Annotated in this window: 45 protein-coding genes and 2 pseudogenes (1 of these 47 running past the window's edge); 29 read left to right on the plus strand and 18 right to left on the minus strand. The window is 71.0% G+C overall.

Translation table 11 applies throughout. The annotated features are described in order from the left end of the window. Positions 1–91 precede the first annotated feature (91 nt). Positions 92–619 carry a hypothetical protein gene (locus ACIA8D_RS36055; protein ID WP_399238646.1) on the minus strand — a complete coding sequence of 176 codons (528 nt, stop codon included), beginning with the start codon at positions 617–619 and terminating at the stop codon, positions 92–94. Positions 620–1,015: 396 nt separating this feature from the next. After that, positions 1,016–1,192, minus strand: a complete 177-nt coding sequence (locus ACIA8D_RS36060; protein ID WP_399238648.1) for a hypothetical protein — start codon at positions 1,190–1,192, stop codon at positions 1,016–1,018. A 324-nt stretch (positions 1,193–1,516) separates the two neighbouring features. Between ACIA8D_RS36060 and ACIA8D_RS36065 the strand changes: the two genes are divergently transcribed. After that, positions 1,517–2,191, plus strand: a complete 675-nt coding sequence (locus ACIA8D_RS36065) for a hypothetical protein (RefSeq protein ID WP_399238651.1) — start codon at positions 1,517–1,519, stop codon at positions 2,189–2,191. A gap of 186 nt (positions 2,192–2,377) precedes the next feature. Here the strand turns inward: ACIA8D_RS36065 and ACIA8D_RS36070 are convergent, their stop codons facing one another. Continuing rightward, positions 2,378–2,554, minus strand: a complete 177-nt coding sequence (locus tag ACIA8D_RS36070; protein ID WP_399238653.1) for a hypothetical protein — start codon at positions 2,552–2,554, stop codon at positions 2,378–2,380. Between the two features lie 134 nt (positions 2,555–2,688). Beyond that, entirely contained in the window at positions 2,689–3,513 is an 825-nt protein-coding gene (locus ACIA8D_RS36075; RefSeq protein WP_399238656.1) for an SAM-dependent methyltransferase, read from the minus strand. 177 nt (positions 3,514–3,690) lie between these two features. On the opposite strand from ACIA8D_RS36075, the pseudogene ACIA8D_RS36080 reads away from it, so the two are divergent. After that, positions 3,691–4,547 (plus strand): annotated as a pseudogene (locus ACIA8D_RS36080) (GNAT family N-acetyltransferase). A gap of 13 nt (positions 4,548–4,560) precedes the next feature. On the opposite strand, the gene ACIA8D_RS36085 reads toward ACIA8D_RS36080, so the two are convergent. Next, the gene (locus ACIA8D_RS36085; protein WP_399238658.1) at positions 4,561–5,340 is read right to left on the minus strand and encodes a crotonase/enoyl-CoA hydratase family protein; all 780 of its coding nucleotides are present in this window, start codon (positions 5,338–5,340) and stop codon (positions 4,561–4,563) included. 48 nt (positions 5,341–5,388) lie between these two features. Next, on the minus strand, positions 5,389–7,671 hold the full coding sequence (bglX, locus tag ACIA8D_RS36090) for a beta-glucosidase BglX (RefSeq protein ID WP_399238660.1): 2,283 nt from the start codon (positions 7,669–7,671) through the stop codon (positions 5,389–5,391). 187 nt (positions 7,672–7,858) lie between these two features. Here bglX and ACIA8D_RS36095 point away from each other — a divergent pair, with 187 nt between their 5' ends. From ACIA8D_RS36095 to ACIA8D_RS36120, 6 genes are all read left to right on the plus strand, one after another. Continuing rightward, the gene (locus tag ACIA8D_RS36095; RefSeq protein ID WP_399238741.1) at positions 7,859–9,748 is read left to right on the plus strand and encodes an ABC transporter ATP-binding protein; all 1,890 of its coding nucleotides are present in this window, start codon (positions 7,859–7,861) and stop codon (positions 9,746–9,748) included. Positions 9,749–9,902: 154 nt separating this feature from the next. Continuing rightward, positions 9,903–12,665, plus strand: coding sequence for an AAA family ATPase (locus ACIA8D_RS36100; protein WP_399238662.1), 2,763 nt, complete (start codon positions 9,903–9,905; stop codon positions 12,663–12,665). A 341-nt stretch (positions 12,666–13,006) separates the two neighbouring features. Beyond that, positions 13,007–14,593 carry a TIGR02677 family protein gene (locus ACIA8D_RS36105; protein WP_399238664.1) on the plus strand — a complete coding sequence of 529 codons (1,587 nt, stop codon included), beginning with the start codon at positions 13,007–13,009 and terminating at the stop codon, positions 14,591–14,593. After that, positions 14,590–15,810 carry a TIGR02678 family protein gene (locus ACIA8D_RS36110; RefSeq protein WP_399238666.1) on the plus strand — a complete coding sequence of 407 codons (1,221 nt, stop codon included), beginning with the start codon at positions 14,590–14,592 and terminating at the stop codon, positions 15,808–15,810. Before ACIA8D_RS36105 ends, ACIA8D_RS36110 begins: the two co-directional genes overlap by 4 nt. 2 nt (positions 15,811–15,812) lie before the next feature. Continuing rightward, the gene (locus ACIA8D_RS36115) at positions 15,813–20,033 is read left to right on the plus strand and encodes a TIGR02680 family protein (RefSeq protein ID WP_399238668.1); all 4,221 of its coding nucleotides are present in this window, start codon (positions 15,813–15,815) and stop codon (positions 20,031–20,033) included. Then, positions 20,024–21,373, plus strand: a complete 1,350-nt coding sequence (locus tag ACIA8D_RS36120) for a TIGR02679 family protein (RefSeq protein WP_399238670.1) — start codon at positions 20,024–20,026, stop codon at positions 21,371–21,373. Before ACIA8D_RS36115 ends, ACIA8D_RS36120 begins: the two co-directional genes overlap by 10 nt. Positions 21,374–21,388: 15 nt before the next feature. Here the strand turns inward: ACIA8D_RS36120 and ACIA8D_RS36125 are convergent, their stop codons facing one another. Together ACIA8D_RS36125 and ACIA8D_RS36130 are read right to left on the minus strand one after the other, a co-directional pair. Continuing rightward, entirely contained in the window at positions 21,389–21,817 is a 429-nt protein-coding gene (locus ACIA8D_RS36125) for a DUF1330 domain-containing protein (RefSeq protein WP_399238672.1), read from the minus strand. 9 nt (positions 21,818–21,826) lie between these two features. Then, positions 21,827–21,967 (minus strand): hypothetical protein, encoded by a 141-nt coding sequence (locus ACIA8D_RS36130; RefSeq protein ID WP_399238674.1) that lies wholly within the window; start codon positions 21,965–21,967, stop codon positions 21,827–21,829. 198 nt (positions 21,968–22,165) lie between these two features. Between ACIA8D_RS36130 and ACIA8D_RS36135 the strand changes: the two genes are divergently transcribed. Both ACIA8D_RS36135 and istB read left to right on the plus strand, forming a co-directional pair. Next, entirely contained in the window at positions 22,166–23,527 is a 1,362-nt protein-coding gene (locus tag ACIA8D_RS36135; protein ID WP_399238676.1) for a Mu transposase domain-containing protein, read from the plus strand. Further along, entirely contained in the window at positions 23,524–24,333 is an 810-nt protein-coding gene (istB, locus tag ACIA8D_RS36140) for an IS21-like element helper ATPase IstB (protein ID WP_399238679.1), read from the plus strand. The genes ACIA8D_RS36135 and istB overlap by 4 nt, the downstream gene beginning before the upstream one ends. 622 nt (positions 24,334–24,955) lie before the next feature. Here the strand turns inward: istB and ACIA8D_RS36145 are convergent. The 4 genes from ACIA8D_RS36145 to ACIA8D_RS36160 all read right to left on the minus strand — a co-directional run bounded on the left by ACIA8D_RS36145 (position 24,956) and on the right by ACIA8D_RS36160 (position 29,677). Next, a complete protein-coding gene (locus ACIA8D_RS36145; protein WP_399238681.1) occupies positions 24,956–26,176 on the minus strand; it encodes an FAD-dependent monooxygenase in 1,221 nt (406 codons plus the stop codon). Between the two features lie 69 nt (positions 26,177–26,245). Further along, the gene (locus ACIA8D_RS36150; protein WP_399238683.1) at positions 26,246–27,508 is read right to left on the minus strand and encodes a hypothetical protein; all 1,263 of its coding nucleotides are present in this window, start codon (positions 27,506–27,508) and stop codon (positions 26,246–26,248) included. Positions 27,509–27,675: 167 nt separating this feature from the next. Continuing rightward, positions 27,676–29,067 (minus strand): MFS transporter, encoded by a 1,392-nt coding sequence (locus ACIA8D_RS36155; RefSeq protein WP_399238685.1) that lies wholly within the window; start codon positions 29,065–29,067, stop codon positions 27,676–27,678. A 10-nt stretch (positions 29,068–29,077) separates the two neighbouring features. After that, positions 29,078–29,677, minus strand: coding sequence for a hypothetical protein (locus ACIA8D_RS36160; protein WP_399238687.1), 600 nt, complete (start codon positions 29,675–29,677; stop codon positions 29,078–29,080). Positions 29,678–29,809: 132 nt separating this feature from the next. Here ACIA8D_RS36160 and ACIA8D_RS36165 point away from each other — a divergent pair, with 132 nt between their 5' ends. The 6 genes from ACIA8D_RS36165 to ACIA8D_RS36190 all read left to right on the plus strand — a co-directional run bounded on the left by ACIA8D_RS36165 (position 29,810) and on the right by ACIA8D_RS36190 (position 33,377). Next, positions 29,810–30,736 (plus strand): LysR family transcriptional regulator, encoded by a 927-nt coding sequence (locus ACIA8D_RS36165; RefSeq protein ID WP_399238690.1) that lies wholly within the window; start codon positions 29,810–29,812, stop codon positions 30,734–30,736. Further along, complete coding sequence (locus ACIA8D_RS36170) at positions 30,733–31,293, plus strand: GNAT family N-acetyltransferase (protein ID WP_399238692.1); 561 nt, start codon at positions 30,733–30,735, stop codon at positions 31,291–31,293. Before ACIA8D_RS36165 ends, ACIA8D_RS36170 begins: the two co-directional genes overlap by 4 nt. A 64-nt stretch (positions 31,294–31,357) precedes the next feature. Next, complete coding sequence (gene panD / locus ACIA8D_RS36175; protein ID WP_399238694.1) at positions 31,358–31,780, plus strand: aspartate 1-decarboxylase; 423 nt, start codon at positions 31,358–31,360, stop codon at positions 31,778–31,780. Positions 31,781–31,811: 31 nt separating this feature from the next. Further along, entirely contained in the window at positions 31,812–32,156 is a 345-nt protein-coding gene (locus ACIA8D_RS36180; RefSeq protein WP_399238696.1) for a GNAT family N-acetyltransferase, read from the plus strand. Between the two features lie 44 nt (positions 32,157–32,200). Next, the gene (locus ACIA8D_RS36185; RefSeq protein WP_399238698.1) at positions 32,201–32,890 is read left to right on the plus strand and encodes an arylsulfatase; all 690 of its coding nucleotides are present in this window, start codon (positions 32,201–32,203) and stop codon (positions 32,888–32,890) included. 43 nt (positions 32,891–32,933) lie between these two features. After that, the gene (locus tag ACIA8D_RS36190; protein ID WP_399238701.1) at positions 32,934–33,377 is read left to right on the plus strand and encodes a nitroreductase family deazaflavin-dependent oxidoreductase; all 444 of its coding nucleotides are present in this window, start codon (positions 32,934–32,936) and stop codon (positions 33,375–33,377) included. A 40-nt stretch (positions 33,378–33,417) separates the two neighbouring features. Here ACIA8D_RS36190 and ACIA8D_RS36195 read toward each other — a convergent pair whose 3' ends face one another. After that, positions 33,418–34,071: a TetR/AcrR family transcriptional regulator gene (locus ACIA8D_RS36195; protein WP_399238703.1), complete on the minus strand. Its 654-nt coding sequence runs from the start codon at positions 34,069–34,071 to the stop codon at positions 33,418–33,420. A gap of 182 nt (positions 34,072–34,253) precedes the next feature. Here ACIA8D_RS36195 and ACIA8D_RS36200 point away from each other — a divergent pair, with 182 nt between their 5' ends. The 3 genes from ACIA8D_RS36200 (at position 34,254) to ACIA8D_RS36210 (ending at position 36,364) form a co-directional block, all read left to right on the plus strand. Further along, positions 34,254–35,219: an alpha/beta hydrolase gene (locus ACIA8D_RS36200; RefSeq protein WP_399238705.1), complete on the plus strand. Its 966-nt coding sequence runs from the start codon at positions 34,254–34,256 to the stop codon at positions 35,217–35,219. Then, complete coding sequence (locus tag ACIA8D_RS36205; RefSeq protein WP_399238707.1) at positions 35,216–36,076, plus strand: NAD(P)-binding domain-containing protein; 861 nt, start codon at positions 35,216–35,218, stop codon at positions 36,074–36,076. The genes ACIA8D_RS36200 and ACIA8D_RS36205 overlap by 4 nt, the downstream gene beginning before the upstream one ends. A gap of 78 nt (positions 36,077–36,154) precedes the next feature. Continuing rightward, positions 36,155–36,364: a hypothetical protein gene (locus tag ACIA8D_RS36210; protein ID WP_399238709.1), complete on the plus strand. Its 210-nt coding sequence runs from the start codon at positions 36,155–36,157 to the stop codon at positions 36,362–36,364. Positions 36,365–36,375: 11 nt separating this feature from the next. Here the strand turns inward: ACIA8D_RS36210 and gndA are convergent, their stop codons facing one another. Then, positions 36,376–37,815, minus strand: a complete 1,440-nt coding sequence (gene gndA, locus ACIA8D_RS36215; protein WP_399238711.1) for an NADP-dependent phosphogluconate dehydrogenase — start codon at positions 37,813–37,815, stop codon at positions 36,376–36,378. A gap of 111 nt (positions 37,816–37,926) precedes the next feature. On the opposite strand from gndA, the gene ACIA8D_RS36220 reads away from it, so the two are divergent. Together ACIA8D_RS36220 and ACIA8D_RS36225 are read left to right on the plus strand one after the other, a co-directional pair. Further along, complete coding sequence (locus ACIA8D_RS36220; protein ID WP_399238713.1) at positions 37,927–38,898, plus strand: acetylxylan esterase; 972 nt, start codon at positions 37,927–37,929, stop codon at positions 38,896–38,898. Between the two features lie 87 nt (positions 38,899–38,985). After that, positions 38,986–40,065: a transglycosylase family protein gene (locus ACIA8D_RS36225; RefSeq protein ID WP_399238715.1), complete on the plus strand. Its 1,080-nt coding sequence runs from the start codon at positions 38,986–38,988 to the stop codon at positions 40,063–40,065. Between the two features lie 49 nt (positions 40,066–40,114). Here ACIA8D_RS36225 and ACIA8D_RS36230 read toward each other — a convergent pair whose 3' ends face one another. Then, a complete protein-coding gene (locus tag ACIA8D_RS36230) occupies positions 40,115–41,110 on the minus strand; it encodes a DMT family transporter (protein ID WP_399238718.1) in 996 nt (331 codons plus the stop codon). 302 nt (positions 41,111–41,412) lie between these two features. Here ACIA8D_RS36230 and glgA point away from each other — a divergent pair, with 302 nt between their 5' ends. Then, positions 41,413–42,570: a glycogen synthase gene (glgA, locus tag ACIA8D_RS36235; RefSeq protein WP_399238743.1), complete on the plus strand. Its 1,158-nt coding sequence runs from the start codon at positions 41,413–41,415 to the stop codon at positions 42,568–42,570. Between the two features lie 17 nt (positions 42,571–42,587). Next, positions 42,588–43,805, plus strand: a complete 1,218-nt coding sequence (gene glgC, locus ACIA8D_RS36240; RefSeq protein WP_399238720.1) for a glucose-1-phosphate adenylyltransferase — start codon at positions 42,588–42,590, stop codon at positions 43,803–43,805. Between the two features lie 268 nt (positions 43,806–44,073). Here glgC and ACIA8D_RS36245 read toward each other — a convergent pair whose 3' ends face one another. Continuing rightward, on the minus strand, positions 44,074–44,844 hold the full coding sequence (locus ACIA8D_RS36245; RefSeq protein ID WP_399238722.1) for a TetR/AcrR family transcriptional regulator: 771 nt from the start codon (positions 44,842–44,844) through the stop codon (positions 44,074–44,076). Positions 44,845–44,979: 135 nt separating this feature from the next. Here ACIA8D_RS36245 and ACIA8D_RS36250 point away from each other — a divergent pair, with 135 nt between their 5' ends. Both ACIA8D_RS36250 and ACIA8D_RS36255 read left to right on the plus strand, forming a co-directional pair. Then, complete coding sequence (locus ACIA8D_RS36250) at positions 44,980–45,981, plus strand: AMP-binding protein (RefSeq protein ID WP_399238724.1); 1,002 nt, start codon at positions 44,980–44,982, stop codon at positions 45,979–45,981. 66 nt (positions 45,982–46,047) lie between these two features. Further along, positions 46,048–46,285: pseudogene (locus ACIA8D_RS36255) on the plus strand (amidohydrolase); the annotation flags it as partial. Positions 46,286–46,598: 313 nt separating this feature from the next. On the opposite strand, the gene ACIA8D_RS36260 reads toward ACIA8D_RS36255, so the two are convergent. After that, positions 46,599–47,396 carry an ABC transporter permease gene (locus tag ACIA8D_RS36260; RefSeq protein WP_399238726.1) on the minus strand — a complete coding sequence of 266 codons (798 nt, stop codon included), beginning with the start codon at positions 47,394–47,396 and terminating at the stop codon, positions 46,599–46,601. Then, the gene (locus ACIA8D_RS36265) at positions 47,393–48,370 is read right to left on the minus strand and encodes an ATP-binding cassette domain-containing protein (RefSeq protein ID WP_399238728.1); all 978 of its coding nucleotides are present in this window, start codon (positions 48,368–48,370) and stop codon (positions 47,393–47,395) included. The genes ACIA8D_RS36260 and ACIA8D_RS36265 overlap by 4 nt, the downstream gene beginning before the upstream one ends. 122 nt (positions 48,371–48,492) lie before the next feature. On the opposite strand from ACIA8D_RS36265, the gene ACIA8D_RS36270 reads away from it, so the two are divergent. The 4 genes from ACIA8D_RS36270 to ACIA8D_RS36285 form a co-directional block, all read left to right on the plus strand. After that, positions 48,493–51,279: a PA14 domain-containing protein gene (locus ACIA8D_RS36270; protein ID WP_399238730.1), complete on the plus strand. Its 2,787-nt coding sequence runs from the start codon at positions 48,493–48,495 to the stop codon at positions 51,277–51,279. Between the two features lie 64 nt (positions 51,280–51,343). Then, positions 51,344–53,746, plus strand: a complete 2,403-nt coding sequence (locus ACIA8D_RS36275; protein WP_399238732.1) for a beta-L-arabinofuranosidase domain-containing protein — start codon at positions 51,344–51,346, stop codon at positions 53,744–53,746. 62 nt (positions 53,747–53,808) lie between these two features. Further along, on the plus strand, positions 53,809–56,157 hold the full coding sequence (locus ACIA8D_RS36280) for a GH92 family glycosyl hydrolase (protein WP_399238734.1): 2,349 nt from the start codon (positions 53,809–53,811) through the stop codon (positions 56,155–56,157). A 187-nt stretch (positions 56,158–56,344) separates the two neighbouring features. Further along, positions 56,345–57,671: the 5' portion of a wax ester/triacylglycerol synthase family O-acyltransferase gene (locus ACIA8D_RS36285; RefSeq protein ID WP_399238745.1), read on the plus strand. It continues 38 nt past the right edge of the window; the window shows 1,327 of its 1,365 coding nt (coding positions 1–1,327); it begins with the start codon at positions 56,345–56,347; the stop codon falls past the right edge of the window.

Genomic DNA, 57,671 nt, shown 5'->3' on the forward strand with positions numbered 1-57,671 from the left:
CAACGGCTCAACGACCACCCAGGCCTGATCAGTCAGCTCATGACGACGCACCACGAAAACACCAACGCGCCAACCACTTTGCGGACACGACCTAGTCCCAGCCGCCCGTGAAGTTGCTGTTCACCTGCGCCGTGCAGATGTTGTAGCTGCCGGACGCGTGCCCCTTCTTCGTGTGGCCGTCGACCGTGACGGAACAGTTGATGTCCCCGCCACCCTGCAACTGCGCCGACACATGGAAGTAGAGGGCATCGTCGTTGACGGACAGCGTCTTCGTCATGGGCAGGCCTGAGCCGTCCCGGCTGTCGCTGTCGCTGCCGTACGTCGTGTTGACGCCTGCCGGGGCAGATCCCCACACCTTGAAGACGACCCTCCCCGACGGGGCCTCGTCTTCGGACGGTTTTTCTGCGGGCTTCTTTGCGGGGGCTGCGGCCTTCGGCTTGGCCGTCTTCGTGACCGTCACGGTCGGCGCCGGCTTCGCCTTGCCGTCCTTGGTCGGGGCGCTCTTCGTCACCGTGACCGTCGGAGCAGGCTTCGTGGACGCGGCCGTCTTCTCCTCACCGCCACCGGATGCGCCGATTCCGACACCGATGAAAAGGATCACGAACGCGGCGGGAATCACGAACCGCTTCTTCGCCCACTTAGGGCCGCTCGAAGGCGGCGGGAAGCCCGGTCCCGGGATCACGGGCCCCGGAGGCACGGGGCCATGGAACGGCGGCTGCTGTGGCGGCGGTTGGTTGTACGACATGAGTCCCCCCAAGTGATGTGCGGTGGCACATGACGGTAAGGGCGGATGTAGCAAACATGGTAGACGGGTGACGGAGTTGTGATGAAAGCGTGAAATGTAAACGTCGTGCGGGATCGCGTCCATCGTCCGTGGCGTGCGGGTGATTACTGGACGGGAAGGCCGGAGTCGACGGGTGACGGCCCTTCGCGCTACCCGTTCACGAACGGAGCGGCGCCCGGCCCTGCGACACCGGCCTCGACTCGGCTGTCGCTCGTCGCTCACGAGTGGACGTCAAGCGGCCTTTACGATCTCCCCGCGCACTGCCGCCGCCCACTCGATGATGAGTACCTCGTACTCGGTGCGCTGCTCGGCACTCAACCGGCCGCCGCTTCGCAGCATTAGGCCGCGGATCTGCTCGTTGAGCTCGGCGGCAGACCGCGCGGCGCCAGACGGATGGGTGGGGGTCATGTGGAGGAGCTTAGGTGCAGCCACTGACAGTGAGCCAGGCGATACCTAGAGGCGGCATATACCGATCCATGTGCCGAAGGAGCGGCGCGCAAAGCGTAGTTGTGCGGGGCTTGCTCGCCGCGGGCATCGCCGTGGTCGGCCCCGCGGTCGACCTCGAACTGGACCTCCAGGCGATGTACCGCAGCTCGGGCGCGCCGACGCCGCCTGGGTTGCGGAACCGGTCACTACCGGATGTGCCTTGATTACGGAGCGCAGCGGCGGAATACTGGAAATGTGGGAAGCGAGCCTCTAGATCCTTCTGCCTTCAGTGATGTGATCGGCCCCTTGGCGGACGCCGGCGTCGAGCGGGACCGCCAGGCCGACGAGCGGGACCGCCAGGCCGACGAGCGCGAGCGTCAAGCCGATGCGCGCGAGGCGACCGCGGATCGGCGTGAGACCACCGCCGACGAGCGTGAGGTCGGTGCCGACGAGCGTGAGAGGGACCTGAACGTTCGGGAGGCGCACACCGACCGGCAGGCTCGCAGCCTCGGCGAGGCGGTGCCCAGCCTGCTGCAGCGTTCACAGGAAGCGAGCGAGAGGGCGCGGGCCCTGCTCGCCGCCAGTCACGCCCGGATGGCGCGCGCCGACGCCAACGTGGCGCGCGTGGAGGCCCGCAAAGCCCGCGAGGACTGGGCGGTTCAGCAGGAGATCGCGACCTCGGACCGGCTGCTCGACGCCCCGGCTTCGTCGCGGCAGGACAACCTGGACATCTATGTGCAGCAGCTGCACGCGCGGTACCTCACCGCCGCCGCCAGGCTGGCCGACGCGCACGACATGGTGGCCCGGCACCACGAGCGCCTTGCCCAGAGTGACGAGACGGACGCCGAGGGGCACCGCGACCGGTCCCGGCGGGCCCGCCAGCAGGCCCTGCACATCCGTACCGCGGCCCACCAGGCCGCCTACCCGGACGAGAGCGCCCCGCCCCTTGAGCTGCCGCCGGATGCCCACCCCGTCCTGTGACGGGCCGCACGGCTCCGATCGCGGCCGGATGCCCCCTGTGGAAGGGTTGTGGGTGAAATGCCCCACTCCTCCCCGGGAGGTCCCATGTCCTCGAAGCGTCGTCGGAAGAAGAAGGCGCGCCGCAAGCACGCGGCGAATCACGGCTCTCGTCCGCAGTCCTGACCGCGGGAACGGTCGCGGAGCGGGCTATGCCCGCTGCGCGACCCCGCCGTCGACCGCGGCCGCCCACTCCGTGACCAGCGACTCGTACTCGGCGCGGTCCTCGGGGTTCAGGTGCCCACCCGTGCGCGCCCACAGGTCACGAATCTGCTCGTTGACCACGTCGGCGGACCGTACGGTGCGTGGGGCTCGGATGGCGGACATGTGAAAGAGCGTAGGGGATCCGTACGCCTATTCGCTGCGGTCCGTCACGTGGCTATCGCCATGTGTGAGTTTCGTCATGCCTGTCGGCGACATGACTCCTGTCCCGCTCAAGTCACCCGTCCCCGTACGTCACTTCAGGCCTTGCGGCCCACCGCCCCGTACATCGGCACCGGCGACCCGTCCCGGTCCTCGTCGACGGCCAACTCCGGGTGCCAGTCGGGGAGCCAGACCACGCCGGGGTCCACGATGTCGAGTCCGGCGCCCGTGAAGAACTTCGTCATCTCCTCGTGTGTGCGCGGCGCGAGCGTGACCCCGCCGGCCGCGTACATGTCGATCGCCTGCTGAGTGCGCGACGGGTCGTAGTCCGCGGCCACATGGGACAGGACCAGATGGCTGCCCGACGGCAGCGCGTCGACGAACGTGCGCACGATGTCGTACGCGCCCTGGTCGTCCGGGATGAAGTGCAGCAGCGCGATCAGCGACACCGCGATCGGGCGCTCGAAGTCCAGGATCTCCCGGGCCAGTTCGATGATCCTGTCCGGTTCGCGGGCGTCGGCCTGGACGTAGCGGGTGACGCCCTCCGGCGTGCCGCGCAGCAGTGCCTCCGCGTGCCGCAGCACGATCGGGTCGTTGTCGACGTACACGACGATCGCCTCGGGGGCCGCGAGTTGGGCGATGCGGTGCAGGTTCGGCTCGGTCGGGATGCCGGTGCCGATGTCGAGGAACTGCCTCACGCCGCCGCGTGCGGCGAGCATCCGGGTCGCGCGGTGCATGAACCAACGGTTGTGCCGTGCGGCGTACTTGGCGGTCGGCTCCAGCGTGGTGATCCGGCGGCCGAGCTCCTCGTCCACCGGGTAGTTGTCCTTGCCGCCGAGGTACCAGTCGTACACGCGCGCCGGGTGCGGCCTGCTGGTGTCGATGCGCGGCGGGGTGGGGGACGTGTCGGGCGTCGAGGGCATGGGTGGCTGCAACTCCCTTGTCGACCAGCGAGATTCGGTCAGCGATGTTCGGTCATCGGTGTTCGATCGGCGGTGTTCGAGCGTGTGCACGAGCATCCTGCCGTATGTGTGCGAAGTGTGCGCCCGTTATGGGAGAGGATGACGAGTCGGAGTGGATCTGAGACGGGAGTACCGCGCATGAGTGACGTCCCCCGGCGTCCCGCACGCCTCGACATCCGCCGGGCCGAGTTCGACGACTGGCCGGTGATCCGCGGCTGGGCCGCCGACGAGGGCTGGAACCCCGGTGCGGCCGACGGAGTCAGCTTCTTCGCCCAGGATCCCGACGGGTTCTTCCTCGGCCGGATCGACGGCGAACCGGTGTCCGCCGTGTCCGTCGTCAACTACGGGGACGCGTATGCCTTCTTGGGCTGCTGTCTCGTCCGGCCCGACCTGCGCGGCCGCGGGTACGGGATCGCGACCTGGACGGCGGGGCTCGCGCATGCGGGTGGGCGCACCGTCGGGCTCGACGGTGTCGTCGCCCAGCAGGGCAACTACCGCAAGTCGGGCTTCGAACTCGCCCATCGCACCGTGCGGTTCAGTGGAATCGCCACCGGTGTTACGGCAGGGTCGGCGGGCGGCGTCGTGCCGGTCGAAGGTGATCTGGCGTCCCTCCTCGCGTACGACCGTGGCTGCTGGCCGGCGGACCGGCCCCGTTTCCTGGAGTCGTGGCTGACCACGGAGGGGCACGTGGTCCGCGCCCGCGTCGTCGATGGTCGTGTCACCGGGTACGGCGTGCTGCGCGAGGCGCACGACATCCCGCGGATCGGGCCGCTGTTCGCGGACGTACCGGAGGACGCGCGCGCTTTGTTCGACGCGCCGGCCCCGCGGGGCGACCGGCCTGCCTCGACGTTCCGGCGTCCAACCCGGCGGGCGTCGCGCTCGCCGAGGAGCGGGGGTTGGATCCGGGGTTCGAGACGGCCCGGATGTACACGGGGCCGGTCCGGCAGTTCGCCGGGGAGCGGGTCTTCGGCGTGACGACTCTTGAGCTCGGGTGATACACGCGGGTCTTCAGCTCGGGTTCTCGAACGTCCCGTGCCGTCCCGCTCCCGCCGCGAACCGGCCCGCGCCCTCCAGTGCCCCGGCCAACACACGCATTCCGTAACGGAGTTCGGTGTTCATCGCCGCCTCCTCGCCCTGCCCGTGCTGCTCGCGCAGGGACGCCCGGTCGCTGCGCAGGCAGTCCTGCGGGAAGGCGGCGATCTGCGTGGCCAGTTCCTCCGCCGCCGCACGGGAACCGCCGCGCGGCACGAGGCGGTTCGCGAGGCCGATCTCGTACGCCTCCCGCGCCTGGACGGGGCGGCCGGTCAGGATCAGGTCGCTCGCGCGGCTCTCGCCGATGAGGCGGGGGAGGCGGACCGTGCCGCCGTCGATGAGCGGCACGCCCCAGCGGCGGCAGAAGACACCGAACACCGCGTCCTCCTCGGCGACCCGCAGATCGCACCAGAGGGCGAGTTCGAGGCCGCCCGCCACCGCGTGTCCGGCCACGGCCGCGATGACGGGCTTCGTCAGGCGCAGGCGGCTCGGGCCCATCGGCCCGTCGCCGTCCTCCGCGACCCGGTTCCCGCGCTCCGTGCCGATCGCCTTGAGGTCGGCGCCCGCGCAGAACGTGCCGCCCTCGCCCCACAGCACGGCGACCCGTGCCGCGTCGTCCGCCTCGAACGCGCGGAAGGCGTCGGCCAGTTGGTCAGCCGTCGGCCCGTCGACCGCGTTGCGGGACTCGGGGCGGGACAGGACGACCGTGGTGACCGGACCTTCACGCTCCACGCGGACGGACGGTGACGACGACATGGCGAGAACCTTTCGCATCGGAAGGCCCGGCCGGGCCGAGCCGGTCGACTAGCTGACGGTGAGCTTCAGCTTGGCATCCGCCGTCGAGCTGTTTCCGACGTACAGCTCGAACGACCCCTCCTCGATCCGGAATTCGCCGCTGGAGTCGTTCGTCCAGAAGCCCAGGTCCTCCGCGCCGAGCTGGAAGCGGACCGTCGTCGACGCGCCCGCGTCCAGCGTGACCCGCTTGAACCCGCGCAGCCTGCGCACCGGTTGGGTCAGCGAGGCCGCGACATCGCGCACGTACAGCTGCGCGACCTCGTCACCGGAGCGCGAACCGGTGTTGCGGACCTCCACCGAGACCTCGAAGGTGTCTCCCTTGCGCAGGGCGGCCGCCGAGATCGAGGAGCGGCTCAGCTTCGGGGTTCCGAACGCGAACGTCGTGTAGCTGAGGCCGTACCCGAAGGGGAACTGCGGGGTCGGCGGCAGGTCCAGGTACTTCGACGTGTACTTGTTGTCCTTGTCGTACGGGCGGCCCGTCGACTCGTGGTTGTAGTGGATCGGGATCTGCCCGGTCGTGCGCGGGAAGGACACCGGCAGCTTGCCGCCCGGGTTCACCTCGCCGAACAGGACGTCCGCGATGGCGTTGCCCGCCTCGATGCCGGGGTGCCACGCCTCCAGGACGGCAGGCGCGCTGTCCAGCCAGTCGCCGACGGTGAACGGACGGCCGCCCACCAGGACCACCACGAACGGCTTGCCGGTCGCGGCGACGGCCGTGATCAGCTTCTCCTGCGCGCCCGGCAGCGAGATGTCGCTGCGGGCCGCCGCCTCGCCGCTCATCGACGGCGGCTCGCCGACGACCACGACCGTGACGTCGGCGGCCTTGGCGGCGGCCACCGCGTCCGGGATGCCGTCCGTGTCCTTGCCCTCCGGGTCGACGCCGCGCGCGTACGTGACCTTGGCGCCGGGAGCCACCTTCTTGACCGCGTCGAGCACCTTGACCGAAGGGAACTTCTCGGCCGACGCGGGCACCACCCACGTACCCAGCAGGTCGGAGGAGTCCGCGAACGGGCCCACCACGGCGAGGGAGCCGGCCGACTTCTTGAGTGGGAGGGCGGCACTCTCGTTCTTGAGCAGGACCATCGAGCGGGACGCCGCCGTGCGCGCGGCCTTGCGGGCGTCCGCCGAGGGGGCGTCGATCGCCTTGGACTCCGCCACGTACGGGTCGTCGAACAGGCCGAGGTCGTACTTGAGGCGGAGCACGCGCGCCACCGCGTCGTCGATCCGCCGCTCCTGGATCTTCCCGGCGCGCACCAGCTTCTTGCCGTTGGTGAGGAGGTTGGTGCTGGTCATCTCCATGTCGACGCCGGCGTTGAGGGCGAGCCGTGCCGCGTCCGCGCCGTCCTCGGCGAAGCCGTGCGCGATCAGCTCCTGAACGCCCGTGTAGTCGCTGACAACCAGCCCGTCGAACGCCCACTCCTTCTTGAGGATGTCGGTGAGCGTGTGTGGATTGCCGTGCGCCGGGACGCCGCTGATGGTGTTGAAGGAGGCCATCACCGTGGCGACGCCCGCGTCCAACGCCGCCTTGAACGGTGGGAGATAGAGGTTGCGCAGGCGGGACTCGGACACGTCGACCGTGTTGTAGTCGCGGCCACCCTCCGCGCCGCCGTACGCGACGAAGTGCTTGGCGCAGGCGGCGACGGTGTCCTTCGATCCGTACCCGGAGCCCTGGTAGCCCTTGACCTTGGCCGCCGCGAACTTCGCGGTCAGATACGGGTCCTCGCCGTTGCCCTCGGCGATGCGGCCCCAGCGCGGCTCGTGGGTGACGTCCATCATGGGGGCGAACGTCCAGTGCACGCCGTTGGAGCGGGCCTCCTTGGCCGACACCTCCGCGTCCGAGCGGGCCACGCTCGGGTCGAAGCTGGCCGCCTGGGCGAGCGGGATGGGGAAGTTGGTCCAGAAGCCGTGGATGACGTCGAGGCCGAACAGCAGCGGGATGCCGAGCCGGGACTCCTCGACCGCGAGGCGCTGCAGCTCGTTCGTGGTCTTGACGCCGAAGATGCTGAACACGGAGCCGACCCGCCCGGCCCGCGCCGCGTCCTCGACGGCCTTCGTCGTGCCGGAGCCCGGGTTGAGGTCGTAGGACCAGGGCAGCTGCTGGAGCTGGCCCAGCTTCTCTTCGAGAGTCATACGCGCGAGGAGGGCCCGGACCTTGCCCTCGTGGCGCGCGGGCGGCGCGGCGGTGTCCGTCGTGGCCGCGTGTGCGGTGGCGGTCTGGCTGGTGGTGACGGCGCCCGCGGCCGTGGTGACACCGATGGCGGACAGCAGGGTACGTCTGCGCAGCTCCGGCATGCCTTCGCTTCCCGATCGTGCGGGGCCCACAACTCGTGTAATGGGCACAAGAATTGAAGCGAAGTTACGTTCCGGTTACTCAAGGGTCAAGAGGTGCGACGGGGGTGTCGGCGTTCGTGCGACATCGCGATCGGCGTGAAGCCTTGACCTCAAGATTGGTTGAGGTTCTACCGTCATCGGCATGAGCATGGAGACCACAGCCTGGACGCAGCTGCACAGCGTCATGAATGCCCAGGACGGCGGGCCCAAGGGCCGTCCCTTCGCCCGCGCGACCCTGCGCAGGATCGCCGTCTTCGCCCGGCCGCACCGGCGTCGCATCGCCCAGTTCGTGTTCCTGAGCATCCTGACCGCGCTGCTCGCGGTGGCGACGCCGATGCTCGCGGGCACGGTCGTCAACGCGATCGTCGGCGGCCACGACGAGGCCCACGTCATCCGCCTCGCCCTCCTCATCGCGGCCATCGCCCTCGCGGAGGCGGGCCTCGGACTCCTGGCCCGCTGGCTCTCGGCGAACCTCGGCGAAAGCCTCATCCTCGACCTGCGAACGGCCGTCTTCGACCACGTACAGCGCATGCCCGTCGCCTTCTTCACCAGGACCCGCACGGGAGCCCTGGTCAGCCGGCTCAACAACGACGTGATCGGCGCGCAGCGGGCCTTCAGCAACACGCTGTCGGGGGTGGTCGGCAACGTGGTCACGCTGATCCTGACCCTGGCGGTCATGCTGACGCTGTCCTGGCAGATCACGCTGCTCGCCCTCGTCCTCCTGCCGGTCTTCGTGTTCCCCGCCCGCCGCATGGGCTCCCGCATGGCCCGCCTCCAGCGCGAGGCCGCCGCGCACAACGCGGCCATGGGGACGCGGATGACCGAGCGGTTCTCCGCGCCCGGCGCGACGCTGATCAAGCTGTTCGGGCGGCCCGGCGACGAGTCGGCCGAGTTCGCGGAGCGCGCGCGGCGGGTCCGCGACATCGGCGTACGCACCGCCATGGCGCAGTCGGCGTTCATCACCGCGCTCACCCTCGTCTCGGCCCTCGCCCTTGCCCTGGTGTACGGCCTCGGCGGCTACTTCGCGCTCACCGGCACCCTGAAGGCGGGCGCCGTCGTCTCCCTGGCCCTGCTGCTGACCCGTCTGTACGCGCCACTGACCTCGCTCGCCGGCGCCCGCGTCGAGGTCATGAGCGCGCTCGTCAGCTTCGAGCGGGTCTTCGAAGTGCTCGACCTCAAGCCCCTCATCGACGAGAAGCCCGACGCCCGGGAGATCCCGGAGGGTCCTGTCGCCGTCGAGTTCGACGACGTGCGGTTCGGCTACCCGTCCGCCGACAAGGTGTCGCTGGCCTCGCTCGAAGAGGTCGCCTCCCTCGACACGCGTGGCGGCGCGGAGGTTCTCCACGGGGTCTCCTTCCGGGCCGAACCCGGGCAGACGGTGGCGCTCGTCGGTTCGTCCGGGGCCGGCAAGTCGACCATCGCGTCGCTGCTGCCGCGGCTCTACGACACCGATGGCGGGACCGTCCGCATCGGAGGTCTCGACGTGCGCGACACCAGCGCCGTCTCGCTGCGCGCCACCCTCGGCATGGTCACGCAGGACGGACACCTCTTCCACGACAGTATCCGCGCGAACCTGCTGCTCGCCCGCCCGGAGGCGAGTGAGGCCGACCTGTGGGACGTGCTGACGCGGGCCCGGCTCGACGCGCTCGTCCGCGAGCTGCCGGACGGGCTCGACACGGTCGTCGGGGAACGCGGCTACCGGCTCTCCGGCGGGGAGCGGCAGCGCATGACCATCGCCCGGCTGCTCCTGGCCCGCCAGCGCGTCGTCATCCTCGACGAGGCCACCGCGCATCTCGACAACACGTCGGAGGCGGCCGTGCAGGAGGCTCTCGCCGAGGCGCTGGAGGGTCGGACGGCGGTCGTCATCGCCCACCGGTTGTCGACGATCCGCTCCGCGGACCAGATCCTCGTGGTGGAGGACGGACGGGTCGTGGAGCGGGGCACGCACGAGGAGTTGGTGGTACGGGGTGGCCGGTACGCCGAGTTGTACCGGACGCAGTTCGGTGGAGTCGGCGACGAGGTCGCGGAAGCGGCGTGACGGGTGGGCATTTCCAAGCCCCGCCGGCGATTGAGGCGCGGGGTCCGGGGCGGAGCCCGTGGCGCAGGAACGGTGCCGGGTGAAAGCAACTCGACCTAGGAAACGGCCAGTTGACCGCTCCCGCCGCAACGTGACCGCGGGTTACCCTGATCGTATGCTGGTGGGTCGTACAGCGGAATGCGCGCGCCTCGCGGACCTCGTAGACGGCGCGCGCAGCGGGCACAGCGCCGCCCTGGTGGTCCGCGGCGAGGCGGGCATCGGGAAGACCAGCCTGCTCGGGTACGCCGAGTCCGTCGCCCGAGACCTCACGCGGCTGCACACGCAGGGCATCGAGTCCGAGTGCGAACTGCCGTACGTGGGGCTCGCCGACCTGTTCCGGCCGGTCACCGACCACCTCGACCGCATCCCCGAGCGGCAGGCCGCGGCCCTGACCGGCGCGCTCGCCCTCGGACCCGCCGTCGCGCAGGACCGGTTCGCGGTCGCCGCCGCGACGCTCAGCCTGCTGGGCGCGGTGAGCGAGTCGGGGCCGGTCCTGGTCGTCGTGGACGACGCGCAGTGGCTCGACCGGTACTCTCTGGACGCGCTCGCCTTCGCGACCCGCCGCCTGGGCCGCGAGGGCGTGGTCGCCCTCTTCGCCACCCGTGACAGCGACGAGACCGCGTCCCGCCTCGCGCCCGTCGAGTCCCTGAGCCTCCAGGGGCTCGACGCCGGGGCGGCGCGCGAACTCGTCGCCGAGGAGGCCGCCGGGCCGCTGCCGCCGCACGACGTCCAGTGGCTGCTGTCCGAAGCCCGCGGCAACCCCCTCGCACTCGTCGAGCTGCCCGCCCTGCTCGCCCACGGCGGGCACCGCCCGGACAGCGGCGCCCCGCTGCCCATCGGCGACATCCTCGCCCGCACCTTCCACAGCGCCATCACCCGGCTCCCCGACGCCACCCGGGAGGCCATGCTGCTGCTCGCGGTCCTCGGCCCCCGCCCGCTCGCCGGGACCGAACGGGTGCTGCGCGCCCACGAGTTGACCTACGCGGACCTCGAACCGGCCGAGCGGGCGGGCCTGATGGCGGTGGAGGAAGGCGCGTACATCTTCCGGCACCCGCTGGTCCGTTCCGGCGTCTACCACGGCGCCAACGCCGTCCGCCGCTGGCGTGCCCACCGCACCGTCGCGCGGGCCCTCCAGGGCGCCAGGGCCCCCGCCGCGCTGGAACGCTATGCCTGGCACCTGTCCGAATCGGGCGCCGACCCAGACGAGGACGTCGCCGCCGCGCTCGCGAGGGCGGCGTCCGGCGGCCCCGCCAGCCTCACCTTCCCGCTCGCCGCCCGCCTGTACGCCCACACCGCCCGCTTCACCCCCGACGACGAGGGCAAGGCGCGGCGCCTGCTCGCCGCCGCCCGCGCCGCCCAGGCGGCCGGCTCCCTCGACGAGGCCGCGGACCTCTTGGACCGCGCCCTCGACCACGCCGCGCACGAACGCACCCGCCTGGACCTGCGCCAACTGCGCTGCTACGTGGACATCCAGCGCGGCCGCCCCGCCCGCGCGCGCGAGCAGCTGCGGTCCGCCGTCGACGCGGCGCGCCGCGTCGACCCCGTGCTCGCCGCCGTCATGCTCGGCGGCATCACCCTCACCGAACTCGCCATCGGCGACCTCACGGCGGCCCGCGCCACCTCGGCCGAGTCGATGCAGCTCGCGGACGCGTTCGGGGACGCGTCGGCGGCCCTGCCGGTACGCCTGCTGCACGCGCTCGTCGAACTCCTCGGCGGCGACGCGGACGAGGGCCGCGCCCTGCTCCATGAGCTCGAAAAGCCCCTGGCCGTACCGGACTTGTCCTTCCCCTACCCGGTGTCGGGCGTCGGCGGCCTGTGCTACCTGGCCACGGAGGAGCTGGACCAGGGCCACGCGCTGCTCGACCGCGCGGTGCACGCCGCGCGCTCCTCCAGCACGGTCGGCCTCCTCGCCCACCTCCTCGGCACGCTCTCGGTCGTCGAGTTCTGGCGCGGCGCGTGGACCGCCTCGCTCGCCCACGCCGACGAGTCCGCCCGGCTCGGCGAGGACACCGGACGCGTCATCGAGGTGTGCCGCGCCCTGGCCGCGCAGACCCGTACGGAAGCGGTCCTGGGCAGGGAGGCGGACTGCCGCCGCCACGAGGCGCAGTGCCGCTCCCTGGCCGCGGCCGCCGAGCTCCCCATGGACGCGGCACGCGCGCGCGGAGCGCTCGGCCTCCTCGAACTCGGCCTGGGCCACTACGAGGAAGCGGCGGCCCACCTGGAAGAGGTGCGCGCCTTCTCCCTCGCCAACGGCCGCGGTGACGGCCTCTACCTCTCCTGGGCCGCCGACCTCGCCGAGGCCTACGTCCACCTCCACCGCACCGACGAGGCGTACGAGGTGCTGCGCGTCCTGGAGCACGAGGCGGGCCGCGGCAGGCGCCCCATCACGGCGGCCGCCGCCGCCCGCTGCCGGGGCATGCTCGAACCGGCTTACGTAGAGCGGCACATGGACCGCGCGCTGGTCCAGCTCGCCGACGTCCAGGCCCCGTTCGAGCGCGGCCGTACCGACTTCGCGTGCGGCGAGCTGCTGCGCCGCCTCGGCCGCCGCAGCGAGGCGCGGCGCCGGTTGCAGCGGGCCCTGGCCGCGTTCGAGCGCGTCGGCGCGGTCGGCTGGGCGGGCCGCGCCGCCGCCGAACTGCACGCCGCGGGCGGCGACCGCGTCGACGCGGGCCCCACGCCGCTCGACGGCCTCACCGCGCAGGAGCTGCGCGTCGCGCTCGCCGTGGGCCGCGGTGTCACCAACCACGAAGCGGCGGAACAGCTCTTCCTCAGCGTCAAGACGGTCGAGTTCCACCTCGGCAACATCTACCGAAAGCTGGAGGGGGTGCACCGGCGGGCCCAACTCGTGCGACTGCTCAGCGAGTCGGCGCATCCCTGAAGCGCCTCGCCTCCGGAGCGCGAACGGACCGGCGGCGCGCACAGACAGTGGGGGTGCCCGCGCCGGGCACCCCCCGTCCCCCGTATCCCCCGTGGGTTCCCCGTTGTTCCCCCGTCGGATCCCCCGTGTCGAAAGCCCCCGTGTGCTTTCGTGACTCCACGATGGACCCGGCCGGACCCCTGGGCCACGGGGAAAACCCTGGGATCGGGGCCGGACGAGTACGCCGGATGCTGTAGTCACCGCCACCGCGCCGGCAACGCCTGGGCCGCGGCGTCTCTGACCGGCTGTGATGGGATGATTACCCGTTCACGTGCCGTCGTCGTCGGGGACAATGGGCGGCGATGACCGAAGAACGACCACCGCACGCCGCCGCTGATGACTACTCGCCCTTCGCACACCTCACCGTGCCGAACGCCCCGCTTTACCGCGCCGTCATGCGCACCTTCCTCGAGGCGAAGGAGCGCTTCGCCGTTCACCTGCGGCCGGAGGACGTGCAGGGGATGCTGCCGGCCCAGCAGCGCCCCGGCGATGCCGAGCAGGTCGGGCAGGCGCTCGACCGCCTCGTGCGCTGGGGGAACCTGCGTGCCGATCCCGACACCGCGCGCGTCACCGCCGTCGAGGATTTCTACCGCAAGCGGTTCATCTACCAGCTGACCCGTGCCGGCGAGGCTGCCGAGGAGGCGCTGCGTGCGTACGACGACGCGCTCGGGCGGCGCGGCGCGCTTCAGGCTGTCGCCTTGGAGGACATCATCACGCAGCTGCGTGCCCTGCTCGTCCTCGCCTCCGATGCGCAGGAGGGGGCCGGTGACCCGGCGAAGGTGCATTTGACGTTGGGTGCCCTCACTCATCGGTTCACGGAGCTGGCCGACAACGCCCGTGCGTTCATGGGGTCCCTGCAGAGCACCATCGACCTGCACGGGGTGGAGGTCGAGGTGTTCCTCGCGTACAAGGACCGGCTCATCGAATACCTCCAGCGATTCGTCCAGGACCTGATCACCCTCGGCGGGCGCATCGCCCAGCTCATCGGAGAGCTGGAGGGGCGTGTCGAACCCCTGCTGCGGATGGCCGCGGCGCGCGAGGCGGGCGATGCCTCGCCGGAGGAGGTGGACCGGGCGGAGAAGCTGGCCCATGAGCGGTGGAGCGGGCGCTGGGCCGGATTGGCGGCCTGGTTTGTCTCCGGCGCCGGGCGTGAGTCCCAGGCGCGGCTCCTGCGTGGCCGGGCACTCGGCGCGATACCCCAGCTCCTCGCTGTCGTGAGGTCGTTGAACGATCGGAGAGCCGGCCGTTCGGACCGGTCGGCTGACTTCCGTACGCTCGCCCGCTGGTTCGCCGAGGCCCCCGACGACGCGGCACGTCACCAGTTGTGGCGCACCGCTTTCGGTCTCTACTCCGCCCGGCATCTTTCCGTGGACGCGGACACGGTGGGCGAGCGGGCCGCCGAGCCCGTCGTCGCCGCGACGAGCTGGGCGCAGGCACCACCGCTGCGGATCAGCCCTCAGCTGCGCCGCACCGGCAGCTACGAGCGGCGCGGCAAGGCGCGCAGGGTCGAGGATCGCTCGGCCGCCCGACGCCACCTTGCGGCGCTCGCCGCGGAGCAGTCCGCGCAGACCGCCGCTGCGCGCGCCCGACTCGTGACGGACGGGGAGATACCCCTTTCGCGGATCGGTGAACTCGACCCACTCGCCTTTGGACTCTTCCTGCAGCTGCTGGGCGACGCTCTCGCCAGCTGGCGTCCCGGCATGACACGGACCGTCGCGACCAGCAACGACGGGGCCATGGAGATTCGGCTCACCGCCCTGCCGGGTGAGTCGCAACAGGCCGAGATCCGCACGCCGGACGGAGTCTTCCGCGGGCCGGAGCACCTCGTGGAGATCGTCGATCTCACGGTCGTCCGGCCGGACACCACCACGGAAGGAGTCACCGGATGACCACGGCCACCGCCGAGGTCCTCGACGGACAACGCGCCGCCGACTTCCAGCGGGCCGCGCGGGCCCTGCTGAAGGATCCGCTGCTGCTTGCCACCGGCCCGTATGCGGACGAGTTCCGGCTGGTACGCGGGCACGCCGACGATCTGCGGGACTGGTTCGACCGCAACACCGGATGGGCGCTACAGGTCGATGCGCAGGCCGCCCGCCTGCGCAAGAGCCCCGGCACCCGCCACGACGCCACCCATCCCGCCCGGGAGCCGAACGCGGCGGCCCGCCCCTTCACCCGGCGCCGCTACGTCCTGTTGTGCCTGGCCCTCGCTGCCCTGGAGCGCGGGGAAGCGCAGATCGCGCTCGGGCGACTCGCCGACCACATCGTCCTCGATGCCGCCGACCCCCAGCTCGTCGCCACCGGCATCGAGTTCACCCTGGACCGGCGTGAGGAGCGGCTGGACCTCGCCGCCGTCGTCCGCCTGTTGTTGCGCCTCGGCGTGCTGCGGCGGGTCGCCGGCGACGAGGAGGCGTACGTCAACGGAGCCGGGGACGTACTGTACGACGTCGAGCGCCGCGTGCTCGCCGGACTGCTCGCCACCCGCAACGGGCCCTCACTCGTCAAAGCCGCCACGTTCGACGAGCGATTGGCCGCGTTGACCGCGGAGACCGCTCTCGACAGCGACGACCTGCGCTTTCGAGCCATCCGCCATGCCCTCACGCGCCGTCTGCTCGACGACCCCGTCCTCTACTACGACGAACTGACCGATGCGGAGTTGTCGTATCTGACACGACAGCGCTCCTTTCTGACTGCGAGGATCACTGAACTGACCGGACTTGTCGCCGAGGCGCGGGCCGAGGGCATTGCGATGGTCGACCCGAAGGACGACCTCACCGACCTCCGCATGCCCGAGCAGGGCACCCATGGGCACATCACCCTGCTCCTCGCCGAGCACCTTGCCACCCTGGACGAGCCCGTTGATCTGACCTCGCTGCACGCACGCGTACGCGAACTCGCCTCCGAGCACGGCAGCTTCTGGTCGAAGACCGCGAAGGAACCGGGAGCCGAACCCGAACTCGTTGAGCGCGCGGTCGCCCGGCTCGAAGGCCTGCGCCTTGTCACACGTGAGGGCGCCACGGTGTGTGCGCGGCCCGCGCTCGCCAGATACGCCATCGGTGACACCGTCATACTCGATACCCGCACCGCCACACCCGGAAAGGGCACGTGACCATGACCGCCCCTGCCGACCCGGCCATCGCACAGCCCCTCAAGGATCTCCCCGCGCCGCCCCCGGGCCGTTGGAAGCCGTTGCGGATCGGGCTCGTGGACCTCTTCTACTACGACGACGAGGAATTCTGGTTCCGTGACGGGCGGCTCCTGTTGCGTGGCAACAACGGCACCGGAAAGTCCAAGGTCCTCGCCCTGACGCTGCCCTTCCTCCTCGACGGAGACCTCTCCGCACGGCGCGTCGAACCGGACGGTGACCCGCACAAGCGCATGGAGTGGAACCTGTTGCTCGGCGGGGAACACCCGCACTCCGAACGCCTCGGTTACACCTGGATCGAGTTCGGCCGTCGCGACGAGACGACGGGCGAGGAGCATTTCCGCACCCTCGTCTGCGGCCTGAAGGCGGTGTCCGGGCGCGGCATCGCCCGCCACTGGTTCGCCGTCACCGACCAACGAATCGGCCGAGACCTCGTCCTGCTCGACGCCACTCGCACCGCGCTGTCCCGTGACCGCCTGGCCGAGGCCGTCGCCGGGCACGGTATGGTCCACGACACCGCCAAGGCGTACCGCCGGGCAGTCGACGAGGCGCTGTTCGGGCTCGGGGAACAGCGCTACACGGCCCTCGTCGACCTGCTCGTCCAGCTTCGCCAGCCGCAGTTGTCCAAGCGTCCCAATGAGGCGGCGTTGTCCCGGGCGCTGACCGAAGCTCTTTCGCCCATGAACCAGGCGGTCGTCGCGGATGTCGCCGAGGCGTTCCGTTCTCTGGACGAGGAGAAGGAGGCACTGCGCGCCACGGCGGAGGCTCAGCGCGCCGCAACTGCTTTCCTCGACCACTACCGCCGCTACGCCCGCGTCGCTTCCCGCCGGCGTGCCAGGCTCCCGCGCGAGGAACACGCGCGATACGAGAGTCTGGGCCGTGACCTGAACCGGCACCAGGAGGAGAGGGCCTCCGCGCTGGCGGACCGGGACGCGGCGGCCGAGCGGCTTGGTGCCCTCGCCGAGACCTCCACTCGTCTCACTGCGCAGGACACCGCCCTGCGCGAGGGCCCGGAGATGCGCGACGCACGTGCACTGGATCAAGCCGCCGACGACGCCGTGCGCACAGCAGCCGACTCCGGGCAGGCGGCGGACGACCGAGCGGAGGCCGCCGCCTTCCACGAGCGGGCCCTCGATCGGCAAGGGCGGGCCGCCAGCCAGCTGCGGGCCGTCGAGGATCGCGTCAGCGACCTGCTGTCGCGCGCAGAGGACACATCGCGTGCCGCCCGCCTTCCGGCTGGTGTCCGCACCGACGGCGCACCGGTCGCAGAGCTGCGTCGGTCCGCGGAGGGGGAGGTGGAGCGGCGGCGGCGCACCATCGCGCACGTCGACGAACTCGCCACGCGTGCGCAGGCGGCCGCGGCCGAGCGGCTTGCCGCGGCCCGCCGCGCGCAGGACGTCGAGGAAGAGGTCACCGACACCGCCGAGCGTCGAGTGGAGGCGGACGCGACGGCCGAGACCGCGGGCCGGGAACTGGTCGACGCGGTGCGCGAGCACCTCGCCAGTTGCGCGGAACTGACGGTGGGGGACCAGGCCGGGGTACTGGACCGCATGCAGGACTGGACCGGCCACCTGGACGGTCCCTCGCCTGCCCGGGCCGCTGCGGGCACCGCCCACCGCGAGCGCGCCGCCGGGCTCGCCGACGCGGCGGCCGACTGCGCGCGGCGCGAGGAGGTACTGCGTACGACGGCAGCGGAACTGCACCGCGAACGCGACCAGTTGGAGTCGGGCAGGCAGCGCGGCCCTTCCGTGCCGTACACCCGTGGTGACGGAGTGCGCGATGGGCGGGAGGGCGGGCCGCTGTGGCGCTTGGTCGACTTCCGTGACGACAGCGGGATCGCTGCCGACCTCGCCGCCGAATCTCGCGCTGGGCTCGAAGCCGCGCTCGAGGCGTCCGGGCTGCTCGACGCCTGGGTGCTGCCCGACGGCAGCGCCGTCAGAGACATCGACAACGAGGACGTCCTCGTGCGCGCCTCGGCTCCGGTGGCCGGGCCGACGCTCGCCGGTGTGCTGCGCCCTGCGGTCGATCCTGGCGCGACCACTGTCTCCGAAGCGGCGATCGAGCGACTCCTGCGCTCGGTGGCGCTGGGCTCGCGGGCCGTCAGGGAAAGCGCCGAGCACACCGGCGCCCACACTGCCGTGAGCACGGACGGCCGATTCCGCGTCGGTGTCCTCACCGGCCGCTGGTCCAAGCGCGCCGCCGAGTACGTGGGGGAGGGGGCCCGTGAGGCGGCCCGGCGTACGCGTATCGCCGTCGTCCTCGCGGAACTGGCAGACACGCAGCAGATGTTGAGCCGCGTCCAGGAAACGATTGAGCAGGTGGCGGCCCGCCGCGAGACCCTGGACTCGGAGCTGGCCGCGCTTCCCGACGACGCTCCCGTGCGCCAGGCCTATGCCCTCGCGGGCGCGGCCGCAGAGGCCGCTCAGCGGGCCGCGGCTCGCCATGCCGAGCAGGCCGAGCGGCTGGCCCGTGCCACCGAAGCGGCGGAGTCGGCGGTGCGCGAACTGCAGGACACGGCGGCGGACGTGGGGCTCCCCGCGGACCGTGACGGGCTCGCCGTCGTACGGCAAGGGCTCACGGACCATGCCCTGGTCCTCGCTGCCCTGTGGCCGTCTCTCCACGAACGCGGCGAGGCTGCGAGTGCGCTGGCACGGGAGCGGACCGAGACCGTTGAGGCGGCCGGACGCGTCGAAGCGTTCGCCGGGCGGGCGGAAGAAGCAGCGCGCCTTGCAGCCGCCGCCGATGAACGCCACACCACTCTGCGCGCCACGGTAGGCGCGGCCGTCGCCGACCTGCAGCGCCGTCTCGCCGAAACCGCCGCAGCACTGCGCGCCTGTGTCGACGAGGAGCGGACGGTGCGCGCCACACACGGCGCCGCGCAGCGCCTCGCCGACAAGGCCGAGGGCCGCATCGAGCAGTTGCAGGAGGACATCGCGGCGGCCACGGCGCAGCGCGCCGACGCCATCGCCGCGTTCCAGAGGTTCGTCGGTACCGGCCTGCTCGCGGTCGCGGCGCCCGAGCAGGAGATCCCCGGCCAGGAGGGCGGGCCCTGGGCGCCGACTCCAGCGATTGCGCTCGCCCGCGCCATCGAGCACGAACTGGCCTCCACCGACAGCTCGGACGGGGCCTGGGAACGCGTGCAGCGGCGCCTGAACGAGGAATACAAGTCGCTCCAGGACGCCCTGTCCCGGCATGGGCACTCCGCGTCGGCCCGCATGGTCGAGGACGGCATGGTCGTCGACATCGTCTACCAAGGCCGTGAACGCGCCGTGCCCGACCTTGCCGAGGCGCTGACTGCCGAGGTCGCCGAACTCCAGCGGATCCTGTCCGCGCATGAACGAGAGATCCTGGAGACACACCTGCTGACCGAAGTTGCGGGCACACTGCAGGATTTGATCGGTGCGGCCGAACGACAGGTCGCGGCGATGAACGCCGAACTCGAGGATCGGCCCACGTCCACCGGTATGCGGCTGCGCCTGGTGTGGCGTCCCTCCCGCAAGGCTCCGGCCGGACTGGTCCGGGCCCGCGCGTGCTTGCGCCAGTCCGCGGACGCGTGGACAACCGAGGATCGGGCCGCCGTGGGTGAGTTCCTCCAGGGGCAGATCGCCGCGCAGCAGCAGGGGGACCACGCGGGCAGCTGGCTGGAGTACCTCTCCGAGGCACTCGACTACCGCACCTGGCACGAGTTCGGCATCGAACGTCATCAGCACGGCAAGTGGGTGCCCGCGACCGGCCCCGCCTCCGGTGGTGAGCGGGTCCTGGCCGTGTCGGTGCCGCTGTTCGCGGCGGCCTCCTCGCATTACCAGACGGCGGCCAACCCGCATGCGCCACGCCTGGTCACGCTGGACGAGGCGTTCGCGGGCGTCGACGACGACTCGCGCGCCAAGTGCCTCGGTCTGCTGCATGCCTTCGACCTGGACGTGGTGATGACCAGCGAACGCGAGTGGGCGTGCTACCCGCAGGTGCCCGGCATCGCCATCGCCCAGCTCTCCCGGATCGACGAGGTCGCCGCGGTGCTGGTCAGCCGGTGGGAGTGGGACGGGGCACGGCGGGACCGGGGACCGGAGCCGGCCCTCTCGACGAGGCCCTTCGTGCCCGCTCCTCGAACCGTGCCGGGCGCGTCCGACGCAGCCGAACCCGGCGGTAGCGTCGACACCGAAATGGCCCAGGAGTCGCTGTGGGACTGAGTGAAGAGCCTCGGCAGCCGCGGGGCGGAGAGCCGGGCCGGCCCGAACTCCTGGGGACACCGCCTGCTCCGCCAGATCCGCCCGTCGACCGTGAGCGCCTGCGGCGTCTGCTCGGCGACCCCGGCCTGGCCTGGCTTCTGGATCGCGTGCGGCGCCGTCTCGAACGGGACGAACCCCTCACCGGAAGCGTCAGTCTGACGTCTCCCACGCAGACCCAACAGGTGGCGACAGAAAGGCTCTTGGGGCGTGCTCCGCGTGTCGGAGGACGCAGCCTCAGCGTGCGCCTCGACGCCGTCGACGCGCTCCTGCGGCGCTCGGGAGCCAGCCCGAGCGGCCTCGCTGCGGCCGTCGTCGAACTGACCGGCACGGTCACCTCGCTCGCGGACGCCCGGGCGCGAGAGGAACGGGCCTGGCAATCGGCGCACTCACCGCTGGACAAGCTGGCGAGTGCGCCAGGTGCCTCTGCGCAACTCCGTTCCTGGGCAGAGCAGCTGCCGCGCACCGGATTGGTGCGCAGGCTGTGCCCCGACCCGGACGCGGCGCGCTCGCTCGTGGCAGGTGCGGCAGAGGCGCTCCACCAACTGCCCACCGATTCGCCCGTCTCGCTGCCGGCCTACGCGGCCCGTGTGCTCGGCTCCGCGCACGCCCTCGACGACGGCGCCCCGCTGGCGACCTTGGTCCTGTCCGGCGTCCGTGCGCTGACCGGGTTCCCTGATGGCAGCGGCTCCCGGTGGCGACGCGAGGCATGGGCGTCCGCCGGACTGCTGCGCGACGATCTCTCCTCCACCGTCCTCACTCTCAATCTTCGCGGCACGCCGGCTCTGGACTGGCTTGCCGACAGCGGTGAGCCCGCTGTCCTGACCCTTCGGCAGCTGGCACGTGGGCACCGCATCGAGGTGCCGGGTCCGATTCACGTGTGCGAGAACCCAACGGTCCTGTCCGCGGCTGCTGAGACCTACGGCCCGTCCTGCCCGCCCCTGGTGTGTCTGCAAGGACAGCCGTCGACGGCCGCGCTGACCCTGCTCGCGGGGATGCGATCCGGGGGCCCGGACGCCGCCGTCGACTTCCGCTACCACGGAGACTTCGACTGGGGCGGCCTGCGGATCGCGGCCACCCTCGCCCGGTACATCACGTGGCGGCCCTGGCGTTACACTGCCGCCGACTACCGCAGGGCCGCAGCGCACTTGAGCGGCGCCGAGGCATTGACCGGCACTCCCGCCGCCGCGCCCTGGGACCCGGAACTGCCAAAGGCGCTCGCCGAAGTGGGCGTACGGGTCGAGGAGGAGGCGGTGTTGGACGATCTCCTCACCGACCTGGCGTCGCGACCGCCGTTCCCCTGACGGCCCGATGAAGCGTCATACCCCCGCCGCCAACGGCTGGAGCACCGCCTCGCTGAGTGCCCGTGTGCGCAGGCCGGTGACTTCCTGGTATTCGGGGTCGGCCACCATACGGGCGAAGGCCTCACGGCTTGGGTAGCGCACGAGCAGGACGGCGTCCCAGGACTGACCGTCCTCCGCGACCAGCGGGTGGCCGCCCGAACCGGAGTAGAGGACCTCGCCGCCGTAGCGCGGCAGGAACGTGGTCTCCACGTGGTGGGCGTACTCCTGGTAGAGCGCACGGCCGTCCGGCGCGAAGCGGAGCAGGTTGAGCATCACGACCGGACCGCCCGGATCCTCGGCCAACAGGCGCTTCAGATCGGCACCCTTCGGATCGACCGCCACGGTCAGCTCCTCTTCACGTTTGGCTTGGTGTTCGTCGACGGTGTCGGCCCGAGAACTCTGCACGCTAAAGGGCTACACGGCAACCGTGTAAGCGTCGTACCCGTAGATCCACCCACTGCGCAGCAACGGATCCGCGTCCCCGAGCGCCGCGTCCCGGGCCTGCTGCTCCGGGCCGTCCGGCAGGTGGTTGGACGCGGCGCGGGCGTGGCTCACCTGTTGGAGGCGGGTGGTGCGGGGGAGGCGTGATGATGGCGCTCTTTGAAAACGGCCACCTGTCGCTCTCTGGTGGGGACAAACATGCTCAGTTGATCTCCCCATCCATCGTGTGACGTTTTCCGGTGTGTCGGCGTGGAGTGATGTCGGTCCGGAGAGCCTGCGTGCGCACTGTGTTCGGCCTGTTCGGGGGCCTGGATGCTCACGCGGGAGGAAGACGTGGATGCTCATGCACTGCGTCGCCAGGGTTGGTCGATCTCGGCGATTGCGAGACATCTGGGACGTGACCGGAAGACCATCCGTGCCTATCTGAACGGAGAGCAGGAACCGGGCCGCCGACGGCAGAGCCCAGACGCCTTCGCGCCGTTCCTGGAGTACTGCCGGCAGCGCCTGGCCGATGATCCTCACCTGTGGGCATCAACCCTGTTCGACGAGGTCAACGGGCTTGGCTATCAGGGCGGTTACTCCACTTTCACGCGGTCTCTTCGCCGCTATCAGGTCCGCCCCCACTGCGAGCCCTGCCATGCCGCCAGCGGCCGCAATGTCGCGGTGATCGCTCATCCGCCGGGCGAGGAGATCCAGTTCGACTGGCTTGAACTTCCTGACGCGCCCGAGTCCTGGAACGTCGGATCGCATGCTCATCTGCTGGTCGGAGCCCTCGCGCACTCGGGCCGCTGGCGGGCGGTGCTCTCGGAGAGCGAGGACTTCGCCCATCTGATCGCTTCGCTCGACCAGGTCATGCGCAAGCTCGGAGGCACGGCCCGCCGCTGGCGCTTCGACCGCATGGCCACCGTCTGTTATCCCAGCAGCGGCCAGGTCACCCCGGCCTTCGCCGCGGTCGCCAAGTACTACGGTGCCGGCGTCGACATCTGCCCGCCCCGCCGCGGCAACCGCAAGGGCGTGGTCGAGAAGGCCAACCACTCGGCAGCGCAACGTTGGTGGCGGACCGTCCCGGACGCGCTGACGGTGCTGCAGGCCCAGTCCGGCATCGACAAACTCGCCGACCGCATGGACGAACGCCGCCGTGTCGTCGACGGCATCAAGGTCACCGTCGCCGAGCTGGCCGCCTGCGAGCCGCTGCTCGATCTCCCGGTCCGCCCGTTCCCCGCGGAACTCGAAGTCCAACGGACCGTCAGTCCGCAGAGCCTGGTCGCCTTTGAGGGCAACTTCTACTCCGTTCCACCCGGCCTGCCCGGCGCCCAGGTCATGGTCCAACTCCATCTTGGAGACGACCACTTGAACATCGCCACCGCTGGCCGGGCCGTGATCGCCCGCCACCGGCGGGCGCCCAAAGGTGCTGGCCAGACAGTGCGGGAGGCCGGACACGTCATCGCTTTGGAGCGAGAGGTCCTGGCGTCCTTCTCCGACCGAGCGCCCTGCAAGAACAAGGTCCGCCGGCCCCTCTCGGACGCCGCCCTGGCCGAGGCCGAGCGACTGCGCGGACACCCCAGCGCGGCCGGTGATCCGGCCGAGCGGGTCGTGATCGACCTCAACCACTATGCCGCCGTGGCCGACCGGCTGCGGAGCGTTCCCCCACCCAAGGAGGAGAGCACGGAGTGAGCACGACGCCGATGCAGATGAGTGAAGCTCGACGCTTCCAGCAGCTGCGGGGTCACCTGTCCTACCTCAAACTCAACGACGCCGCCGAGGCACTGAACAGGGTCTGCGACCAGGCCAGGGCCGAGGGAATGTCGCTGACCGCGGCCCTGGAGCGGCTCCTGGAGATCGAGGTCGAGGCCACCGAAGCACGCAAACTCGCCGCCCGTCTGCGGTTCGCCTGCCTGCCCGAACCATGGACGCTCAACGATTTCGACTTCGCCGCCCAACCGGGCGTCGACGAGAAACTCATCCGCGACCTGGCAACCCTGCGCTTCCTCGACGACGCCTCCAACGTCTTGTTCGTCGGCCCGCCCGGAGTCGGGAAAACCATGCTCTCGGTCGCGCTCGGAAGAGCCGCAGTTGAAGCAGGCCATCGCGTCTATTTCACGACCGCGGCCGAGCTCGCGGCCAAATGCCACAAAGCCGCACTCGAAGGCCGCTGGAAAACCTGCATGAACTTCTTCGCCGGCCCCAAACTCCTCGTCATCGACGAGCTCGGCTACCTCCCACTGCCCGAGGACGGAGCGTCCGCACTGTTCCAGGTCATCAACCAGAGGTATCTGGAATCCAGCACCATCCTCACGACAAACGTGGGAATCGCGGACTGGGCCGGCGCCTTCGGCGACGCCACTGTCGCGGCCGCCATGCTCGACCGGCTCCTGCACCGCGCCGCGGTCGCCGGGATCGACGGACCCTCCTATCGCCTGCGTGGACACCGCAACCAGGCCGAGACGATGCGAGCTGGGGTGAACTCGCGTGTCTCTTGAGCATCGCCCCATCGAATCCATCGAACTGCCCCAGACGGAGAACGACTTGGCTCGTCGATGCCCCGGCTGCGAAACCATCTTCAACGTCGACAGAAGCACCAGCCGACAGGTCTACTGTTCCCGGACCTGCCGCGAACTCAACCGGCAACACACACCCGTCGAACGAACCTGCCCGGTCTGCCAGAAGCAATTCATCACGGATGTCAGCCCGAGCCGAATCTACTGCTCGAAAGAATGCAGAGCAGTCAAAAGGGCCAGCGAGGCAGATCAGGAGAAACGCGACTGCCCCGTCTGCGAAGAGACATTCACCGCACCGAAAACCGTCCGGAAGATCTATTGCAGTGCGTCATGCCGGCGCCTGGCTGAGAAAGAACGGGAAGACACACGCGTCCAGGACCGGGCCCGACGCCTGGGCGAAACACCTCGGCCCGCCGGCAACCGTCCCGCTCTGACACCCGCTGAGCCCTCGCTCCCGCAGCCGCGGCCGCAAGCCATCAGGCCCCTCGTTCGCGCAGGCCAGGGGCGCGACCCGATGGAGCCCACAGCCACTCGTGAATGCCCGCACTGCCACCAGCCGGTGACCATCGTCGCCCTGTTGGCCACCCCCGAAGCGGCCCGCCCATCAGTGCCTCCCGGCCCTGCGGACCCCATCCCGATCCGGCGAACACCATGATCCCAGCTGACGGCCACTGATCCACCGGGCCCGCCGACCTGACGGTCGGCGGGCCCGCCCGCTTCTCGCTCCCCACCTTCCCCACTCAGTTGAACCCCTTACCAACTGAGGCGAAGAGCGACACTGGCCGAATTCACCGATCCCCATCACCGACTCGTAGCGGGCGAGGGCCAGGGCCGGAGCGTCCTCGTGCGCCGTGAGGCAGCGGGCCAGGACCGCCGCGTCCTCCAGCGCCTGCGCCGCGCCCTGGCCGTAGAACGGGAACATGGGGTGCGCGGCGTCCCCGAGCAGGGTCATCCGGCCGCGGGTCCACGAGGGCAGCGGCGGCCGGTCGTACAGGGCCCAACGGCCGGGAACGGCCCCGGACGTGATGAGCGCGCTCACCCGCTCGTCCCAGTCGGCGAACTCCGCGTGGAACTCCTCGACCGTGGCCGTCGCGCTCCACGACTCCGCCGTCTCGTCCGTCGACGGGGCGAACGCGACCACGTTGACCGCCTCGCCCTCCGAGATCGGGTAGTGCACGAGGTGGTGGTCGGGGCCGAGCCACAGCGTCTGCGCGCGGCGCAGGGCGAACGCTGGGGCCGTGGCCGCGGGGACGATCGTGCGGAAGGCGCACAGGCCCGAGAAGCGGGGGCGTTGCGGTTCGGCGACCGTCCCGCGGACCACGGAGTGCATGCCGTCCGCGCCGATCACCAGGTCCGCGTCGGTGCGGGAGCCGTCGGCGAAGGTCAGCCGCACCCCGTCGGCGTGCGGCTCGACGCGCGTGCAGCGGGCGGCAAGGCGCACCGATGTGTCCGGCACCGCCGAGCGCAGGGCGTCGAGGAGCTGGGCGCGGTGCGTGGTGTACGTGCGCTCTCCGTAGAGGCGCTCGCATTCCCCGTCCAGGCGCTCGACGGACAGCACCGTGCCGTCCTGCCAGCGGCGGAACTCCCAGCCCCAGTCCAGCGGGACGGCCCGGCGCAGTACGGAATGCGCGACGCCCAGCGCGCGCAGCGGCCGCACCGCGTTGGGGGCGAGCAGGAGGCCGGCGCCGACCTCGGTGAGCGCGGACGCCTGTTCGTGGACGGTCGCGGTCAGCCCCGCGTGGTGCAGGAAGGCCGCGGCCGCCATGCCGCCGATGCCGCCGCCCACGACCGCGATCCGCGGACCCGTCTGCTGTCTGTCGCGCACTGGTTCCTCCCCGGACCGTGTCGCGTGCGTCGGCCGGGTCTCAGCATGGCGGACGGGGGCGGCCGGCCGTCAGGTGTTCTTCTGCAGCGCCTTGAACTGTTCGAACCAGACGTTGCGGCCGAGGGTGCCGTCCGCGCCCGGCCGCACGGTCCGGTTGGCGTACAGGGGGTTGAGGATCCACGGCGTCTTGGTGGCGTCCCAGCCCGAGGCCATCGACTCGATCTGCAGGCCGCCGTAGGTCGCCACCGCCAGCTTCCCGGTGTCGCGGAAGGCCTTCATCTGTTCGGTGAGGTAGTTCCTGCTGTGGTCGAACCACTGGGTCATGGAGACGAAGTCGTTCCACTTCTGCTGCGGGAACGGCTGCTCGATGGCGTCCCCGACGACCTGCCAGACCTTCCGGCCCGGGGTCACGTCGTAGCGCTTGGCGAACGCCGGGGACACCGGGTCGTTCATGTGGCTCTTCCAGAACTGCACCAGGGAGAACTCGGTGGCGAGGAACTTCTGGTCAGGACGCAGCCTGGGCACCACGTAGTTGATGAACTTGGCGGCGTTCTGCAGGGACGTGACGTGCGGGTGGATGTCGACGCCGGCGAGCTCGGGCGTCTTGTGGACGAAGCGCAGCCACCGCTCGGTCGCGGGCGTGCGGCCCTCGGGGCTGTCGAGGTTGTTGAGCGCGCCCATGTAGAGGCTGGTCCCGGAGCCCGCTCCGCCGTGCTGCTTTCGGTAGTCGATGACGTGGCGGGCCAGCGTCTCGTAGAAGACGTTGAGGGCCTTGTTCCGCTCCTCTTTCAGCGTTTCCAGGAACGGCTCGTTGCCGATGGTGAGGATGTCGACCTTGCCGATGACGGCGGCGAGGACCCGGTCCACGAGGGCCAGCAGGCGCTTCAGCTCGGGGCTGCCGGGTGCGGGCAGCGGGCCCTTCGTGGGCCCGAGCGCGTAGGGGAACTTGAGCGACAGGATGGTCCTGCGGCCGTCGCCGTGGGCGGTGAGCAGGGCCTTGATGGCGCGCTGCTGCGTGACGTCACCGTCGAGGTCGCCCGGCGTCACCGGGACGAAGCCGCGCACCCAGGTGGCCGAGAGCGCCTGCAGTTGGGCGGCGCCGAGGCCCGCGGGGTCCTCGTTGAAGTTCACGCCGAGCGCGCCGTCGGGCGCGCCGCCCGGGGCCTTGCCGGCGGCGGCCTTGCCCTCGACGGGAGTTGAGGCGGACTTCGACGGCGAGCCCTTCGCGGCGGACGGCTTGGCATCGTTCGAGGACGGTGAGCACGCGGCGGCCAGGAAGGCGGAGCCGGTGACGCCCAGGAGCATGCGGCGGGAGGTGGTGTGGCGAGTCACTGCTGTCCGTTTCTGTGGGGGGATCGCTGTCCACTGCACCGACACCGTAGGCATGGATGTGCGCGCGATTGATCCGCTGTGACAGCCCCGCGACATCATCCGGACAACGCCAAAACCCCGGTCACACAGAAACCAACAGGTGTGACCGGGGGCAGAGGGACGACGGATCAGGCGCGGGCCTCCACCGCCGGTGCCGACCCCGGCAGCGGCCGGCCCGCGGACTCCGCCGCGAAGTAGGCGGCCACGGCGCCGATCGCGCCCGCCGCCATCAGGTAGTACCCGGGCACGTTGACGTCGCCGGTGGCCTCCACCAGCAGTGCGTTGACGACGGCGGTCGTGCCGCCGAACAGCGAGACCGACAGGTTGAACGCGATCGACAGACCGCCGTAGCGGATGTCCGTCGGGAACAGCGCCGGGAGCGTGGAGGGGATGGTGCTGTTGAAGCAGAGCAGCATCAGCGACATCAGCACCAGGCCGAAGAAGACCGACGTCAGGGTGTTCTGTTGGATCAGGAGCACGGACGGAATCCCGAGCACGATCAGCATGCCGCAGCCGAAGTACAGCACCGGCTTGCGCCCGATGCGGTCCGAGAGCCGGCCGACGAAGGTGATGAGCAGCATGCCGACGGCGAGCACCGAGATCTCCAGGAGCTGCGCCCAGGTGGGGCTCACCGACGGGGCGAACTTGTCGATGTACTCCAGCATGTATGTCGTGAGCATGTAGTTGGTGACGTTGAAGACGAGCACCAGACCCATGCAGATCAGCATCGGACGCCAGTGGTCGGTGAAGACCCGCTTGATCTCCCTGAGCGTCTGATTGCCCTCACGCCCCTGCTGCTTGGCCACGGCGGCCTTGAACGCGGGGGTGTCCTCCAGCTTGAGGCGGAGGTAGAGCCCGATGATGCCGATCGGCCCCGAGATCAGGAACGGGATGCGCCAGCCCCAGGACAGCAGATCCTCGTGCGACATGACGCCCGGCAGCTGGATGACGAGGCCCGCGACGCCGCCGAGGAGATAGCCGGTCAACGTGCCGAACTCCAGCCAGCTGCCGAGGAATCCGCGCTTCTTGTCGGGGGCGTACTCGGCGATGAACGTCATCGCGCCGCCGTACTCGCCGCCGGTCGAGAAGCCCTGCACGAGGCGGGCGAGCAGCATCAGCAGCGGGGCGGCGGGGCCCCACGTCTCGTAACCAGGGATGAACGCGATCACGAACGTGCCGACGGCCATCATGATGACCGTGATCGACAGCACCTTGGTGCGGCCGATCCGGTCGCCGAGCGGTCCGAAGAACATGCCGCCGAGCGGGCGCACCAGGAAGGCGACCGCGAACAGGCCGAGGGTTCCGATCGTGCCGACGGTCTGGCTCGCGCCGGTGAAGAACACCGCGGTGAGCACCGGGGTCAGATTGGCGAAGACGCCGAAGTCGAACCACTCGGTGATGTTTCCGATGGCTGCGGCGCCCACGGCCCGCCTGGTCACCTTGGGGTCGGTCACCAATGTCTCGTCGGCCGGGCCCGCCTGGGTATCGGGAAGCTCGGAAACGGTGTGCGCGGCTGGCACGTACTACTCCTCAGGATTGCGCGGTACTGCGGGTGGGACGCCCGCACAGGGGCTTCGGGTCGATCCAGTGGACAGGGTGGGCGAGGTGCTGCCGCGGCCCGCGCGCGGTGCGGCCGGCCTCCAGGACGGCGCCGGTCGCCGGGAAGACGAGCAGGGCGAGTCCCGAGGCCACCAGGGCCGTCGCGGCCGTCGGGGAGCTCGCGGGCGCGAGCAGCGCCGCGGCGAGCATCGGCAGGCCGAGGCCAAGGCGGGTGGCGGTCGGCGTGCGCACGCCGAGGGCGGCGCTCGCTCCGGCGCGCCCGAGCCCGTGCCCGAATCCGGCGAACGCGGCGCCCACGAGCGTCGGCCAGGTCGACGTCCCCGCCGTGAGCGACAGCGCGGACAGGCCCACCAGTAGTGCGGTGAGACCGGCGAACTGCGCGCAGCGGCTGTCGAGTTCGGCGGCCAGCGGCTGCGCGAGCGCCGAGCACACGAGAACGGCCAGCGGCACACCGCAGACGACGGCCGGGTCGCTCCGGCCCGAGACGATCAGGACAGCGGGAACGACCGCGAGGAACAGGCCCGCCGTGGCCCAGGCGAGGAAGCGGACGGCCAAGACCATGGCGAACAAGGCGCGCGTTCCCGTCGGGAGCCGCCGATTCCGGCGGAGGGAAGGACTCTTGGACAACACCCGGGAAGGGTGCCACCCGTGACTCATCGACACAATTGTGCGATCTTGCACAGGACCGTGCAAGATGGTCGAATGATCGATCCCAAGCTCAAGGTGCTCCAGATGGTCGAGGAGCACGGCGGGGTGACCGCGGCCGCCGAGGCCATGGGGCTCAAGCCGTCCACGGTCTCGTACCAGCTGAGGCAGCTGGCCGGGCAGGTCGGCGCGGTGCTCATGGAGCCCGCGGGCCGCGGCATCAAGCTGACCGCCGCGGCTCGTACGCTGCTGCGGCACGCGGCCGTCCTGGAGGCGCAGTGGGAGCGGGCGCGCAGTGACCTCGCGGCGATGGCCGACGTGCAGACCGGCAGCTTCACGCTCTGCGGCTTCTCGACGGCCGCCACGCACCTGCTGCCGTCCACCGCGGCGACCCTGCGCGAGCGGCATCCCCAGCTCGGGGTACGCCTCGTGGAGGCGGAGCCGGCGCGCTGCTTCGAGCTGCTGCTCACCGGCGAGGCCGACCTCGGTCTGGTCGTCGTGACGACCGACTCGCCGCCCCTGACCGACGAGCGCTTCGAGCAGCAGCCGCTCCTCGACGACCCGCTCGACCTCGTCGTCCCGGCCGACCATCCGCTGGCGGCGCGCGAGCGGGTGGTCCTCGCGGACGCGGCCCGCGAGACGTGGATCGTCGGCACACCCGGCACGACCTACCACGACCTGCTGGTCACGGCGTGCATGGCGGCCGGGTTCACGCCCGACATGGGCCACCAGTCCGACGAGTGGGACACCGGTACGGCGATGGTGGCGCACGGCCTGGGCGTGATCCTGGTGCCGCGCCTCGCCCGCATCAACACGGAATGGCCGGTGGCCCGCATCCCCCTCTCCGGCGAACCCGCCCCCGCCCGCCGCATCCTCGCCGCCACCCGCAAGGGCGGGGCGCGGCACCCGGTGGTGGCGCAGGCGCTCGACCTGATCAAGGCGTCGGCGGTGAACCTGGTGCCCGCTGGGGAGGCTTCCCGATGATGACCTGGCGCCGGCTCGCCGAGCACGACTTCCCGTTGCTGAAGTCCTGGTTGGAACAGCCGCACGTGGCCCGTTGGTGGAACCATGAGACCTCGATCGAGGCGGTGTCGCGGGTCTTCGGCCCTGCCGCGAGGGGCGAGGAACCTTCGGAGGACCTGCTCGTCCACCTCGACGGCAGCCCGATCGGCCTGGTTCAGCGTTGCCGGCTGTCCGACTACCCCGAATATCTGGCTGAGCTCGCCGCCGTGGTCGAGGTGCCTTTCGGGGCGATGACCATCGACTACCTGATCGGTGAGCCACAGCAGGTCGGCCGAGGGCTCGGCACGCAGATGGTCCGATCGGTCGTCCGGGCGACCTGGGACGACCACCCCGACGCACCCTGCGTCCTGGTGCCGGTGCCGACGGCCAACCGGGCCTCCTGGCGGGTGCTGGAGAAGGCCGGACTGCGCCGGGTCGCCGAGGGCGAGCTGGAGCCGGACAACCCTGTCGACGGCCGTGCCCACTACATCTACCGGATCGACTCGGGGCGGGCCGCCGCCGCACGCGACTCGTTGTAAATTGTCGATACAGCCCTTGACCTGCAATTGGGCAGGCAGGGAGCCTACTTGTGGGAGTGTCCCGATGCTGCGCACCATGCTCAAGTCCAAAATTCACCGCGCCACCGTCACCCACGCCGACCTGCACTACGTCGGCTCCGTGACCATCGACGCCGACCTGCTCGACGCCGCCGATCTGCTGCCCGGCGAACTCGTGCACATCGTCGACATCGACAACGGCGCCCGCCTGGAGACGTACGTCATCGAGGGGGAGCGCGGGTCCGGTGTCATCGGGATCAACGGGGCGGCCGCCCACCTCGTGCACCCGGGCGACCTCGTGATCATCATCGGTTACTGTCAGATCGAGGACGCCGAGGCGCGGGCCCTGCGACCGAGCGTCGTGCACGTCGACCGGGACAACCGGATCGCGGCGCTCGGCGCCGACGCCTCCGAGCCGATCCCCGGCGGGGATGTGACGCGCGGCCCGCACGCGGTACCCGCGGGCTGAGACCCGGTCCGGCCACGACGCAGGAGAGCCCATGAGCGACATCGAGATCCGCGACGACCGTGCGAAGGGCCTCCTGCAGGCCCGCTCCGGCGGCGAAGTCGTCGGCCACCTCCAGTACTTCGTCCTGGAGGAACCCGAGCGGGCACTCGTCGCGGTGCACACCGTCGTCGAGCCGGAGCACGAGGGCAAGGGCATCGCGGGCTCACTCACTCGCGAGCTGTATGGCATCGCCGCGGCCGAGTCGCTGACCGTGGCGCCGCTGTGCCCCTTCGTCGTCCGCTGGGCCGAGCGGCACCCGGGCGAGGCGCCCGAGGCCTCCGCCGACCTGCTGCTGGCCGCGAAGGCCGCCCTCGACGCCGACCCCGACAAGTGGTGAGACGGCCGCGCACGCGGTGATCATCCGCGCGTAGGGTCCCGGTCATGAACCTGGCGCTCCTGCACACCTCACCCGTCCATGTGCCGGTCTTCGACGCCCTGCGCGACGCCGACCACCCGGGCCTGGAGCTGCGTCACGTCGTACGCGAGGAGCTGCTCGCCCGGGCCGGCGTCGAGGGGCCCGAGGCCGTCACCGACGAGGTCCGGGCGCTGCTCGCGGCGGCCGTCGCCGACGGGGCACAGGCCGTGCTGTGCACGTGTTCCACGCTCGGCGCCGTCGCGGAGGGCCTCGCCGCGGACGCCGGCGTGCCCGTGCTGCGCGTGGACCGGCCGATGGCCGCGCGGGCCGTCGCGGAGGGGAATGGGGTCTCCCCTGCTCGAACGGAATTGAGAGCTCGGGGAAGGATCGCCGTGGTCGCCACGGTGCGCAGCACCTTCGGGCCGACCCTCGACCTGATCGGGGAGGAGGCCGCACGGGCCGGGCGCGCGGTGGACGTGCGGACCGTGTTCGTCGAGGGCGCCTGGGAGCTGTTCCTCGCGGGGGACCGGGACGGGTATCTCGCGCTCGTCGCCACCGCCATCGACGGCATCGCCGGCGCCGACGTGATCGTCCTCGCCCAGGCCTCCCTCACCGACGCCACTGAGCGGGCCCACACCACGCTGCCGGTGCTCGCCAGCCCGCGACCCGGACTCGCCGCGGCGGCCTCGGAGTGCGCGAGCGCCAACCGGGCTTAGATTGAAAGACGTTGACCCCACGTCTTCCCAGGAGGCAGTGCGCATGACTCACAGTGATGCCGACGTCGTCGTCAGTCCCAGCGGCTGGGTCGCCGACCAGGCCCGCACCTACGAGGAGTCCGGCGGCACCAAGGGCACGACCATGCAGGGCGCCCCGTGTCTGCTCCTCGACTACCAGGGCCGCAAGTCGGGGCAGTGGCGGCGCACCGTTCTGATCTACGGCCGCGACGGCGACGACTACCTGATCGTCGCGTCGAAGGGCGGCGCGGACGAGCACCCGCTGTGGTACCTCAACCTTCAGGCCAACCCCGAGGTGCGGCTACGGGTGGAGACCGAGCGGTTCACGGCCCGCGCCGAGACCCTTTCGGCGCAGGACAAGGCGCGGGTGTGGGACTCCCTGGTGGAGCTGTTCCCGCCGTACGCGGAGTACCGGAAGAAGACGAGCCGCGACATTCCCGTGGTCCGGCTGCGCCGCACCGACGGCTGAGGCCGGCCCCCGGACTCTCCCGCTGTCCCGCCCGCTCGCGTCAGGGAATCGCGGCCTCGACCCGGGCGAGGTGGGCAGCGAGGATCTCGTCGAACGCGGCACCGCGGTCGGCCCCGAGGGGGCGGATCTCGCGGGCGAAGTGGGCCAGGGCGGGGAAGCGCTCGGGGTCGGCGCCAAGGACCGCGACGCGGAACTGCTCCATGCCTTGCTCGTACTCGCCGGGGGTGAGGCTGCCGATGCCCGCCTCAGAGGTGATCAGCGACGCGACGAGGATCACGATCCGGTGGTAGCGGTCCGGGATCTCCTCATCGGGCAGGCCCGAGGCCCGCAGGGCCTGGAGTACCTCTTCCATGACCAGACGGGAGCCGGCGCCACCGGATGCGTAGCGTCCCCAGACCGCGGCGAGTTGCGGGTGCTCGCCGAAGGACTCCCGCAGGCGCAGGGCCAGCGCGGTGATGCGCTGCTTCCAGTCGCCCTCGGGGCGGTAGCCCTCCATCGCAGCCACCAGGATCCGGTCGGCGACCGCGCGCAGCAATTCGGTCTTGTTGCGGAAGTGCCGGTACAGGCTCGAGGAGTCCGTCCCGAGCGTGGTGGCGAGCTTGCGCACGCTGAAGGATTCGGCGTCGCTCGTGCGCAGCAGCTCTGCTGCCGTGTCCAGGATCTCCTCGGTCGACCAGCGCCTTCGGCCTGTCATTTTTCCCCTCTCTTTCGCGCCGAGTGTAGCTCATGCACGCGGGCGTGCACTTGGCAGTGACCTTTCCTGAGCGTCCGCCATTGCCCCCACCAAAACACTTGGCGTTGCACGCACCGCGTGCATACTGGGGGCAAGTGCCTGCCGGGATGTCCGGCCGGGGGAAGCGAAGGGGAGACGGGGACATGAGGGAGACGACCACTGAGGCCACTGTTGTGGAGCGGCCGCCGGAGCCGGACTTCCGGACGATCACCACCGAGGAACTTGTCGCCTACCGCGAGGCGGAGAACCGCTTCAGGGCATCCGGAGCGGCCCGGGTGGTCCTCGGCGAGCCCGACGCCGCCGCGGTCATCGACTGGCAGGAACTGGCGCTGCCGGGCCGTGCCCTGCCGGTCCGGGTGTACCGGCCGGCGTCGACGAAGGACAGCGGCCCAGCCGGTCTGCCGCTCGTGATCCATGTGCACGGAGGCGGCTTCGTGGGCACGGCGGCGCAGTGCGACTGGGCCAACAGTCACCTCGCCGCCCGGTTGCCTGCGCTCGTCGTGTCGGTCGAGCACCGCCTCGTCGCACCGGGCACCGCGCTCCCGCATGCCGCCGACGACGGCTGGGACGTGCTGCGGCACATGGTGCGGCACGCGGAGCAGTGGGGCGCCGACCCGGCGCGCACGGCCGTCTTCGGCGAGAGCTTCGGCGGTCTGATCAGTGCCCTGAGCGCGATCCGGGCCCGGGACGCCGGGCTGCGGCTGCGCGCACAGGTGCTGGTCAACCCCGCGGTCGACGTGACCGACACGATGGACGACCACTCCTCGGTGGCCGAATACGCGTACCGCCCGACCCGTGCCCTGCCGCAACTGCGGCTCCTGCGACGGCTGTCCGTCCCGCCGGGCACCGACGCCCGCGCGTACTCGCCGCTGTACGCGGAGGACTTGAACGGACTCGCCCCGGCGCTCGTGGTGGTGCCGACCCGGGACGCAGTGGCCGATCACGGCCGACGCTACGCCGAGCGGCTGCGGGCGGCCGGGACGCCCGTGCGGCTCACTGAATACCCGGGAGCCAAGCACGCGTTCCTCTCCCTGCCCGGTGTGGAACCGCAGGCCGAGGCCGCCCGCAAGGAGATCCAAGAATTCCTTCGCGCTGCCCTGGCACAGTGACCGAGGTGCTGGGCGACCGGCCGGTCGCCCAGCACCGGCCTCGACGTGATCCCGCATCCATGGAGGAGGAGACCGTGCAGCGCATCGGCATCATCGGGGTGGGCGAGATCGGCCGCGCCCTTGTCACGGGCCTGCGTCACGAGGGCGGTGCTTCGCCGGAGGTGTTCCTTTCCCCGCGGGGAGCCCGCACGGCCGCGGCGTTGGCCGAGCAGTACGCGGGCGTCACCATCTGCGCCGACAACCAGCAGGTGGTGGACCGCTCCGAGTTGGTGCTTCTCGCCGTGCGCCGCGAGGACTGGCGCGAGGCCCTGGCCGGAGTACGGATCGCTGAGGGTAGGGTCGTGGTCAACGTGATGGCCGGGGTCGGCACCGACGAACTGCGTCGAGCGCTCGGCACGGACGTCCCGCTGGTCCGCGCCATCCCCCTGCCGACCATCCGGGAGCGCCGTTCCGTCACGGTCGTACACCCCTCGCACCCGGAGGTGGATGCCTTCTTCGCCCGGATGGGCGGCGCACTGCCCGTCGCGGACGAGCCCGCCTTCAATGTCCTCTCCGCGCTGACCGGCACGCTGACCACTCACTACGCGTATCTCGCGACGCTCGCCTCGTGGGCCGCCGACCACGGCATCGCCCCCGCCGACGCCGACCGCTACGTCCGCGGCCTCTTCCAGGGGGTCGGCCGCTCCCTGGGGGATGGGGCCCGATCCCTGGACCGGCTCGCGGCCGATCACGAGACGCCGAACGGGAACAACGAACGCATCCGCACCACCTGGCTCGACCCGGCCAACGTCGAGGCCCTCACCAAGGCCCTCGACGAACTTCTCGCCGCCCTCGGCCGGCCGGTTGACCGGCCGTAGGCGTGGACTCGGCGGGCGTGGGCACGCGAGCCGGGAGACAGTGGAGAGGTCCCCTCCGAACCGTTGGAGGAACCAACGATGACCCAGCCCTTCCCCGATCCCGTCCCGCCGACCCCCACGCCCGGACCCGGCCCGGGGCCCGACCGGCCCGATCCGGGCCCGATGCCGGACCCGTTCCCGACGCCGGTGCCCGAGCCCACGCCGCGGCCCTCGCCGTCCCCGACGCCGCCGCTGCCGGACCCGGACCCCGACCCGCACCCGCCGGAGCCCGAGCCGTCACCCGCGTAGCCGCGTAGCGGCTACGCCTCGACCTCGGAGCGGTCACCGCCCCACAGCGTGTGGAACGAGCCCTCCCGGTCGACCCGGCGGTACGTGTGCGCGCCGAAGTAGTCCCGCTGGCCCTGCGTGAGTGCGGCCGGCAGGCGCTCGGCGCGCAGCGCGTCGTAGTAGGCGAGCGCGGCGGCGAAGCCCGGCGTGGGCACGCCCTGCGTGGTCGCCGCGACCAGGACGGAGCGCCAGTCGTCCTGCGCCGCGGCGATCTCGTCGGCGAAGCCCTTGTCGGACAGGAGCGAGACCAGGTTCGGCTCGGCCTCGTACGCCGCCGTGATCCGGTCGAGGAACGCGGCGCGGATGATGCAGCCACCGCGCCAGATCCGGGCCACCGCGCCCGAGTCGATGTTCCAGTCGTACTCCTCGCTGCCCGCGGAGATTTCGTGGAAGCCCTGGGTGTACGACACGATCTTCGAGGCGTACAAGGCCTGTTCGACGCGGTCGGCGAACGCGGCGGCCTCCGTCTCGCTCAGCGCCGTGGCCGTGGGGCCCGCCAACTCCCGTGACGCGGTGCGCAGTTCCGCGTGCCCCGACAGGGAGCGCGCGAACACCGCCTCCGCGATGCCGGACACCGGCACGCCCAGGTCGAGCGCGATCTGCACCGTCCAGCGGCCGGTGCCCTTCTGTTCGGCCTGGTCCTGGACGACGTCCACGAAGGGCTTCCCGGTCGCCTCGTCGACGTGCGAGAGGACCTCGGCGGTGATCTCGATCAGGTAGGAGTCGAGCCGGCCCGTGTTCCAGGTGCGGAAGATGTCGGCGATCTGCGCGGGGGAGTACCCGGCCACGTCGCGCAGCAACTGGTAGGCCTCGCCGATGAGTTGCATGTCGGCGTACTCGATGCCGTTGTGCACCATCTTGACGAAGTGGCCCGCCCCGTCGGGTCCCACGTGCGTCACGCAGGGTGCGCCGTCCTTCGCCTTGGCGGAGATCTTCTCCAGCATCGGGCCGAGCGAGGCGTAGGACTCGACGCTGCCGCCGGGCATGATGCTCGGGCCGTGCAGCGCGCCCTCCTCGCCGCCGGAGACGCCCGTGCCGACGAAGTGGATGCCCTGTTCGCGCAGCTCCTTCTCGCGGCGGCGGGTGTCGGCGAAGTGTGCGTTGCCACCGTCGATGATCATGTCGCCGGGCTCCATGAGCGGGGCGAACTCCTTGATCACCGCGTCGGTCGGGTCGCCGGCCTTCACCATGATGACCAGGCGGCGCGGCCGTTCGAGCGCGGCCACGAACTCCTCGGCGGTCTCGGTCGGTACGAAGATGCCCTCCTCGCCGAACTCCTCGACCAGCGCGTGCGTACGGGCCGCCGTGCGGTTGTGGAGGGCGACCGTGTACCCGTTGCGGGCGAAGTTCCGGGCGAGATTGCGCCCCATGACAGCGAGCCCCGTGACACCGATCTGGGCTGTAGTGCTCATGCCTGCCGCTCCTGTATCTGGAAGATGAAGGATTTTGTTCATTGTTGGTCGAAGGACGGGTTACGTTGGCGTCCGCCCCACCGTGGACTCTCTACGAATTTGGAGCCGTGCGTGCCTCATTTCGACCTGTCGCTCGACGCGCTGCGTACCTACCAGCCGGAGTTGACCGCCCCCGACGACTTCGACGCCTTCTGGGAGAAGACCCTCGTCGAGGCCCGGGAGCACGACCTGGACGCACGCTTCGAGCCCGTCGACGTCCCGTACACGGCGGTCGACGTGTTCGACGTTACGTACGCGGGCTTCGGCGGGCATCCCGTGAAGGGCTGGCTGGTCCTCCCGGCGGGCACGAACGAGCCGCTTCCGGCCGTCGTCGAGTACATCGGCTACGGGGGCGGCCGCGGCCTCGCGCACACCCACCTGCGCTGGGCGGCCGCCGGGTTCGCGCACTTCGTCATGGACACCCGCGGGCAGGGCAGCGGCGGCAGCGTCGGCGACACCCCCGACCCGGTCGGCTCCACGCCGTCCCAGCCGGGATTCATGACGAAGGGCATCCAGGACCCGCACGAGTACTACTACCGCCGCGTCTACACGGACGCCGTGCGCGCCGTCGACGCCGCCCGCTCGCACCCGCTGATCGACGCCTCGCGGGTCGCCGTCACCGGCGGCAGCCAGGGCGGCGGCATCACCATCGCCGTGGCGGGGCTCGTGCCCGACCTGCGGGCGGCCGCGCCCGACGTGCCGTTCCTGTGCGACTTCCGGCGCGCGGCCACGCTCACGGAGCGTCACCCGTACCGCGAGATCGCCCTCTACCTCAAGGCGCACATCGGCGAGGACGAGCGCGCGTTCCGGACGCTCTCGTACTTCGACGGCATCAACTTCGCGGCGCGCGCCACGGCGCCGACCCTGTTCTCCGCCGCCCTGGAGGACCTCACCTGCCCGCCGTCCACGGTCTTCGGCGCGTACAACCACTGGGCGGGCACGCAGAAGTCGATGGAGGTGTACGCGTTCAACGACCACGAGGGCGGCGGCCCCTTCCAGCAGGCCGCACAACTTCGGTGGATTCCTGGTCACTTGAGGGACTGAATCCCGCCAAGGTGGCTCAGGGCACTCTTGTCCACCTACGTAGGAGCGGCTAATTTGCCGCTCCTACGTGTGGCTGAGGGGGCATTCATGGCGTTACGCGGCCGGCACCGCCGGTACCAGCCGAGCCGGGTCAACCGGGCATCGCTCACCGTGACCGTGGGCGGGGTGGGCATGGCCATCCCGATCGTCGGCGCGGGCACGGCGCAGGCCGCGGACGCGCACACGTGGAACAAGGTCGCCGCGTGCGAGTCCTCCGGGAACTGGAGCATCAACACCGGCAACGGGTTCTACGGCGGGCTTCAGTTCACCCGCTCCACCTGGGCCGCTTACGGCGGCACCGCCTACGCCGCGCGCGCCGACCTCGCCACGAAGGACCAGCAGATCGCCGTGGCGGAGAAGGTCCTCAAGGGGCAGGGCCCCGGCGCCTGGCCGGTGTGCTCGCAGCGCGCGGGCCTGACGCGGACGGCCGCGACGCCCGACGTGCGGCCGCAGACCACGCCGCAGTCTCGGGCGGGACGCGCCCAGATGTACCGCGTCGTCAACGGGGACAGCCTTTCCGGCATCGCCGCCGAGCGGTCCGTGAAGGGCGGCTGGCGGGCGCTGTACGCGGCGAATCGCGCCACGATCGGGGCCGACCCGGACCTGATCACCCCCGGGCAGCGCCTGGCGATGCCCGGCAAGGCGGGGAAGACGCAGGCGCAACCCGCGAAGAAGGCCCCAAAACCCGTCGCGAAGAAGTCCGACACGGCGAAGGCCACCGCGCACAACGCCGTCGCGCCCGTCGCCGCCTCCCTCGGCACGCCCTACCGGGCCGCCGGTTCCTCCTGGTCGAAGGGGTATCACACGGGTGTCGACTTCGCTGTGGCCACCGGAACCTCCGTGAAGGCCGTCGCCGCCGGAAGCGTCGTCTCGGCCGGCTGGGGCGGCTCGTACGGCTACGAGGTGGTGATCCGGCACGCCGACGGCAAGTACAGCCAGTACGGGCATCTGTCGGCGCTGACGGTCAAGAGCGGCCAGCGGGTGATCGCGGGCCAGCGCATCGCCCGCTCCGGCTCCACGGGCAACAGCACGGGCCCGCATCTGCACTTCGAGGTGCGGACGGGGCCCGGCTTCGGCAGCGACGTGGACCCGCTGGCGTATCTGCGGGCCCGCGGCGTCAGGATCTGAACCCGGCCCGGGAGCAGGTCAGGGGCGGATTCCGGCCCGACAGCAGGCGTCAGGAGCGGATGTCCTCCGCCGTCCCGCCCCGGCACGGCGGCTCCTGCCGGGCCTTGGGCGCACGCGGCGGCAGCGGCACCGAGGCGAGCCCGGCCGGGCTGTCCGGCACCACGGGCGGGATCGCCGGGGGACCCGCGTGCGCGACCACGGAGGCGCCGGCCCGGCGAGCGCGCCCGATGCGCTCCGTCGTCAGCAGGATCAGACCGCCCGCCGCCACGACACCGCAGCCGAGCGCGAGCACCGTGCCGATGGTGCCGTACCGGAACGATTCCCCGAACATGGTGAGGCCGATGGTCGCCGCCACCACGGGGTTCACAACCGTCGCGGTCGCCAGCGGCGCGGCGAGCCCGGCGCCCCGGTAGGAGGCCTGCGACAGCAGCATCCCGGCCACGGCGAGGCCCGCGATGGCCAGGAGCGTGGCGAGCTGTTCCAGCGGCTGCCCGGTCCAGTTCTCGGTCACGGACTTCGTGAACACCGACGCCATGCCGAACGCGCCGCCGGCCGCCACCGCGAGGAGCACCGCGCGCACCACGGGGTGCCGGTGCGCCACACGGGCCGTCGACATGAGGGCCAGCACGCCGCCCACGGTGATCAGGCCGACGAACAGGCGCTGCGTCGCGTCCAGCGACTGCTCGGTCGTGGCCCCGGTCAGCGAGAGCAGCCCCGCGAGGCCGACCGTCGCCATGATCGCGCCGCGCCAGGCCGTCGCCCCGGCCCTGCGGCCCACGAGGAGCGCCGACATCGGCAGCGCGAGCACGATCGTCAGGGCGCCCAGCGGCTGCACGACGCTGAGCGGGCCGAAGGCGAGCGCCGCGACGTGCAGCACCGCGCCCAGACCGTTCAGGCACCCCGCGCCCCACCACGCGGGTCTGCGCAAGGGGGCGTACGCCGCCTTGGGCGACGTCGCGGCCACGCGCTCCTGCACGATCGCCCCGCCCGCGTACGCGACGGCGGAGACGAGCGAGAGCAGCACGGAAAGCACCAGGTCGCTCATGTGGCGCCCCTGGAGGTGCGGCGTGGCGCTCGGTCGCTTCTCATACTCTCCACGATCGCTCTTTTCGGCCCTCCGCGTCGTCCGACTTGAGCACTCATTGAGTCCTACTCCCGTTGGAGTAGGTCGCATCCTGATTCATCCCCAGGGCGGGTGCCGCAGGGCCGCGCGGGGGACTCGGGCACCGGTTGCGGTCCGCGCCCTTCCGTGCGGGCCCCTCCATGGGTGACCATGAGGTGCGCTTTCGAAACAGCGATCCAAAAGCGAGTGTCGCCGACCGACGAATACGGGGGCCGCGCGTGCGTGTGGGACTGCTGACCAGGGAGTACCCGCCGGATGTCTACGGCGGCGCCGGAGTGCACGTCGAGTTCCTGGCGCGCGAGCTGCGCCCCCTCGTCGATCTCGAGGTGCACACGTGGGGTGAGGGAACGGGCGACGGCGTGCGCCGGCACCGGGCCTGGCCCGCGCTCGACGGGGCGAACGACGCGCTGCGCACGCTCTCCGTGGACCTGGCCATCGCCGCGGCCCTCGAAGGCCGCGAGATCGCGCACTCCCACACCTGGTACACCAATCTGGCCGGGCACCTGGCGGCGCTCCACCTCGGCATCCCGCACGTGATGACCGTCCACTCCCTGGAGCCGCTGCGCCCCTGGAAGGCGGAGCAGCTGGGCGGCGGTTACGCGCTGTCGGCATGGGCGGAGCGGACCGCGATCGAGGCCGCCGACGGCGTGATCGCGGTGTCGCACGCGATGCGCAAGGACATCCTCGCCTGCTATCCGGCCCTGGAGCCGAAGAAGGTTCGCGTCGTCCACAACGGCATCGACGTCTCGCTCTACCACGCCGACGCGGGCACGGACGTGCTGCGCCGCTACGACATCGACCCGCAGCGGCCCTACGTCCTCTTCGTCGGCCGCATCACGCGGCAGAAGGGTGTGCCCCATCTGCTGCGCGCCGCGAAGGAGCTGACGAAGGACGTCCAGGTCGTCCTGTGCGCGGGCGCGCCCGACACCCCGGAGATCGGACGTGAATTCCGGGAGCTGGTCGAGGAGTTGAGGGCCTCACGGGACGGGGTGCGCTGGATTCCGTCCATGCTGCCGCGCACCGAGGTCATCCAACTGCTCACGCACGCCTCCGTGTTCGTGTGTCCCTCCGTGTACGAGCCGCTCGGCATCGTCAACCTGGAGGCGATGGCCTGCGGCACGCCGGTGGTCGCCTCGCGGGTCGGCGGCATCCCCGAGGTCGTCGCGGACGGCGAGACGGGGCTGCTCGTCCCGTACGAGGCCGCGGAGCCGGGGGCCTTCGAGGCGGGGCTCGCGGACGCCCTGAACCGGGTCGTCGCCGATCCCGACGCGGCGCGGGAGATGGGCGAGACGGGCCGGGAGCGGGCGGCGGCCGAGTTCGGCTGGGACGCGATCGCCCGGCGCACGGTCGACGTGTACGAGGAGATCCTCAACGGTACGTGAATCACAGGGGGGTTGGGATGCGCGGCGGACCTTCGGTGCTCGGGATCGTACTGGCAGGCGGGGAGGGAAAGCGGCTGATGCCGCTCACGGCGGACCGGGCGAAGCCCGCGGTGACCTTCGGCGGCACCTACCGCCTGGTCGACTTCGCCCTGTCCAATCTCGTCAACGGCGACATCCTGCGCATCTGCGTCCTGACGCAGTACAAGTCGCACTCGCTGGACCGGCACGTCACGACCACCTGGCGGATGTCGAGCCTGCTCGGCAACTACGTCACGCCGGTCCCGGCCCAGCAGCGGCTCGGCCCGCGCTGGTACTCGGGCAGCGCCGACGCGATCCTCCAGTCGCTCAACCTGGTCCACGACGAACAGCCCGACTACATCGCGGTGTTCGGCGCCGACCACGTGTACCGGATGGACCCGCGGCAGATGTTCACGCAGCACATCGAGTCGGGTGCGGGCGTCACGGTGGCGGGCATCAGGGTGCCGCGCGCGGAGGCCTCGTCCTTCGGTGTGATCACCCCGGCCCGCGACGGCACGCGCATCGACGCCTTCCTGGAGAAGCCCACCGACCCGCCGCCGCTGCCCGGCACCCCGAACCAGGTCTTCGCCTCGATGGGCAACTACCTCTTCACCACAAAGGTGCTCGTCGACGCGCTCCAGACGGACGCGGAGGACGCCGACTCGGCGCACGACATGGGCGGTTCCATCGTGCCGATGCTCACCGAGCGCGGCGTCGCCCAGCTCTACGACTTCGACGGCAACCACGTGCCGGGGGAGACGGACCGCGACCACGGCTACTGGCGCGACGTCGGCACCCTCGACGCCTACTACGAGGCCCACATGGACCTCATCTCGGACACCCCGGTCTTCAACCTCGACAACCGGCGCTGGCCGATCTACACGCACCCGGGCCAGCTGCCGCCGGCCAAATTCTGCGCGGGCGGCATCGCGTCCGAGTCCATCGTCAGCCCCGGCTGCGTCATCCGCGGCCAGGTCACCCGCTCCGTGCTCTCACCGGGCGTCGTGGTCGAGGACGGCGCGGTCGTCCAGGGCTCGGTGCTGCACGACAACGTCCGGGTCGGCAGGGGAGCGGTGGTGCGCGGCGCCGTCCTCGACAAGAACGTCGAGGTCCCGGTCGGCGCCACCATCGGCGTCAACCCGAGCCGGGACGCGGAGCTCTACACGGTGTCGAAGGCGGGCGTGATCGCGCTGGGGAAGGGGCAGGCGGTGCACTGAGCGGCGGACGGGGCGGGGAGTGTCGGCGTTCGTGCTGTACTGAGCGCATGGTGGTGCTCCTGCCCGTGCTGCTCACGGTGTTGCTTCTGCTGACGGCCGGCGTGGTGGTGGCGGGCCTGTACGCGAAAGTCCCGGTCTGGATGCTGGCACTGTTCCTGTTGGCGGGGTGGCTGACGGTGCTCGTCGGCGGGTTCCTCTCGCAGCGCGCGCAACCGTCCCTGTTCCCGGAGACCTCGCCCTGTTACGGCGCCGGCACCCCGGTCTCGCACTACTTCCCGCCGGATTCGTTCTGCCGGCACGACGACGGGGAACTGCGGACCGTCAACGGGCCGGTGGGCAAGCTCGTGTTCTGGCTCGCCCTGGGCACGGTCGGCGCCGTGCCGACGGCCGTGGTCGTGCGACGCCGGATGGAGGGCCCTAGGGGGGCCGGCGACGGCGGTTCGCCCTCGAAGCCATTGGCCCAGTAGCGGCCGCGCAGCGACAGGTCGAGGAGCATCCGCGTCGCCTCCTCCGGGGGCATCGGGCGCGGGTTCTCCTCCAGCCACCAGCTCAGTACGGCGAGTTGTTCGCCGACCCAGGCGCGCGCGAGGACGTCGACGCTGATCCGCGTGGTGACGCCCTCGTGCTCGGCGCGGGCCCGGAACACCCCGGCCGTCGCCTCCGCCTGCGCCCGAGTGAACTGGCGCAGGGCCCGGCCGTCGCCCTCGCCGCGCAGGATCATCCGGTAGGCGTCCCGCTCTTCGTCGGCGTGCCGGAAGATCTCCAGGGCCGGCTTGCCCGTGAAGCCCACCTCGGAGGCCTGGACGAGCGGGCGCAGCCGGTCCTGCAACTCGTCGAGCAGGTCGGTCACCACGCGGTCGAGCAGGTCGTCCTTGTCCGTGTAGTGCTTGTAGAAGGTGGCCCGGCCCAGGTCGGCCCGCTCCGTGATGTCCTCCACGGTCACGGTCGCGTAGCCCCGTTCAAGCGACAGCGACACCAGCGCGTCGCGCAACAGGCGTCGGGTGCGGCGTACTCGTCGATCGCCCGCTTCCGGCGGCATGGTCCGGCTCCTCTCGCGTCCCCCGGTCGATGCCGGAAGCGTACACCCGATCATTGACACCCCGAAGGTTTCTAGACACGTTGTCTCCAACTGGTCGCCATGGCGATTTGAGCCGACGAGTGTGGGAGCAGTCCGTTGAACCTGGGCACGTACATCACTCGAAGCAGCACCTTCTGGCCCGAACGCGAGGCCCTGATCTGCGGGGAACGCAGGCTGACCTACGGAGAACTGGAGCGCATCACCAACCGCCTGGCCTCCGCCCTCATCGGGCGCGGCCTCGCACCGGGCCAGGCGGTGGCGACGTACGCGGGCAACTGCGCGCAGGCCGTCGAGACCGAGATGGCGCTCTCCAAGAGCGGCCTCGTGCGGGTGCCGATCAGTCCTCGGCTCTCGGTCGACGAGGTCGCCCACATCCTGGACGACGCCGACGTGCGCGTCCTGTTCGTCGACGGCGAGCGCGTCGAGGAAGGGGGAGAGGGTTCCGTCGCCGTCGAGGCCGACCAGCACGACGCCGCCGTCCTCAACTTCACCTCCGGATCCACCGGCAAGCTGAAGGCCGCCGTGCAGACCCACGGCAACCGGCTCGCCAACATGCGCAAACTGGATGATGAGTTCGGACTCCTCGCCCGCGACCCGCGAGTGCTACCTCGCCGCCGGGCCCATCACGCACGCGCCCGGCATGCCGCTGCTCGCCCTGCTGGCCTCGGGCGCCACCGTCGTCGTCCTGCCGCGCTGGGACGCCGAGTCGTTCCTCGCCGCGCCCTCGCCCTCACCGTCGACTTCGCCCGCACCCGGCAGGTCTTCGGCGCACCAATCGGCGCGCTCCAGTCCGTCCAGCACAAGCTCGCCGACATGGCCACCTCGTACTACGCGGCGCGCAGCATGACCTACGACGCGCTCGCCGACCTGGACGCGGACCGCGAACCGCGCACGGAAGCCTTTATGTGCAAGCTGTTCGTCGCCGAGAACGCTTTTCGGATCGCCGACGAGGCCGTGCAGATCCACGGCAAGGCGGGCCTCGTGCGCGGCGCCGAAGTCGAGGCGGTCTTCCGGAAGTTGCGGATGTTCCGCGTGCTCACCGGGTCCTCCGAGATCCAGAAGAACGGGATCGCCCGGCAGTTGCTGCTGCCCGGCTGACCGGCGCGGCACCACGGCGCCACCGCACCTTCCGCTGTGCTCACCCCCTCAGGAGGTTCCTCCCGCATGTCGCCCGTCACCGCACCGTCGTACCCCGAGCGCGCCCACGAGCTGCACCCCGAACTCGTCGCGCTGCGCCGCGCCCTGCACCGTGAACCCGAACTCGGCCTCCAGCTGCCCCGCACCCAGGAAAGGATCCTCGCCGCCCTCGACGGGCTGCCCCTGGAGATCAGCACCGGCAAGGGTCCTCAGCTCGGTCACCGCCGTCCTGCGCGGGGGCCGACCCGGCGGCGCCGTCCTGCTGCACGCACTCGGCGCGGCCGGCCTCACGAAGCGGGCCCCCGAAGCCGTACGGGCCGTCGCCCTGGGCCGGGACGAACTGTGGGAGGCGGCCAGGGCGTCCACGTTTTCTACTCTGTGAGCCTTGAGCCGTGGACCGGTGACGCGTTGAGCGTCGAGGGGGGAGGGGACCGTGGAGGGCGATCCGCCGTGGTGGACCATCTTCGTGATCTCAGCCGTGGTGACGGTGGTCCTCGGGGCGATCCTGTTGTCCGTGATCGCCGCGGTCGTTCTCGGCGGGGGTTGGCTGAGAAGGAGACACCGCCGCCGGAAGGCCCCTACTTCGGATCGTGGTTGAACAGCGCCCGCGACCAGAAGAACCCGAGCACGGTCAGGCCCAGGCACCAGGCGACCGCCAGCCACCCGTTGTGACCGATCTCCGTGCCGAGCAGCAGCCCGCGCAGCGTCTCGATCAGCGGCGTGAACGGCTGGTACTCGGCGACCGGCTGGAACCAGCCGGGCATCGCGTCGACGGGTACGAAGGCGCTGGAGATGAACGGCAGGACGATCAGCGGCATCGCGTTGTTGCTCGCCGCCTCGGCGTTCGGGCTGGCCAGGCCCATCCCGACGGCCACCCAGCTCAAGGCCACGGCCACCAGCACCGTCAGGCCGAACGCCGCCAGCCACTCCAGGGCGCTCGCGTCCGTCGAGCGGAAGCCGACGGCCACCGCCACGGCTCCGACGACCAGCACCCCGGCGACCGCCTGCAGCACGCTGCCCACGACATGCCCGATCAGTACGGACCCCTGGTGGATCGCCATCGTACGGAAACGCGCCATGATCCCCTCCGTCATGTCCATCGTGACGGAGATCGCGGTCCCGGCCGGAGTAGCGCCGATGGTCATCAGCAGGATGCCCGGCACGAGATAGCCGATGTACGCCGTGCGGTCGGCGGGGCCGCCACCGATCCCCGCGCTCATCACGTCGCCGAAGACGTACACGAAGAGCAGCAGCAGGATGATGGGTGTCAGGAGGATGTTCAGGGTGAGCGACGGATAGCGGCGGGCGTGCAGAAGATTGCGGCGCAGCATCGTGGACGAGTCGCGCACGGCGACCGACAGGGCGGTGCCGCTCATCGAAGGGCCTCCTCGGGCCGGTGGGTCTGCTCGACGCCGCCGGTCAGGGCGAAGAACACGTCGTCGAGGTCGGGGGTGTGCACCGACAGCTCGTCCGCCTCGACGCCCGCCGCGTCCAGCCAGTCGAGCACGGCGCGCAGCTCGGCCTGCGTGCCGTCGCTGGGGATCCGCACCGTCAGCGCCTCGTCGTCCGTGGTGACGTCACGGAGCGCGGCGACGGCGGCCCGGTAGCTCGCAGGGTCGGTGAAGCGCAGCCGCACATGACCGCCCGGCACGAGCCGTTTCAGCTCCTCGGCGGAGCCGGTCGCAGCGATCCGGCCCTCACTCAACACCGCGATCCGGTCGGCCAGTTCATCGGCCTCGTCCAGGTACTGCGTGGTGAGGAAAACAGTGACACCGTCGGCGACGAGATCGCGGATCATGCGCCACATGGTGTGGCGGCTGCGCGGGTCGAGCCCGGTCGTCGGCTCGTCGAGGAAGAGGATGCGCGGGGAGCCGACCAGTGTCATGGCAATGTCGAGGCGGCGCGTCATGCCGCCCGAGTAGGTCGACGCGGGCTTCTTCGCGGCGTCGGTGAGGCCGAAGCGGTCGAGGAGTTCGGCGGCCGCCCGGCGGCCCTCGCGGCGGGGCAGATGGTGCAGGTCCGCCATGAGGTGCATGTTCTCCTCGCCGGTGATCAGGCCGTCGACGGCCGAGAACTGCCCGGTCACGCCGATCGCGGCGCGTACGGCCTGCGGGTCGGTGGCCAGGTCGTGGCCGCCGACGGAGAGCTCGCCCGCGTCGGCGCCGATGAGCGTGGAGAGGATCCGGACGGCGGTGGTCTTGCCCGCGCCGTTCGGCCCGAGCAGCGAGAAGACGGAGCCGGCCGGCACCGCGAGATCGATGCCGTCGAGGACGGTCCTGTCGCCGAAGGCTTTGCGGAGCCCCTTCGCCGCGATGGCGAGGGGCGGGGGCGCCGTTGTCGTGGTGGTCATGCGGCAGAGCGTGCGGCACGGCGCACTCAGCCCGGTTTCACCGTGGTTTCAGCCGGGGCGCCCGCACCTGAAGCCGATGGCTCGTTCCCGCGGTCTTGCCGGACGCCGCCGCCCGTGCTGTGATGCCAACTGCCCGTCCTCGCAACAATGTTCAACGAAGTCCAACGCAATACACCGCAGTTGCACAGACCCGAGCGGCGAGCCGCCACTCTTCCTCGACGCGTCCCAGCACAGGAGGATCCGTGCGCACCAGACGACTCAGAAGTCCCAGAAGCTTCAGCAGTCCCGGAGAACCCCGACCCCTCAGACGTCGCGCCAGGCACCTGTCCCTGCTCCTTGTCGCGGCCCTGGGCCTCAGCGCGCTCGCGGCGGCCCCGTCCGGCGCGGCCGCCACCGCGGACGACGAACCCGTCGTGCCGCACGGCCTGAAGGGCGAGTACTACACCCAGTCCGCCGCGGGCGCCTTCGACTTCGACAAGCTCAAGGCCACCGGCTTCGACCCGCAGATCGACTTCAACAGCCTGGAGTCCCGCCTTTCGTCCGCGACCGGTCAGGCGGACGACGCGAGCGTGCGCTGGACCGGAAAGCTGGTGCCGGAGAAGTCCGGACCGACAACGTTGTCAATGATCGGTGACAACGGCTTCCGGCTCTGGGTCGACAACAAGCTGGTCATCGACCACTGGGTCGACGACTGGGACAAGGAGCAGACCTCCCAGCCCGTCGACCTGACCGCGGGCAAGGCGGTCGACATCAAGGTCGAGTACTTCGAGCACTACGGCGGCTCCAACCTCCATCTGCGCTGGACCGAGCCCGGCGCGCAGAAGAAGGCCATCCCGTCCTCCGCGTTCCGGCTGCCCGACGACTGGAAGTACGACGGCGCCATCGGCACCACCGTGCTCGGCGACGGCCGCACCCTGAAGCTCGACTTCGCGCAGAAGCTGGGCGCCGTCCCCGCGGATGTGGGCGACCACCTGAACGCCGTGATCGGCGGAGCCAAGTGGCCGTTGAGCGGGGTCAAGGCAGACCCGGACGACCCCCGGGCCCTCGTCGTCGGCCTCAAGGAGCCGGTCGTCGGCAACAAGGGCGGCGACGCCTCCGGCCAGGCCGACGTCACCTACGACGGCAAGGGCGGACTGGTCGGCAGCGACGGCACGGCCGTCGGCTCCTTCTGGTCCAGCGGGCCCAACCACTCGACGCACGAGCTGACCACCAAGTGGGGCGACGACGTCACCCCGGCCAACGCCCACCGCGAGTACCCGCGCCCCCAGCTCACCCGCGACAAGTGGCGGAACCTCAACGGAAGTTGGCAGTTCGCCGCCGCCAAGGAGGGCGAGCAGCCGCCGGTCGGCAAGAACCTCGGCGAGAAGATCCTCGTGCCCTACCCGGTCGAGTCCCAGCTTTCCGGCATCGAGCGCCACGAGGACCGCATGTGGTACCGGCGCACCTTCACCGTGCCCGCCGACTGGAAGGTCGGCGACAAGCAGCGGCTGCGGCTCAACTTCGGCGCCGTGGACTGGAAGTCGGAGATCTACGTCAACGGCACGAAGGTCGCCGATCACAAGGGCGGTTACGACAAGTTCAGCGCCGACGTCACCGACGCCCTCAAGCCGGGCCGCACCCAGGAGCTGATCGTCGGCGTCTACGACCCGACCGACGCGGACAACGCCGAGAACCCGCCGATGGGCAAGCAGCGCCTCGACCCCAGCGGCATCTGGTACACCCCGTCCTCCGGCATCTGGCAGACCGTGTGGATGGAGCCGGTCGCCACCGACCACGCCACCGACCTGAAAGTGACGCCGAATGTGAAGACGGGCGAAGTGGCCGTGTCCGCCACGGGAGTTCGTGACGGCGTTCCCGTCACGGCGACGGCGTACGCGGACGGCAAGAAGGTCGCCACCGCCACCGGCACCTCCGGCGGACCGCTCACCCTGAAGATCGCCAAGCCGCACCTGTGGTCGCCCGACGACCCCTTCCTCTACGACCTCAAGGTGAGCGTCGGCGCCGACAAGGTCGGCAGCTACTTCGGGATGCGCTCCATTTCCGTCGAGAAGGTCAACGGCACCCCGCGCACCATGCTCAACGGCAAGCCGACGTTTCTGATGGCCACCCTCGACCAGGGCTTCTGGCCGGACGGACTGCACACCGCGCCCAGTGACGACGCGCTCGCGTACGACCTGAAGATGCACAAGAAGATGGGCTTCAACTCGGTCCGCAAGCACATCAAGGTCGAGCCCGACCGCTGGTTCTACTGGGCCGACAAGCTCGGCCTGATGGTCTGGCAGGACATGCCCGCCATGGAGGCCGGGCGCAACCCCTCCACCGAGGCCCGCGCCGAGTACGAGCGCGAGATGAAGACCATGATCGACCAGCACATCAACCACCCGTCGGTCGTCATGTGGGTCACCTTCAACGAGGGCTGGGGCCAGTACGACGAGGGCCGCATCGCCGAGCAGGCGAAGTCCTGGGACCCGACCCGCCTGATCAACGGCCAGTCCGGCCTCAACCTCGGCCGCGACGGCGGCAAGGGCGACATCATGGACGAGCACGGCTACCCGAGCCCCGCCCTGCCGCCGCAGCCCGACGGCGAACGCGCCCTGGTCGCGGGCGAGTACGGCGGCCTCGGCCTCGCGGTGCCGGGGCACGCCTGGTCGGTCCAGCAGTCCTACGTCGACGTGGACCCGGCGACGTACACGGACGACTACCTCAAGAAGCTGGACGAGGTGCACAAGCTGGCCTGCAAGGGTGGCAACGGCGCCGTCTACACGCAGATCTCCGACGTCGAGGGCGAGCTGAACGGCCTGCTCACCTACGACCGCCGCGTCGTCAAGCCGGACGTGAAGCGGGTGTCCGACGCCCAGCGGGCGCTGATCCACGACGCGTCGCAGGACACCGTGGCGAACTGCTCCTGATCCCGTACGCCCCCGGGGCGGGCCCGTATCCACGGGCCCGCCCCTCTTTCGTAGGAGGCAGCTCATGACTGTGACTCGACGCGGGGTGCTGCAGGCCGCGACGGTGGCCTGTGCGGCCACCGCGTGGGGCGGCGCGGCGGCCGCGACGGCGCGGGCGGACGCGTCAGGACCGTCCGCCGACGCGTTCACGCGCCTGCCCGTCGGCAGTGTCACCGCCGATGGATGGCTCGCCGGCCAACTGCGGCTGCAACTGGCCGGACTGTGCGGACGCTACGAGGAGGCGTCGCACTTCCTGGACATGGACAGCTGCGGCTGGATCCACCCGGAGCTCGACGGCTGGGAAGAAGTCCCTTACTGGCTGCGGGGATTCGTGCCCCTCGCGATCGCCACCCGCGACACCGACGCGCTCGCCACGTGCAGACGCTGGATCGAACCCATCCTCGCCACGCAGCAGTCCGACGGGTTCTTCGGCCCGCGCGCTCTGCGGACCTCGCTCAACGGCGGCCCGGACTTCTGGCCGTTCCTGCCGCTGCTCATGGCCCTGCGCACCTGGCAGGAGTACACGCACGACGAACGCATCGTGCCGTTCCTGACCCGCTTCATGACCTACATGGCGGCCCAGGGCAAGGGCGCCTTCGACAGCAGCTGGGTCTCCGTGCGCTGGGGCGACGGCATCGACACCGCGCGCTGGCTGTACGAGCGCACCGGCGACGCCTTCCTCGCGGACCTCGTCGACAAGATGCACCGCTACGGCGCCGACTGGACGGGCAAGCTCCCCACCCCGCACAACGTCAACGTCGCCCAGGGCTTCCGCGAACCCGCCCAGTACGCCCAGTGGGCCACCCAAGGGGCCGCGGACCTGCGCCGCGCCACCTACCGCACGTACGAACAAGTGCTCAAGGAATACGGCCAGTTCCCCGGCGGCGGCATGGCGGGGGACGAGAACGCCCGGCCCGGTTTCGGCGATCCGCGTCAGGGGTTCGAGACCTGCGGCAGCGTCGAGTTCATGGCCAGCCACGAGCTACTCACCCGGATCACCGGCGATCCCGTGTGGGCGGACCGCTGCGAGGACCTCGCCTTCAACATGCTCCCGGCCGCCCTGGACCCGACCGGCAAGGGGATCCACTACATCACCAGCGCCAACGGCATCGACCTCGACAACTCCCCCAAGAGCAACGGGCAGTTCCAGAACGGCTTCGCCATGCAGTCCTACCAACCTGGCGTCGACCAGTACCGCTGCTGCCCGCACAACTACGGCATGGGCTGGCCCTACTTCACCGAGGAGCTGTGGCTCGCGGGGCCCGGCGGCGGACTCGTGGCCGCGATGTACGCGCCGTGCGAGGTGCGCACCGAGGTGGGCGACGGGGTCGAGGTCACGGTGCGGGAGGAGACGGACTACCCGTTCGACGAGACGGTGACCCTGCGGATCGGCGTGGAGCGCGCGGTGGAGTTCCCGCTGCGACTGCGCGTTCCGGGCTGGTGCGAGGCGCCGCGTCTCACGGTCAACGGCCGTGCGGTGAAGGCCGACAAGGGGCCCTCGTTCGCGGAGATCCGGCGCACCTGGCGGGACGGCGACGAGGTGCGACTACGCCTGCCGCAACGGACGTCGCTGCGCACCTGGAGCGGCAACCACGACAGCGTCAGCGTCGACCACGGCCCGCTCACCTACTCGCTGCGGATCGGCGAGCGGTATGTGCGCACGGCCGGGGACGACACGTTCCCCGAGTACGACGTGCACGCCACCACCCCCTGGAACTACGGCCTCGTGCCCGGCAGTTCGGCCACCGTGCACCGCAAGGAGGGGCCTCTCGCGGACAATCCGTTCACCCTGGACGGCACGCCCGTCACGCTCACCGCGCGCGCCCGCCGCATCCCCGAGTGGATCGCCGACGAAGAACACGTCGTCGCACCCTTGCAATCGAGCCCCGCACGCAGCCGCGCGGCGGTGGAGGACGTGACCCTGGTGCCGATGGGGGCCGCCCGGCTGCGGATCACCGCGTTCCCGACGGCGGCCCCGAACGGAAAGCCGTGGACACCTGAAGCACGCCACCACCGTGTGCTGAACCGGTACAGCGGCAAGGTCCTCGCCGTGGACGGGACGTCCACGGACAACGACGCGCGGGTCGTGCAGTTCCGCAACACCGGCACCGGCGATCACGCGTGGCAGCTCCTCCCGGCAGGCGGCGGCGCGCTGCGCATCCGCAACGGCCAGAGCGGCAAGTACCTGGCCGTGAAGGGGAGTTCCACGGCGGACAGCGCCCTGGTCGTGCAGTACGAGGACGACGGCAACGGCCGGCAGGACCTGCTGTGGGAGCGGGTCGAGAAGGGCGACGGCTGGTTCCTGCTGCGCAACCGGCACAGCGGCAAGGTGCTCGGCGTCGACGGCATGTCCACCGCCGACAGCGCCCAGGTCGTGCAGTTCGCCGACAACGGGACGGAGGACCATCTGTGGCGCCTCGAGTCTTGACGGGCCGTTGGGGCGCGCGAAGAATGACCAGCCATGCTGACAACGTTGTCGAGGAGTGCATGATGAGAAGGCGCAGAAGACCCGTCCACCGCACGTTGGGGGTGCTCGCCGGGGCAGTCGCGCTGCTCGGCGCCGGACTCGCGGCGCCCGCCACGGCCTCGGCCGGCGCTGAGGACGGCCGGCTCACCGACCTCGTCAACCCGTTCATCGGGACCGAGAACGAGGGCAACACCTACCCGGGCGCCGCCGTGCCGTTCGGGATGGTGCAGTTCTCGCCCGACACCGGGCACAACACCGGCTACGACTACTCGGAGAACCACATCCGCGGGTTTTCCACCGTCCATCTGTCGGGCGTGGGCTGCGGGTTGGGCGGCGATCTGCCCGTGCTGCCCACCGTGGGCGACATCGGGAGCACGGACTACGCGAAGTATGCCGCCGAGTTCAGCCACGACGACGAGAAGGCCTCGCCCGGCTACTACAAGGTGGGCCTGAAGTCCGGCGTCGACGCCGAGTTGAGCGCCACCAAGCGGACCGGCGTGCAGAAGTACACGTTCCCGGCCACCGACAAGGCCAACGTGATGATCAACGCGGGCCAGTCGCTGCACAAGACCGTGCACACCAAGGTCGACGTCCTCGACAGCCGGACCGTGCGCACCGCCATCACCGGCAGCGGCTTCTGCCAGGACACCAAGCAGTACACGCTCTACACGATCACCAGGTTCGACCGGCCGTTCAAGGCGAGCGGCACCTGGAAGGGCGACACCGTCACCGCGGGCTCGAAGTCCTCGGCCGCCGACGCCGAGCGCAACGGCGCGTACGTGCGCTTCGACACCAGCAAGGACCGCACCGTCGAGGCGACCACCGCGATCTCGTACGTCGACGCGCACGGCGCCTCGCTCAACCTCGCCAAGGAGGGTGGCCGTTCCTTCGACTCCGTGCGCGGCGCGGCGCGATCCGCTTGGGAGGACCGGCTCGGCGACGTCAAGGCGCAGGGCGGCAGCGAGACGCTGCGCCGGACCTTCTACTCCTCGCTGTACCGCTCGTTCCTCGCGCCGAACATCGGCAGCGACGTGGACGGCCGCTACACCGGCTGGGACCAGAGGATCCACCGCGCCGACGGGTTCACGTACTACCAGAACTGGTCCCTGTGGGACACCTATCGCACCCAGGCGCAGCTGCTCTCGCTGCTCGCCCCGCGCGAGTCGCGGGACATGGCGTTGTCGGTGATCCGGATCGACAAGGACAGCGGCTGGCTGCCCAAGTGGGGCTACGGCACGGTCGAGACGAACATCATGACCGGCGACCCGGTCACCCCGTTCCTCACCAACGCCTACCAGCAGGGCCTGCTCAAGGGACACGAGGAGGACGCCTACCGGGCCCTGAAGAAGAACGCCGACGGCGTGCCACCGGCCGACTCCGCGCCGGTGGGCCGTGAGGCCAACAAGGAGTACCTGGCCGACGGGTTCGCGCCGTACATCAAGGACCGCCAGCACGTGAAGCCCGGCGACTCCGATTACGACCACGGGGCCTCGGCCACCCTGGAGTACGCCCTGTCCGACGCCATGCTCGGCCAGATGGCGAAGGAGCTCGGCCACAAGGACGATGCGAAGCGCTACGCCGAGCGGGCGCAGAACTACCGGAAGATCTTCGACGGTTCGACCGGATTCTTCCGTGCGCGCGACGCGTCCGGCGGCTTCACCGGGCCCGCCGACCCCGCCAAGAGCGATGGCTTCCACGAGGGCACGTCCTGGCAGTACCAGTGGCTCGTGCCGCAGGACCTGCCCGGCATGGTCGGCCTGATCGGCGGCAAGGAGGCCGCGAACAAGCGGCTCGACTCGTTCTTCGCGTACGAGGAGCTGGTCAAGGACCCGGCCAAGACCGCCCGCGAGGTGTGGGTCAACGGCCCGTACGACTACTACAACGCGGACAAGTACAACCCGCAGAACGAGCCCGACCTGATCGCGCCCTACACGTATCTGTCGACCGGGCAGCCGTGGAAGACCACCGACGTGGTGCACGCCGCGCTGACCCTGTTCACCGACACGCCGACCGGCATGACCGGCAATGACGACCTGGGCACGATGTCCGCCTGGAACGTCCTGTCGTCGATCGGGATCTTCCCGGTGCAGCCCGGAACGGACACGTGGAGCCTGTCGACGCCCGTCTTCGAGCGGGTCGACGTCACGCTCGACCGGCGCTACTACCCGAAGGGCGCGCTGACCGTCCGGGCACCCGGCACCTCGCAGGACGACCGGTATATCCAGTCGGCGCGGACCGACGGAGCCGCGTACGACAAGACGTATCTGACGACGGACGATCTGCGGGGCCTGCGGAACCTGTCCTTCACCGTCGGCGGCGAGCCGTCGGCGTGGGGGACCGGTGCCGACGCGGCGCCGCCGGCCCTCAAGTGAGGTGAAAGTGACGTAATCGACACGCCACTTGAGTCGTCTGCTGTGCCACATGGGACCCGCCTCTCCCAGAGGGGCGGGTCTTCATCAGTTGTTAACGCAGCGTGCAGTGATCGTACTTGACCGTAATCGACTGCGGGCGGTTGACTGCCCTCTCCCGTTGTCGACGCGAGAGCCCTCCATGACCTCTCTGAGTTCGGACTTGCTCGCTCCACTCGACCTGACCTTCTGGAACATCGAGACCCCCGAACACCCCATGCACCTGGGGGCGCTGGGCGTCTTCGAGGCCGAAGGGCCCGGCGCCGCCCAGCACGCCTTCGAGTTGCTCGCCGCCCGCGCCGCGGGCGTGCCGGGCCTGCGGATGCGGATCGCCGGCGTGCTCGTGCCGGTCGGCGGCGCGGCCCGCGTGCCCGCCGCCGACTTCGACCCGCTCGACCACGTGTGGCTGGCCGGGCCCGTGGATGACTTCCACGCCGCCGCGGGCGCGCTCATGGAGCACCCGCTCGACCGCGGCCGCCCGCCGTGGGAGGCGCATGTGCTGCCGGCCGCCGACGGTGCGTCGTTCGCCGTGCTCTTCAAGTTCCACCACGCCTTGGCCGACGGGTTGCGCGCCCTGACCCTCGCCGCCGGCGTCATGGACCCCATGGAGCTGCCCGCCGGGCGCGCCCCGAAGGACGTGCCCGCCCCGCGCCGCGGACTGCGCCTGCCGTTCCCCGGTATGCGCGAGATCACGCTCGGTGACCTCGATCCGCGCCGCTACGCCGACCATGTGCGGGAGCTGACGGCCGGCGCCACGCAGGCCGTGTCCATCGGCGCGTCCGTCGCCCGTGCCACCTGGGGCGTCCGCACGTCGCCCGCGCTCACCTCGAAGGCCACCGGCACCCGGAGCACCGCCGGGATCGTGCTCGACCTCGACGACGTGCACCGCATCCGCAAGACGGTGGGCGGCACCGTGAACGACGTACTGATCGCCGTGGTCGCCGGGGCCGTGCGCCGCTGGCTCGACGAGCGCGGCGACGGCAGCGCGGGCGTCGAGCCCCGCGCCCTCGTCCCGGTCTCCCGCCGCAGGCCCCGCACCGCGCACCCGCAGGGCAACCGGCTCTCCGGCTACCTGGTCCGCCTCCCCGTCGCCGAAGCCGACCCCGTGGAGCGGCTGCGCGCCGTCCGCGCGTCCATGGACCGACACAAGGACGCCGGGCCCTCGCGCGGCGCCGGCGCCGTCGCCCTGCTCGCCGACCACGTGCCGCCGATCGGCCTCCGGCTCGGCGGCGGCCTCGTCGGCCAGAACGCCCGCCTCCTGTTCGACCTGCTGGTCACGAGCGTGCCGCTGCCGAGCCTCGGCCTGAAACTCGGCGGCTGCCCGCTCACCGAGGTCTTCCCGCTGGCGCCGCTGGCCCAGGGACAGTCCCTGGCCGTGGCGGTGTCGACGTACCGCGGCCGCGTCCACTACGGGCTCGTCGCGGACGCGGCCGCAGTGCCGGATCTCGACGTGCTGGCACGGGCGGTACGGGAGGAGG

Origin of the sequence: Streptomyces sp. NPDC051684, from assembly GCF_044453445.1 — a bacterium.
GTDB lineage: Bacteria > Actinomycetota > Actinomycetes > Streptomycetales > Streptomycetaceae > Streptomyces.

Excerpts from the sequence above, each read along its gene's own strand:
- ACIA8D_RS36060 (WP_399238648.1), bottom strand. The coding sequence starts at position 1,192 with ATGACCCCCACCCATCCGTCTGGCGCCGCGCGGTCTGCCGCCGAGCTC.
- ACIA8D_RS36070 (WP_399238653.1), bottom strand. The coding sequence starts at position 2,554 with ATGTCCGCCATCCGAGCCCCACGCACCGTACGGTCCGCCGACGTGGTC.
- ACIA8D_RS36075 (WP_399238656.1), bottom strand. The coding sequence starts at position 3,513 with ATGCCCTCGACGCCCGACACGTCCCCCACCCCGCCGCGCATCGACACC.
- ACIA8D_RS36085 (WP_399238658.1), bottom strand. The coding sequence starts at position 5,340 with ATGTCGTCGTCACCGTCCGTCCGCGTGGAGCGTGAAGGTCCGGTCACC.
- bglX (WP_399238660.1), bottom strand. The coding sequence starts at position 7,671 with ATGCCGGAGCTGCGCAGACGTACCCTGCTGTCCGCCATCGGTGTCACC.
- ACIA8D_RS36095 (WP_399238741.1), top strand. The coding sequence starts at position 7,859 with ATGGAGACCACAGCCTGGACGCAGCTGCACAGCGTCATGAATGCCCAG.
- ACIA8D_RS36100 (WP_399238662.1), top strand. The coding sequence starts at position 9,903 with ATGCTGGTGGGTCGTACAGCGGAATGCGCGCGCCTCGCGGACCTCGTA.
- ACIA8D_RS36105 (WP_399238664.1), top strand. The coding sequence starts at position 13,007 with ATGACCGAAGAACGACCACCGCACGCCGCCGCTGATGACTACTCGCCC.
- ACIA8D_RS36110 (WP_399238666.1), top strand. The coding sequence starts at position 14,590 with ATGACCACGGCCACCGCCGAGGTCCTCGACGGACAACGCGCCGCCGAC.
- ACIA8D_RS36115 (WP_399238668.1), top strand. The coding sequence starts at position 15,813 with ATGACCGCCCCTGCCGACCCGGCCATCGCACAGCCCCTCAAGGATCTC.
- ACIA8D_RS36135 (WP_399238676.1), top strand. The coding sequence starts at position 22,166 with ATGCTCACGCGGGAGGAAGACGTGGATGCTCATGCACTGCGTCGCCAG.
- ACIA8D_RS36165 (WP_399238690.1), top strand. The coding sequence starts at position 29,810 with ATGATCGATCCCAAGCTCAAGGTGCTCCAGATGGTCGAGGAGCACGGC.
- ACIA8D_RS36170 (WP_399238692.1), top strand. The coding sequence starts at position 30,733 with ATGATGACCTGGCGCCGGCTCGCCGAGCACGACTTCCCGTTGCTGAAG.
- panD (WP_399238694.1), top strand. The coding sequence starts at position 31,358 with ATGCTGCGCACCATGCTCAAGTCCAAAATTCACCGCGCCACCGTCACC.
- ACIA8D_RS36180 (WP_399238696.1), top strand. The coding sequence starts at position 31,812 with ATGAGCGACATCGAGATCCGCGACGACCGTGCGAAGGGCCTCCTGCAG.
- ACIA8D_RS36185 (WP_399238698.1), top strand. The coding sequence starts at position 32,201 with ATGAACCTGGCGCTCCTGCACACCTCACCCGTCCATGTGCCGGTCTTC.
- ACIA8D_RS36190 (WP_399238701.1), top strand. The coding sequence starts at position 32,934 with ATGACTCACAGTGATGCCGACGTCGTCGTCAGTCCCAGCGGCTGGGTC.
- ACIA8D_RS36195 (WP_399238703.1), bottom strand. The coding sequence starts at position 34,071 with ATGACAGGCCGAAGGCGCTGGTCGACCGAGGAGATCCTGGACACGGCA.
- ACIA8D_RS36200 (WP_399238705.1), top strand. The coding sequence starts at position 34,254 with ATGAGGGAGACGACCACTGAGGCCACTGTTGTGGAGCGGCCGCCGGAG.
- ACIA8D_RS36210 (WP_399238709.1), top strand. The coding sequence starts at position 36,155 with ATGACCCAGCCCTTCCCCGATCCCGTCCCGCCGACCCCCACGCCCGGA.
- gndA (WP_399238711.1), bottom strand. The coding sequence starts at position 37,815 with ATGAGCACTACAGCCCAGATCGGTGTCACGGGGCTCGCTGTCATGGGG.
- ACIA8D_RS36225 (WP_399238715.1), top strand. The coding sequence starts at position 38,986 with ATGGCGTTACGCGGCCGGCACCGCCGGTACCAGCCGAGCCGGGTCAAC.
- ACIA8D_RS36230 (WP_399238718.1), bottom strand. The coding sequence starts at position 41,110 with ATGAGCGACCTGGTGCTTTCCGTGCTGCTCTCGCTCGTCTCCGCCGTC.
- glgC (WP_399238720.1), top strand. The coding sequence starts at position 42,588 with ATGCGCGGCGGACCTTCGGTGCTCGGGATCGTACTGGCAGGCGGGGAG.
- ACIA8D_RS36245 (WP_399238722.1), bottom strand. The coding sequence starts at position 44,844 with ATGCCGCCGGAAGCGGGCGATCGACGAGTACGCCGCACCCGACGCCTG.
- ACIA8D_RS36260 (WP_399238726.1), bottom strand. The coding sequence starts at position 47,396 with ATGAGCGGCACCGCCCTGTCGGTCGCCGTGCGCGACTCGTCCACGATG.
- ACIA8D_RS36265 (WP_399238728.1), bottom strand. The coding sequence starts at position 48,370 with ATGACCACCACGACAACGGCGCCCCCGCCCCTCGCCATCGCGGCGAAG.
- ACIA8D_RS36270 (WP_399238730.1), top strand. The coding sequence starts at position 48,493 with ATGCCAACTGCCCGTCCTCGCAACAATGTTCAACGAAGTCCAACGCAA.
- ACIA8D_RS36275 (WP_399238732.1), top strand. The coding sequence starts at position 51,344 with ATGACTGTGACTCGACGCGGGGTGCTGCAGGCCGCGACGGTGGCCTGT.
- ACIA8D_RS36280 (WP_399238734.1), top strand. The coding sequence starts at position 53,809 with ATGAGAAGGCGCAGAAGACCCGTCCACCGCACGTTGGGGGTGCTCGCC.